Origin of the sequence: Cryptosporangium phraense, from assembly GCF_006912135.1 — a bacterium.
GTDB classification, from domain to species: domain Bacteria; phylum Actinomycetota; class Actinomycetes; order Mycobacteriales; family Cryptosporangiaceae; genus Cryptosporangium; species Cryptosporangium phraense.
Genome location: NZ_VIRS01000025.1, coordinates 1 through 57,671, shown reverse-complemented (window position 1 = coordinate 57,671; position 57,671 = coordinate 1). Strand labels below are relative to the sequence as shown.

The following is a 57,671-nucleotide window of genomic DNA, read 5'->3' as shown; positions in this document are numbered from 1 at the left end:
CCGCTTGGCGTCGACCGGGCGGCGGATGGCCGGCACCGGGATGCTCTGCCGCCCCGACAGGTAGGCCCCGGTCAGCGACTCCTTGCTGGTCAGGAGATCGGAGACCGTTCCGGACACGACGACCTTGCCGCCGTGCTCGCCGGCCCCGGGGCCGATGTCGACCACCCAGTCGGCGGCCGCGATCGTGTCTTCGTCGTGCTCGACGACGATCAGCGTGTTGCCGAGCTCGCGCAGCCGGACCAGCGTCTCGATCAGCCGGCGGTTGTCGCGCTGGTGCAGGCCGATCGACGGCTCGTCGAGCACGTACAGGACGCCCACCAGCCCGGACCCGATCTGGGTGGCCAGCCGGATGCGCTGCGCCTCACCGCCGGACAGCGTGCCGGCCGGCCGATCGAGCGAGAGGTAGTCGAGCCCCACGTCGAGCAGGAAGCGCAGCCGCTCGTTGATCTCCTTGAGGACCTGACCGGCGATCATCCGCTGCCGGTCGTCGAGCTTCAGGTCGGCCAGGAACGCCGCGCACTCGTCGATCGCCAGTGACGAGACCTGGGCGATGTTCTTGCCGGAGAGCCGGACGGCCAGCACCTCGGGCTTGAGACGGGTGCCGCGGCAGACCGGGCACGGCACGTCCCGCATGTAGCCCTCGTACTTCTCCTTGCTCCACTCGGACTCGGTCTCCTGGTGGCGCCGCTCGAGGAACGGCATGACGCCCTCGAAGCTCGCGTAGTACGACCGCTTGCGCCCGTACCGGTTCGTGTACTGGACGTGCACCTGGGTGTCGTGCCCGTGCAGGATCGCTTTCTTCTGCTTGGTGGTGAGCTTCTCCCACGGCGTGTCCAGGTCGAAGCCGAGCGCGTCGCCCAGCCCGGACAGCAGCCGGAGGAAGTACTCCAGGTTGTGCCCCGTCGACCACGGCTGGATCGCGCCCTCGCCGAGCGTCCGCTCCGGGTCGGGGATGATCAGCTCCGGGTCGACCTCTTTGCGGGTGCCGATGCCGCTGCACTCGGGGCAGGCGCCGTAGGGGGCGTTGAACGAGAACGTCCGCGGCTCGAGGTCTTCGATCGCCAGCGGGTGGTCGTTCGGGCAGGCGAAGTTCTCCGAGAACTTCCGCTCCCGGCCCGGGTCGTCTTCCGGCAGGTCGACGAAGTCGAGCACGACGATGCCGCCGGCCAGGCCGAGCGCGGTCTCCACCGAGTCGGTCAGCCGCCGCTGCGCGCTCTCTTTCACCGCGAGCCGGTCGACCACGACCTCGATCGTGTGCTTCTCCTGCTTCTTCAGCTTGGTGTTGCCCTCGGTGAACTCGGTCAGCGGCTGCACCACGCCGTCGACCCGCACCCGGGCGTAACCCTTCGCCTGGAGCTCGGCGAACAGGTCGAGGTACTCGCCCTTGCGGCCACGGATGACCGGGGCCAGGACCTGGAACCGGGCCCCGTCGGGCATCGCCAGCACCCGGTCGACGATCTGCTGCGGCGTCTGCCTGCTGATCTGCTCGTCGCAGACCGGGCAGTGCGGCACGCCCGCGCGCGCGAACAGCAGGCGCAGGTAGTCGTAGACCTCGGTGATCGTCCCGACGGTGGACCGCGGGTTCCGGTTGGTGGACTTCTGGTCGATCGACACCGCCGGGGAGAGCCCCTCGATGAAGTCAACGTCGGGCTTGTCCATCTGCCCGAGGAACTGCCGGGCGTAAGCCGACAGTGACTCTACGTAGCGACGCTGGCCCTCGGCGAAGATCGTGTCGAACGCGAGGCTCGACTTGCCCGAACCGGACAGGCCGGTGAAGACGATCAATGCGTCCCGGGGAAGGTCGAGGTCGATATTCCGCAGGTTGTGCTCGCGTGCTCCACGCACGAGGAGCCGGTCGGCCACGGTGTTTCTCTTCCAGTCGTCGACGGAGATGCCAGGCAATCCAAATCTAGCTGCGGGGTCCGACAGTTTCTGCCCGGACTCGACCGGGTGTTCGAACGTACGATGCCACCATGACTTCCCAGAGCGGCTACACCGGGCACGTCGATCCCCAGGGAGCAGCGGCTACCCGCGAGGCGGGCCCGCTCACGATCACGAAGGTGTCCGTCGGCCCGATGGACAACAACGCCTATTTCCTACGCAGTAATTCCACCGGCGAAACCTTGCTGATCGACGCGGCGAACGACGCCGGCACGCTGCTCCGCCTGCTCGGCGACGCCGACCTGACGACGATCGTGACGACGCACCGGCACGCCGACCACTGGCAGGCGCTGGCCGAGGTGGCCAAGGAGACGAACGCCCGGCTGATCGCCCACCCGGCCGACGCCGACGCGCTCCCGGTGGCCGCGACCGACCTGGTGAACGACGGCGACACGATCACGGTCGGTGACGTCACGCTCGACGTCGTCCACCTGGTCGGGCACACGCCCGGCGCGATCGCGCTCGTGTACCGGGAGCCGGGCGGCCGCCCGCACCTGTTCACCGGCGACTCGCTCTTCCCCGGCGGGCCCGGCAAGACCACGAACCCCGAGGACTTCCGGTCGCTGATGGGCCACCTCGAGCGCAAGATCTTCGCCCGGCTCCCCGACGAGACCTGGGTCTACCCAGGTCACGGCGATGACACCACGCTCGGCACCGAGCGCCCGCACCTCCCGGAGTGGCGCGAGCGCGGCTGGTAGCCGGCGGGCGGTCGGCATCACCCCTCCCAGATGCCGACCGCGTCCCACAGGGTGCCGAGCCACAGTCCTATGTGGCTCCCGTGCGCTCCCCCGAATACGGTCGGGCTGTCCCCCGCACCCGAGTTGGGGGCAGGCCCCCTGGCTTCCGCGACCACGAGCGGATAAGCACAGGGCATGTATGCGGAGAGGGTCACTCTGACCCGGCCGGCTCGGCCGTCTTTACCCGAGCGGGCCCGGTTGGCGACCACGGTGATCGCGGTCGTGGTGGCCGCCGCCGCGGCGTCGACCGCTCTGCAATGGCCGGTCTGGCGCATCAGCCCGCCGCTGTTCACGGTCAACCTGCTGCTGGCGATCTCCCTCGCGGCGGTCGCCCCGCTGCTCCGCCAGGCCGGCGACGGGCGGCCCCGGAACGCCGTGCCGTGGGCGTTCGGCCTCGCCGGGCTCTGCCGCTCGGGCGCCATGGTCGGCCTGTGGAGCCACCACGTCCCGGTGCTCCTGGGTTACCTGTTCAACTCCGCGTTCTGGCTGCTGATGAGCGTCGCGCTGCTGCACTGGACGCATCGCGCGAACCGCTGGGAGCGGTGGTACCTGATCGGCGCCACGGTCGCGCTGGTCACCAGCGACGTGGTGCGGGCGGTCACCTCCAACTCCGCGTTGGCGCGGTCGATGACCAGCATCGTCGGCCTGTCGCTGGCGGTGGCGTTCCTCACGCTGGTCGCCCGGCGGCTGGGCCAGGCCCGCGGACTGGAGCGCCGGGCGCTGCGCACCGCCCAGATACCGACCGTGGTGATCGCGGCCGTGGTGCTGATCGCCTGGCCGCTGGCCGACTCGTCCCATCGTCAGCTCTGGGTACCGACGCTGATCGGCCTCGCGCTGCTCGCGCTCCCCCTCTCGGTCGTGGCCGCGACGGCCCGGCTGGCGGCCCAGCGGGCCGAGGTCGCGGACGCGATCACCGGCCTGTCCTGGCCGGCCAGCCCGAACCGGCTGCAGTCGGCGCTGCGCCGGGCGCTGCGCGACCCGTCGATCGAGGTCGGGTACTGGGTCCCGGGGCTGCGCCGGTACGTCGACGCGGACGGCCGAGAGGTCGACGTCCCCGGCGACGACCGGTTCGCGATGATCTGCCAGGACGACCGGCCCGCCGACGACCCCCGCGCGTTCGTGCTCGCCTCCGCCAACAGCACCGGCCCGGCCCCAGCCGGCCCCGCCGATACCGGCCCTGCCAACACCGGCCCCATGAACGCCGGCCCCACCAACGTCCGCATGACCGACGTCCGCATGACCGACGTCCGGATGACCGCCGAACCGGTGGCGATCCTGGTCGGCGGGGCACACCACCGCCATCGCGTCGACCTGGTCGCGACGGCCGTGCGCGCGGCCGGGCCGGCGCTGGCCGTGGCCGGCCTCCAGGCCGGGCTGAGCGCCGAACGGCGCGACCTGACCGCGGCCCACCGCGAGGTGGAGGAGTCCCGGTGGGCCGAGCGAAGACGCTTGGAGCAGAACCTGCACGACGGCGCGCAGCACCGGCTGGCGGCCCTGACCATGCGGCTCGGGGCCGCCAGTGCCACGGTTCCGCTCGAGTCCCGGGCCCAGGACCTGGTCGGCGAGATCCAGGACGAGATCCGGGAGGTCCTGCGCGAGCTCCGCGAGTTGGCCGACGGGATCCATCCGTCCACACTGACCGAGGCGGGGCTGGGCCCGGCGCTGGAGGCGGTGGCGGACCGCTTTCCGGTACCGGTCACGATCACCGCACCGGCGCGCCGCTTCCCACCGGTGGTAGAAGCGGTGGCGTACTACTCGACGACCGAGGTGCTGACGATCGTGACAAGACAGTTGAACGCCGCCGAGATCCGGGTGGAGGTCTCCGCGCTGGGGGCCGACCTCTGGGTACGGACGACCGGGGTGGGGGCGATGAGCACGGACCCGGCCCGGAGCGCGAAATATTTCACTCCGCTGGGCAGCGGTATCCGGGCGATCGGCGGCGAACTGTTCGCACCGGCCGAAGACGCCGACGACGACGGGAACTACACGGTGGCGGCGAGGATCCCGTGCGCGTAGCGGTCGCGGACGACGCGGCGCTGTTCCGCGACGGGCTCTGCCTGCTGCTCTCGGCGGCCGGCGTCGAGGTGGCCGCGGTGGCCGACAACGGCGACGAGATCGTCCGCCGGGTCGAGGCCGATCCACCGGACGTCGTGATCCTCGACATCCGGATGCCCCCCAAACCGGACGGCGGGCTCGCGACCGCCGAGCAGTTGCGCGCGAAACTGCCCGACCTCGGCATCCTCATGCTGTCGCACTACACCGAGACGCCGTACCTGATGCGGCTGCTCGAGATCGGGTCCCGCGGGGTCGGGTACCGGCTGAAAGAGCAGGTCGCCGACGTCGCGACGCTGCAGGACACGCTGCAGCGCATCGCCGCGGGAGACACCGTGATCGAGCCCGAGGTGGTCGAGCGGCTGCTCGAGCAGCGCCGGAAGCGGTCGACCAGCCCGGGCGTCGCCCAGCTCACCGAGCGTGAGAAGGACGTGCTGCGCCACATGGCCGAGGGCCGCTCCAACAGCGGCATCGCCGAGGTGCTCGTCCTCAACCAGAAGACGGTCGAGAAGCACATCGCGAGCATCTTCTCCAAGCTCGGGTTACCGGCGACCGAGACCGGTCACCACCGCCGGGTCTCGGCCGTGCTCGCCTACTTACGAGCGAGGCAGCACGGCGGACCCGATTTGTAAATCGGCCCAATCTGCCTTGGGCGAACGCCTATCACCAACACGGAGCGACCACAAGCAATCACGACATCCCCGTCGTACCCCTAGGGTGACGTCGTGGTGAAAGTGGTCGACCCGCGGCCGTGGGCGCTCGGTGCCGGGGTCGGCGCCGCTCTCGCCGCGGTCGTGAGTGGCTGGCCGCACTGGCAGGTCCACTCGCTCGCCGCGGTGATCACGGTGCTCGAGTGCGGGACGACCGCGGCGGCCGGCGTGCTGCTCGCGACCGCCCGGCGCACGCGTCCGAGCGGCGTCCTGCTGCTGGTCGCGGCCCTGTGCTGGGCGCTGACCTGGCTCTCGGCCTGGAACACCGGCGTCGGGCCGCTGTTCGGCGTGTTCGCCCAGTCGTTCTTCTTCGTCGCGGGCAGCGTCGGCATCCTGTACTACCCCGACGGACGGCTGCACGGCCGGCCGGAGCGGTGGTGGGCGATCGCGGCGGTGGTGGTCCTGATCGGCAGCCAGGTCGCGCTCTGCCTGGCGACGCCGCCCACGATCTACGGGTTCGACGACGACGTGGTCTGGCCGTGGGTGTTCCGCAGCCACGGCGCCCAGGCGTCCACGCTGATCGTCGTGACGACGTGCACGATCGTGCTGGCGGCCGCGTTCGCCGGCGTGATCTGGTGGCGCCAGCGGCTGCTCAAGGGCGTCGAGCGGGCGATGACGCTGCCGGTGCTGGCCGCGGTCGCGGTCGTCGGGCTGCTGTCGGCGTTCGTCCAGACCGGAGCGATCACCGGGCTCGACCGTCAGCTCGACACCTACCTGGTGCAGGGCACGCTGGCCCTGTCGGTGCCGCTGTCGCTGCTCGCGGTGGGGTTGCGGCGGCGCTGGGCCGAGGTCGCGGTCGCCGATCAGCTCCTGCAGCTGACCCGTCCGCCGTCGGCCGACCGGGTCCGGGACGCGTTCCGGGTCGTGCTGCGCGACCCGACGCTCGACGTCTCGTTCTGGGTGCCTCGGCAGGGCCAGTACGTCGACCACGCCGGCCGGGTCGTGGATCCGCCGGACGACGACCCGGCGCGGTGGCGGCTGCCGGTCGAGACCGAGCGCGGCCACCGCCTCGCCATCGTCGACGTCGACGCCGCGCTCAAGACCCACGAGGGGCTGGTCACCTCCGCGCTCCTGGCCGGTCGCCGGGCCCTGGAGAACGCGCAGCTGCAGACCGAGGTCCAGGCCCGGATCGAGCAGGTCCGCGCGGCCCAGATGCGGCTGCTGCAGGCCGAGGCGACCGAACGCCAGCGGATGGAGCGCGACCTGCACGACGGCGCCCAGCAGCGGCTGGTCGCGCTGGCGATGCGGCTGGCCGCGGTCGAGGCGTCGATCGAGGATCCGGAGACCCGCGAGCAGCTGCGCGAGGCCCGCGAGGCCGCGACCCAGGCGTTGGCCGAGCTGCGGGCGTTCGCCCGGGGCATCCACCCCGGCCAGCTCACCGAGGAAGGCTTACCGGCCGCGCTCGAGAGCCTGGCCGAGCGGCTCGACCTGGCGGTCGACCTGCAGGTCACCGACGTCCGGCCGTCGCCCGGGCTCGAGCGCGCGCTGTACCTCGCGCTGGCCGAGGCGCTGACCAACGCGGCCCGGCACGCCGGGGTGGACGAGGTCGCGGTGCTGGTCCACGTCGAGGACCAGATGCTGGTCGGCGAGGTGTGCGACGCCGGGCGGGGCGGGGCGAAAGCGAAGCCGAACGGCGGTCTCGCGGGCATGCGCGACCAGGCCAGGGCCCTCGGCGGCGACGTGGAGATCGTCAGTGCCGAGAAGGGCACGACGATCCGCGTGCGCCTGCCGCTCGACTAACGCCCGTTTCGGGGAGGTGGGCGTCCCCCGCATTCCTGTGACTTGCTCGATACTGAGGGCCACCAGAAGACATTTAGGTCACCTGTTAACGATGGTGGAGGAATGGTGGCAGCCCCCGCACAAAACACCGAGCCCGATTCGACGGTCCGCGTCCGGCACGCCGACCGGTTGATCGAGCGGGCGATGGAGGAGCACGACCCGCACCTGCTCGACGAGGCCGTCGTGCTGCTCCGCGGGGTGGCCGCCGAGCTCCCCAGCGACGACCCGACCCGGCTGGCTCCGCTGTGGAGCCTGAAGTCGGCGCTCCAGGTGCGGTACGGCGTCTACGCGCACCCGGCCGACCTCGACGACGCGGTGGCGCTGCTCCGCGAGCTGCTGGCCGGCACCCCGGGCCAGCACCCGGCGGTCGTCGACGCCCGCGCCGACCTCGCCGACACGCTGCTCGGCCGCTACCGCGAGGTCGGTCAGGAGACCGACCTGGCCGAGGCGCTCTCGCTCTACGAGAGCGGTCTGCCGCACGTTCCGGCCAGCCACCCGGCCCGGCCGGGCTTCCTGGCCGGTTACTCGGACGCGCTGCTGGCCCGGGCCGAGTCCGCGCAGGACATCCAGGTGCTCGACCAGGCGATCCAGACGGCCGGGTCCGCGGTCGACGCGATGCCCACCGGCGACCCCCGCACGCCGAGCGCGCTCTGCACGCTCGGTCTGGCGCTCCGGTTGCGGTTCCGCGTCCGGGGCCGTCAGGCCGACGTCGACGCGGCGGTGACGACGCTGCGCCAGGCGGCCGAGCTCGCGTCCGAGGCCGACCCGAACCGGCCGGGGTTCTTCGCGAACCTGGGCCTGGCGCTGGCCGACCGGCACGCGGTGGCCGGTGACGACTCGGACCTCGACCAGGCCATCGACGCACTGCGCATCGCGGTCGAGGGGTTGCCGCCGGAGAGCCAGGAGCAGCACGAGGCGTCGTGGTGCCTGGCCGCCGTGCTCAAGGAGCGCTGGGACCGGGACGGCAGCCCGGCCGACCTGGACGACGCGATCGCCTGCGCCCGGGCGTCGATCGCCAGCGGGCCGAGCGGGCATCCCGGGCTGGCGGTGCGCCGCTGGCAGCTCGGGGATGCGCTGTTCGAGCGGTTCGAGCTGCACGAGCGGCGCGAGGACCTGGACGAGGCCGTCGCGACGCTGCGTCAGGCGTCGGTGTCGGCCCAGCGCACCGGGACACCGGAGCCGGCCGCGGTGAACATCCGGCTGGCGACCGTGCTGGCCGAGCGGTACGAGCGGTACGGGGCCGAGGCCGACATCGGCGAGGCGCTCGAGCTCGGGCAGGCCGCGGTGGCCGCGACCGGCGACGATCACCCCGATCTGCCGGGCCGGGTCGCGTCGCTGGGGTACCTGCTGCAGACCAGCAGCCACCGGCCCGGTCGGGACGCCGACCTCGACGAGGCTGTCGGCCTCCTCCGGGAGGCGCTGCGCGCCCCGCTCCGCAAACCGCCGATCGCCGGTTCCGCGCCCGATGCGGACGCGACGGCAACGCCCGCCACGGCCGACGCGGACGCCTCAGCCGACTCAGCCGACGCGCACGACCCGGCCGACGCGGACGCCGCTCCGGACGAGCCGGGGGCGGCGAACGGGCCGGACGAGCAGGACGGACGGAACGCGGTCACGTTCCGTCTCGGGCTCGCGCTGAGCGAGCGGTTCGAACGGCGCGGTGCGCTCACCGACCTGGACGCGGCCATCGCCGCCTACCGGACGCTGCGCGAGGCCACCCCGGACGAACACCCGCTGCACGGCCTGGCCGGCAACACGCTGACCACGCTCGAACGCACTCGCGCCGACAACAGCTGACCCGCTGGGGCGGCCCGGGCCGCCCCAGCGCTCACTGATTGATCCGCAGCCCCATCAGCAGAGCCTGCCCGACCGCATCGCTCACGCCGCCCTTGCCGACGGCCAGCACCACCACGGTCAGCAACGCCGCCGCGCCCACCGCCACCAGCACGGCGACGAGCACGAGCGCCAGCACCAGCGCCTCCCGCCCGCCCCGTACGGGCGCGATCGGTTCCTCGCGCAGATGTGCCGGCCGCGCGATCCTCCGGTGATCGCCCACTCCGAAGCTCATGGCTCGGTCCTCCCGGTAGCCCCTCGCTCTGTGCGGCCCCGCAGTGCCCCGACGCCCGTGGCACCCCGTTATGCGTATATGGATAACAGCCCTGTTACTCGCGAAACGGGCAGTTGTTCCGGATGAGACATCGGAGAAATCGATCGAGTCTTGACTCAACACCAGGGACGTCGACCGGAAGGACGGTTGCCCACGGTGCCGGAGATCTACTTCGTCGTGCGCTGGCCCAACGGCGAACGCGTGCGCTACTACTCGCCGTCGCTGGTGGTCAAGGACTACTTCACGTCAGGCGCATCGTACCCGCCACCGGACTTTTTGGAGCGAAGTCGGGACGCCCTGACGATCGCCTCCGAGCGCGTCCGCGCCAAGTACGGAATGGGGTGCGCTCACGCCCGAGCCGAGCTGGCCACGATCGAGCGGCGCGCCGCCGGTCTGACTGATGGATCCGTACTCATCGAAGGATTCGAGCCATGCGATTAGTACCGGACGCCGAATATCCGGTCGTCGTGGTCGGCGGCGGCCAGGCCGGACTGTCGATCAGCTGGCATCTCACTCAGCGAAACATCGATCACGTCGTCCTGGAGCGGAACCGCGTCGGCCACGAGTGGCGGACCCGCCGCTGGGACTCGTTCTGCCTGGTCACCCCGAACTGGCAGTGCGACCTCCCTGGCCACCCGTACGCGGGGAACGACCCGGACGGCTTCATGGTGAAAGACCAGATTCTCGACTACCTCGACGCGTACACGAAGTCCTTCGACGTCCCGCTGTTCGAGGGCGTCTCGGCGACCCGGCTGCGGGGCCGCCCGGACGGACGCTACGAGCTCCGCACGACCGAGGGCACGCTCATCGCCGACCAGGTCGTCGTCGCCACCGGCCCGTACCAGGTGCCGGTGACCCCGCGGATCGCCGAGCGACTGCCGGAGGGCGTCACCCAGCTCCACTCGTCCGGCTACCGGAACGCCGACCAGCTTCCCGACGGCGACGTGCTCGTCGTCGGCAGCGGGCAGTCGGGCGCCCAGATCGCCGAGGACCTGCACCTGGCCGGCCGGACCGTCCACCTCGCGGTCGGCAGCGCGCCCCGGGTCGCCCGGTTCTACCGCGGCCGCGACGTCGTCGCCTGGCTCGAGGACATGGGCTACTACCGGCGCACGATCGACGACTTCGCCGACGCCGACGCGGTCCGGTTCCGGGTCAACCACTACGTGACCGGCCGGGACGGCGGGCGCGACATCGACCTGCGGGCCTTCGCCCGCGACGGCATGCGCCTCCACGGACGCCTCCGCGCGATCGACGAGTCGCTCCACTTCGACGACGACCTGGCCACGAACCTCGACGGCGCCGACCGGGTGTCGGAGTCGATCAAGGACTCGATCGACGAGTACCTGTCCGCCAACGGCATCGAGGCCCCGGAGGAACCCCGCTACACCCCGGTCTGGACCCCGGCCGACGCGAGCTACGACCTGCGAGAGCTGCCGGTCACAGACCTCAAAGCCGTCATCTGGAGCACCGGCTTCGGCCCGGACCACCGCTGGATCGAGGCCCCGGTCTTCAACGGCAAGGGCTACCCGGTGCACGCCCGCGGAGTCACCCCGTCCCGGGGCCTGTACTTCCTCGGCCTGCCCTGGCAGTGGACCTGGGGATCCGGCCGCTTCGGCGGCGTCGGCGCCGACGCCGAGCACCTGGCCGAGCAGATCGCCAAGGCCCGGGCGCCGGAGTCCGGCATCCACTGGCTGGCCGGCACCCCCACCGAGACCTACTCCACCGACTGGGTACCGGCGAGAAGCGCATGAGCTCACGTTCCGATGCCCACCGCCACCTGGGCGTCCTGCCGGCGTACCCGTTCTACGGCGGCCCGCCGGTCAACCCGGACGTCACCGCCCGGGCCACGATCGAAGAGCTCATCGAGGACCTCGACCGAGAAGGCACCGAGCGGGCGCTCGTCCTCCCGAACTACGGCGTCCCCGACCCGACCGTCGCGTTCGGCTTCAACGAGCTCGTCGTCGAGGCCGCGCAGCAGGACGACCGGATCCGGGCCGGCCTCTGGGTCTCGGCGAAACCGTCGGACGCCGAGCGGACGGCCGCGGCCCTGAAACTGGCCGGCGAGAACGGCGTCCGGGCGCTCAAGCTCAGCTTCCTCCTCGGCGGCCGGGTCACCGACGACGAGTGCCGTCCCGGCCTCGACCGGATCTTCGCCGCCGCCCGCGAGCACGACCTCACCGTCCACATCCACACCTCACCCGGCGCCGCGTCCGACGTCGACGAGATCACGAACCTCGTCGACTGGTACGCCGACGAGGCCCGGATCCACCTCGTCCACTTCGGCGGCGGCATGAGCGGCCACATCAAGCTGCTGTCGGGCCGCTTCTTCGACTGGATCACGTCCGGCAAGCAGGTCTACACCGACCTGTCGTGGGCGATCGGCTTCGCCCCGCGCTGGCTCGCGGCCGAGATCGAGCGCCGGGGCGTCGGACACGACAGGATCCTCTTCGCCAGCGACGAGCCCTGGGGCGACTTCGCCGGCGAGCACGCCCGCCTGCGAGCCGTCACCGGCGACGGCGAACTCGCCCGGCACGTCTTCACCGACACCTTCGAAACCCTCTACGGAAGGTAGGACCATGACCGCCGAGACCACCACCCCGACGCTCACCGAGGCCGAGCAGAAGAGCCTCACCGAGATCCCGCACCCGTCGCTGCCCGAGGGCACGAGCATCTACGGCGGCACGAAGGTCTTCCCGGACTACCAGGCCGAGCCCGGCCAGTCCTACTTCACGCTGGTGCACGGCATCGCCCACGAGTCGTCGGTGAGCTTCGTCGCGATCCTGCAGGCGACCAGGGCGCAGCGGAAGGGCTTCGAGTCCGCGATCTACTTCTACGGCCCGGGCTCGCTGAACTGCCTGGCCACCCGCGGCTTCCCGACCACCGGCAACTCGGCGTTCCCGGGCGAGCACAACATCAACGACTCGCTCAAGACGTTCATCGCCGAGGGCGGCAAGGTCTACTGCTGCCGGTTCGGGCTCTCGCTGCACGGTGCCCGCGAGGAGGACCTGATCGAGGGCGTCATCCCGACGCACCCGCTCGACGTCCAGGACGCGCTCATCCACTACGCACGCAAGGGCGCGATCATCAACTCCACCTACATGTTCTGACATGTCTCTCAGCACCCGGGTGGATGTGGCGATCCGGGGGGTCCGTCTGGACGCCCCGGTTCGCCGGCCCGACGGCGCCGGCCCCAGCAACGACGGTCACGTCACGTTGAACGGCGCCAACGCGGCCATCCCCCTCGTCGAAACCAGCCCGTACACGGCGAGCAACGGCCGGCTGCTCTACCTCGGCGAAGACACCGGCCTCTCGCTGGAGCCGGTCCGCCGGCCCAGGTTCTACGACCTGCACACCGCCGACGGCGTCTCCTACGAGCAGATCGCCCGCCTGCACGGCCGGGACGTGCTGGCCACGACCGTCGTCCAGACCTGCATCCGCTACGTCGAGGACCAGCGCTGCCGGTTCTGCACGATCGAGGAGTCGCTCCGCTCCGGCGCGACGATCGCGGCCAAGACCCCGGCGCAGCTCGCCGAGGTCGCGGAGGCCGCGGTCCGCCTCGACGGCGTCACCCAGATGGTGATGACCACCGGCACGACGACCGGCCCCGACCGGGGCGCGAAGAACCTGGTCCGCTGCGTCCGGGCGGTGCTGGAGAAGGTGCCCGGCCTGCCGATCCAGGTCCAGATCGAACCGCCCGGCGACCTCGCCGTGCTCACCGACCTGAAGAACGCCGGCGCGACCGCGATCGGCATCCACGCGGAATCGCTCGACGACGACGTCCGCCTGGCCTGGATGCCCGGCAAGGGCAGCGTTCCGCTGACCGAGTACGAGGCCGCCTGGGACGAGGCCGTCCGCGTCTTCGGACCCAACCGGGTCTCGACGTACCTGCTGGTCGGCCTGGGCGAGGACCCCGACGAGCTGGTCGCGGGCGCGGCCCGCCTGATCGACCGCGGGGTGTACCCGTTCGTGGTCCCGTTCCGTCCGATGCCCGGGACCCTGGCCCGCCGCGACGGCGTGACCGCTCCCCCGCCGTCGCTGGTCCGCGACGTCACCGCGCGCGTCGGTGCGCTGCTGCACGCGGCCGGGATGTCCGGTTCGGACCAACGCGCCGGCTGTGCGGCCTGCGGCGCCTGCAGCGCCCTTCCCTCCGCGGGTGGCTGAGATGTCGTTGATCGACGATGTGCGGCGAACCACCGTGGGCGGGGAGGTCCGTCCACCGCTCGACGTTCCCTCCCTGACCGGCGGTCGTCGGCCGGCCTTCACCATCGAGCGGGCGTCCGACCTCGGCGCGTACCACGCGCTCCGGCGACAGGCGTTCGTCGAGGAGCAGGGCCTGTTCGCGGGCTCCGACCTCGACGACCGCGACGACGACCCCCGGACCGTGGTGCTCGTCGCCCGCGACCGCTCGGGCGCGGTGATCGGCGGAGTGCGGGTGGGCCCGGCGACCGACGGCCCGGACATCGGCTGGTGGACCGGCAGCCGCCTGGCCGTCGCCCCGGGCTGGCGCGCCACCGGGCACCTGCCGGGCCGGCGCGGGAGCGGGGCGCCGCGCGGGGGCATCGGGGTCGGACCGGCGTTGGTGCGGGCGGCGTGCGCGTACGCCGAGAACGCCGGGGTGTTGCGGTTCGAGGCGACCGTGCAGGCTCATGCCGTCGGAATGTTCCGGCGGTTGGGCTGGGAACGCGTCCGCGACGTGCGCGTGGCCGGGCGTCCGCATGAGCTCGTGCGGTGGCCGATCGGACGGATCGCCGCGCTCGTGGCGGCCACCAAACGCGACCTGGGCGCGCTCCTGGACGGCCTCGCGCCGGGAGGCGCGGGGTGGATCGGCGACGACGGGGCACCGGTCCCCGGATCGGACCTGATCGCCGCCTGCGACGCGATCCTGCCGTCGATGGTGGAGCGTGACCCGGAGTGGGCGGGCTGGTGCGGGGTGCTGGTCAACGTGAACGACCTGTCGGCGATGGGCGCCACCCCGGTCGGCGTGCTGGACGCGCTCGGCGCGCGCGACCGGGCCCAGGCCGCGCGGGTCCTCAGCGGGGTCCGCGCCGCGGCGAGCGCCTACGGCGTGCCGATCCTGGGCGGCCACACCCAGCTCGGAGTACCCGGAGCGCTGGCGATCACCGCGCTCGGGCACGCGACGGCACCGGTACCCGGAAGCGGGCAGCGCGGCCAGGAGGTGCGGCTCACCGTCGACCTCGGCGGCGGCTGGCGCCCCGGCTACACCGGCCGCCAGTGGGACTCGACCTCGGGACGGAGCGGCGAGGAACTCCGGGCCTTGGGCGCGTTCGTCCGGGAGACCCGCCCGGCCGCGGCCAAGGACGTCTCGATGGCCGGGATCGCCGGCACGCTCGGGATGCTGGCCGAGGCGAGCGGCTGCCGGGCCGTCCTCGACGTGAACGCCGTACCCCGGCCGGCCGGGGCGACGATGGGCGACTGGCTCACGTGTTTCCCCGGCTTCGGAATGCTGACCACCAACTCCCCCGCCGGCCGGGCTCCCGCGGCCGGCCCGGCCACCAGCGCGATCTGTGGCGCGCTCGAAGCCGGTTCCGGCGTCGCCCTCCGCTGGCCGGACGGCGAGCTCACCGACGTGATCACGGCCGGAGTGACCGGCCTCGGTCCTTCACGAGGAGACATCTGATGAGTGCGCTGACCCTGGCGGCCGCCGCGGCGCCGTTCGACCGCGATCTCGACGCGGACTTCGCGCGGATCGAGTCGCTGGTCGCCGACGCCCGCGCCCGTGGCGTCCACCTGCTGGCCCTGCCGGAAGCGACGCTCGGCGGCTACCTGGCCGACCTCGACGGCGAGGCCGAAGGCCCGCCGGCGCTCGCCCTCGACGGTCCGGAAGTCGCCCGGCTGGCCGCGATCGCCGGCGAGATGGTGGTCGTGGCCGGCTACTGCGAGGCGGTCGACGACGGGACGAAGTACAACAGCGCGGTGTGCGTGACCGGGGACGGGGTGCTGGGCAACCACCGGAAGGTGCACCAGCCGCTGGCCGAGGACGCGTCCTACGGCGCGGGCGACCAGTTCGCCGCGTTCGACACGCCGATCGGGCGGATCGGCACGATGATCTGCTACGACAAGGCGTTCCCGGAGTCGGCGCGGGCGCTGGCGCTGGACGGCGCCGAGATCATCGTGTGCGTCTCGGCCTGGCCGGGGAGCCGCACGAACGCGTCGGCCGACCTGGCGCGCGACCGCTGGAAGCGCCGGTTCGACCTGTTCGACCAGGCCCGGGCGCTGGAGAACCAGGTCGTCTGGCTGTCGGCGAACCAGACCGGGACGTACGGGTCGCTGCGGTTCGTCGGTAGTGCGAAGGTCGTCGATCCGGGTGGTGAGGTGCTCGCGGACACCGGCGTTGACGGTGGGCTGGCGGTCGCGTCGCTGGACGTGACGGCCGCGCTCGAGACGGCTCGGCGGTCGATGGGTCACCTCCGCGACCGGCGGCCGGACGCGTACCCGGCGCTGGGCGGTGCGTATTCCCTCGCCTGATCGCGAGGTCCCCGGCCGCCCCGGCCGCGCAGGCGGGCGCGGGGGCGCGGGCGGGCGCGGGTGTCCTAGCCTGGCGGCCATGGCCGTGATCCGGATCGGCGCGGTCTCCGCGCACTTCGGCCGCAACCTCGAGGCCGGCATCGAGCGCGTCGCCGGGCTGATCGCGCAGGCCCGCGCGGAGGCGGTCGGGCTGCTCGTGCTGCCGGACGCCGCCCTCGGCGGGTACGTGGACCTGGCCCGCCCGGACCCGGAGACGCTCCCGCCATCGATCGAGCTCGACGGACCGGAGCTCGGCCGGGTCGCCGCGCTGGCCGGCGAGATCGTCGTCTGCCTGGGCATTCGCGAGGCCTCGGGAACCCAGCGGTACAACACCGCGGTCTGCCTCTCCGGCGACGGGATCCTCGGGACGCACCGCAAGGTGCACCAGCCGGCCGGCGAGTCGCTCGCGTACACCGCGGGCGAACGATTCGCGGCCTTCGACACCCCGATCGGACGCCTCGGCATGCTGGTCGACTACGACAAGACGTTCCCGGAGTCCGCGCGCACGCTCGCCCTGGACGGCGCCGAGATACTGGCCTGCCTCTCGGCCTGGCCGACGAGCGTGACGAACCGGGCCCCGCGGATGGCCGACGACCGCCAGTCCCGGCTGTTCGACCTCTACGACTGCGCCCGGGCGGCCGAGAACCAGGTCGTGCTGGCGTCGTCGAACCAGACCGGGACGATGGGCGGCATGCGGTTCCTGGGCCAGGCCAAAGTGGTCGGTCCGGGCGGTGACGTGCTGGCCCGGACCTGGTCGAAGGCCGGGATGGCGGTCGCTGAACTCGACGTCGCGGCCGAGATCGCGCGGGCCCGGCGCGTGCTCGCGCACCTGTCCGAGCGGCGCCCCGGAGCGTACGCGTGAGGGTCGCGCTGCTGACGTACTCGACGAAGCCGCGCGGCGGGGTGGTGCACACGCTGGCGCTGGCCGAGGCGCTGGCTGCGCTGGGAGTGTCGGTGACCGTGTGGACGCTCGGGCGGGACGGTGACGGCGGGTTCTTCCGTCCGGTCGGTGTGCCGGTGCGAGTCGTGCCGTTCGTTCCCCTCGACGGGGAATCGGTCGGTGAGCGGATCCTGCGGTCGATCGCGGTGCTGCGGGAGGCGTTCGACCCGTCGGACTACGACGTCGTGCACGCCCAGGACTGCATCAGCGCGAACGCGGTCCGCGGGGTGCCGTACGTCCGGACCGTGCACCACCTCGACCAGTTCACGACGCCGGAGCTGGCCGCCTGCCACGAGCGCGCGATCATGGAACCGTTCGCGCACGTCTGCGTGTCGGCGGCGGTGGCGGCCGAGGTCCGCGCGGGCTGGGGCTTGTCGCCGACCGTGATCCCGAACGGTGTGGACGCGGCCCGGTTCGCCGCGGCCCGCCCGGCGACCCACCTGGGCCGGTACGTGCTCGCGGTCGGCGGGATCGAGCCGCGCAAGGGTTCGATCGAGCTCCTGGAGGCGTTCGCGGAGTTGCGGCGTCCGGACGTCGAGCTGGTGATCGCCGGCGGCGAGACGCTCTTCGACTACCGGGAGTACCGGGCGAGGTGGGAGGCCCGGGCGGCGGCGCTGGGCGTCGAACCGCTCGTGCTCGGACCGGTGCCCCATGAGGAGCTGCCGTCCCTGGTGGCCGGCGCGGCCGCGTTCGCGTTCCCGTCGACCAAGGAGGGCTTCGGGCTGGCCGCGATGGAGGCCCTGGCCGCCGGCGTCTCGGTCGTGACCAGCGATCTTCCAGTGTTGCGAGAGGTCTTCGGCTCCGCGGTTCGGTTCGCGGGTTCCGTCGACGCGCTGGCGGGCGCGCTGGCCGAGGCCCTGGACCACCCACACGACCCGGCCCCCGGCCGAGCCCTGGCCCAGAGCTACACCTGGACCACCGCCGCCCGCGCGCACCTCGACTTCTACCGGGCGAAGGTCGCGTCCGTGTCCGGCCTCGTCGAGTGAGGTTCGCCGGGCGTTCACTATTCGGACCAGCCGTGGTGTGCGTGGCCCCCGACCATCGATGTGTGACCAAGCGGGTACACCCGGCAGCGCCGGGCGTCGTGCTCCTCGTTTCGTGCGTCCTCGTCGACGCGCTGCCGCACGGAGCGCCGCGCCTCGCCGCAGCGCTCCTCGGCCTGTTACTCACCGCCTACCTCAGCTGGCTGGCCTTCAGCCCGTCGAGGTTCTTCGCGAACTAGTCCGGCAGGACGTGGGCGGCGCTGCCGACTATGTGGTGATCGGGGGTGCCCGCGATCTCCTCGTCCTTGTCGGCGTAGTCGAACCGCGAGAGCACGTACTTCATCGCCTCGACCCGGGCGCGCTTCTTGTCGTTGCTCCGCACCACCGTCCACGGCGCGATCGACAGATCCGTGCGCAGAAACATCGCCTCTTTCGCCTTCGTGTAGGCGTCCCACTTGTCGAGCGAGGCGATGTCCGTCGGCGACAGCTTCCACTGCCGGACCGGGTCGATCTCCCGGATCGCGAACCGGGTGCGCTGCTCCGACTGCGTCACCGAGAACCAGAGCTTGACCAGGTGCGTCCCGTTCTCGACGAGCATCTGCTCGAACTTCGGCACGTCCTCGAAGAACTGGTCGTACTGATCCTGCGTACAGAAGCCCATCACGCGCTCGACGCCGGCCCGGTTGTACCAGGACCGGTCGAACATCACGATCTCGCCCGCGGCCGGCAGGTGCGCGACGTACCGCTGGAAGTACCACTGGGTCTGCTCGCGCTCGGTCGGCTTCTCCAACGCGACCACGACCGCACCCCGAGGGTTCAGGTGCTCCATGAACCGCTTGATCGTGCCGCCCTTGCCGGCCGCGTCCCGGCCCTCGAACAGGATGACCAGGCGCTGGCCGGTCTCTTTGATGTGGTTCTGCAGCTTGAGCAGCTCGATCTGGAGCAGACGCTTGACCCGGTTGTACTCGTCCCGGCTCATCCGCTCGTCGTACGGGTAGCCCTCGCGCCAGGTGTCGACCGGGGTGCCGTCGGCGTGCAGCAGCACCGGGTCGTCCTCGGGGTTGTCCTCGACCTTGTAACCCTGTGCGCGCGCCAGCACGAAGCGGCCGGTCTCGTCGTAGAGCTCGGCGCCGTCCCGCTCGCTGGTCGTCTGGTCGGTCATTGCCGCCCCTTCCCCGCCTGGTTCACGTTCCTGCGCAACCGTCGCCTAGCCGCGTGAACGGGCGGTGAACGAGGTCAGGCCAGGTGCGGGTCGGTCGCCGCGGCCAGCGCCTCGTCCACCGCCGCCCGCAGGTGCGCCCGCCGGAGCGGGCTGTGCAGAACGGCGGTCACGCCGGGAGCGACGTCGAGTTCCGACCGCCGGGTGGACAGCGGCGCCACGACCAGGACCGGCACGCCCGGTGCGGTCTCCGGCAACCGCTCCGCGCCGACCACGGCGAGCACCGCGCCCTCGGGATCGGGCCGGACCTGCGCTCCCCAGCTGGCCAGATGTACCCCGAGCGCACGCTCGGTAACCGCGTCCTCGTGGGTCAGCTGCACGGTCCGCCCGGTCAGCGGCTGGTCGTCCGGCTCGGTGATCGTCGCGCGGTCGATCTCCAGGTGCACGGTGCTGGTGAACGTCGACCCGACGCCGAGCTCGGACGAGACCGTGAGCTCCCCGTCCATCCGCTGGCTCAGCTCCCGGGCGATCGACAGGCCCAGACCGGTGCCGCCGAACCGCCGGGTCGTCGACACGTCGGCCTGCGCGAACGGGACGAAGATGCGCTCCAGCGCGTCGGCCGCGATCCCGATGCCGGTGTCGTGCACCGAAAGCGAGAGACAGGCGCGGCCGCTGTCCCGGTTCCGGCAGGTCAACTCGACCCAGACGTTGCCCTCGGCGGTGAACTTGACCGCGTTGACCAGCAGGTTCACCAGGATCTGGCGGATCCGGGTGGGGTCACCGCGGGCCGTGCGCGGGGAGTCCGGCTCGAACACCGCGGCCAGCCCGATCTCCTTCGCCGCGGCCTGCGGCGCGGCGATCGCCAGCGCGTCCTCGATGCAGCTGACCAGGTCGAACGTGATCGACTCGAACGTGAAGTGACCGGCCTCGAGCTTGGAGAAGTCGAGCAGGTCGTCCATCAGGCTGCGGAGGTGCTCGCCGGCCGCCTGGATCGGGCGGAGGTAGTCGGCCTGCTCTCCGCTCAGCTCGGTCTCGCCCAGCAGCTCGGCGAAGCCGATCACCGAGTTGAGCGGGTTGCGGATCTCGTGGCCCATGTCGGCCAGGAACGCCGCCTTGGCCCGGGTCGCGTCCTCGGCCGCGACCCGGGCCCGCTCCAGGGCGTCGGTCTGCGCCGACAGCTCCGCGTACAGCGCCATCAGGCCGCGGCTCGTGTCGTCCAGCTCGGCCCGCAGGGCCTTGATCTCCGCGACGAGCGCGCCGACGTCGGACGATCCCCCGGTCACGACGCACCCCGGTGGACGACGACCACGGTGACGTCGTCGGTGCCGCGGGCGTGGTCACGGTGCAGTACCGCGGCCACGACAGCGGCGTCGTGCTCGAACAACCCGGGGTAGCCGCTGACGTCGATCCGGCTGCGCAGGCCGTCGGTCCAGAGCACGAGCGTCGCGCCGGGCCGCCAGTCGTGGTGCTGGATGCGGGCCGACGGGACCTGGCTGCCCAGCCCGAGGCTGCCGCTGTACGTGACGATGCCTTTCTCGGCCCCGCCGGTGAACACCCGCCCGTTGACGTTGCCCAGCGCCAGCGACGAGATCCGCTCGGCGGCCGGGTCGAGGACGCACAGCGTGGCCACCGCGCCCCGCGTTCCCCGGGCCGCCTCGTTGGCCCGGCCGGCGAACGCCGTCAGCTCGGTCGGCGCGCTGCCGAACACGTCCAGGACGACGTCGGCGGCGACCGAGGCCGCGACGCCGTGCCCCACGCCGTCCACCACGGCGACGGCCAGCCGTCCGTCGTCGGACTCGACGACCGACCAGCCGTCGCCGTTCGCCTCGAACAGGCCGACCGAGACGCCGGCCCAGGCCCGCGGCGCGCGCGGGGCCGCGTCCGCATCGAGAACATCGACGAGGGCGAGGACGACCGTGCCGGAACCGACGCGGGTGTAGAGGTCGACCAGCGTGGACGCGCGCCGGACCGACGCCAGACCGCAGCCGAGGCCCTTCGGGGCCGGTGCGCGGCCGTCCAACGCGGCCTCGGGGTCGCGGATCCCCGGGCCGCGGTCGACCGCGAGGATCTCGACGCCGCCGGGCGGGACCGCGCGGAGCAGGAGCCACCCGCCCGGCTCGGCGTGACGCAGCAGGTTCATCCCCAGCTCGGTCGCGACCAGCTCGGCCCGGGTGATGCCGACGTCGTCGGCGCCGAGCCCGGCGGCCAGCTGGTGGGCGATGCGACGGGCCTCGCCCACCGCGGTGTCGTCGGAGACCACGACCTGGGTGTGGGTCGAGTTCCGGACGCCCGCGTCTACCGACCCCACTGGGTGATCACCACCGTGGTCCCGCGGCCGGGCCCGGTGTCGATCGAGAACTCGTCGACGAGCCGCCGGCTGCCGGGGAGCCCGAGGCCCAGGCCGCCGCCCGTCGTGAAGTTGTCGGTCATCGCCGCGTCGAGGTCGGCGATGCCCGGGCCGGCGTCGGTGAACGTGGCCCGGACGCCCTTCCGGCTGCCCTCCTCGAGCGCCTCGATGAGCACCTCGCCCTGCCCGTGCAGCGCGTACCGGACGATGTTGCGGGCGAGCTCGCTGCCGGCCGTGATGAACTTCGTGGCGCTGGTGAGGCCGAGGCCGGCCACCTGGGACTCGGCGCGCAGCGTCGTCCGGACCCGGAGCAGGTCCGACTCGGCCCCGATCGTCACGAGGTGCGCGTTATCCGTCGAGACGGTCATCCCGTAGTCCCTGGAGGCGGGCCAAGCCCTGCTCGGCGTTGAGCGCGGTGTGCACGTGTTTCATCGAGACACCCAGCTCGACCAGCGTGAGCGCGACGGCGGGCTGCATACCGACGAGCGTCGCCCGGGCCCCGAGCAACCGGGCCATCCCGACGAGCCGGGCGATGACCCGGGCGACGAACGAGTCGACCAGCGAGAGCCCGCTGATGTCGATCAGCATCCCCCGGGCCTGGATCCGGGCCACTTCCCGGGTCACCACGCGCTCGATCTGCTCGACGGTGGCGTCCTCGAGGTCGCCCTGCAGCGTGACCAGCAGATTCGAGCCGATCCGCATCATCGGGACGTCGTCAGGCATCGACGGTCTCGGTTCCCAGCGGCGCCCCCACGAGACGAAGAGCCAGTTGCAGGGCGTCCTTGAGGTTGCTGCGGCAGCGCAGCGTGCCGAGTTCGATCCCGAGGTGGACGATGGCCTGCGCGGTCTCCGGCCGGACGCCGGAGAGCACGCTGACGCTGCCCATCAGCCGGGCCGCCTCCACGGTCTTGAGCAGGTGCTGCGCGACCTCGGTGTCGACCGCGGGCACGCCGCTGACGTCGAGGATCACGACCTCGGCCTGGTCGCGGGCGATCCGCTCGAGCAGGTTCTCGGTGAGCCGGGCGGCGCGGGCGCTGTCCAGCGTCCCGATGACCGGCAGCACGAGGACGTCGTCCCAGACCTGGATGACCGGCGTCGAGAGCTCGAGGATCTCGTCGCGCTGGCGGGCCACGATCTGCTCGGCCTCGCGTCGGTCGCTCTGGTCGCGGGCGACCTTGACGTAGCCGATCACCTCGCCGTCGGGGCTCTTGATCGGGCTCAGGACGTCGTTGGCCCAGAAGCGGCTGCCGTCGCGGCGCAACCGCCAGCCCTCGGCCTCGAACCGGCCCTCGCGCACCGCCGCGGCCATCTCCCGCTCCGGGACGCCCCTCCGGACCTCGTCCTCGGCGTAGAACATCGAGACCGGCCGGCCCATCACCTCCTCCGCCGTGTACTGGCGGAGCCGTTCGGCGCCCGGGTTCCAGGACTGGACGTTGCCGTCGGCGTCGAGCCGGATCACCTCGTAGTCGGTGATGCTGTCGAGCATGTCCTCGATGCTGCGCAGCGCGATCTCCTGGTCGCGCCGCTCGGTGAGGTCGCGGAAGAGCATCACGTAGCCGCCGGTGTGCGGCAGCGGCGTGATCGTGATCGTGGCCCAGAAGCGGCCCCCGTCCCGGCGGTTCCGCCAGCCCTCGGCGACGCAGCGCCCCTCGGACGTGGCCTTCTCCAGCTCGCGGCGCAGCATCTCGTCGGCGTCGTCGTCCGGGATGAGCAGGGCCTCCGACCGGCCGAGCACCTCGTCGGCCGGGTAGCCGGTGATGTCGGTCATCGCACCGTGCCAGCCCCGGATCAGCCCGGAACCGTCCAGCCGGACCAGCCCGAAGTCGGAGATGGCGTCCACCATCTCCCGGTACTCGGTGCCTTCTTCGTACGTCGGGTCACCCACGCCAGCCTCCCGCAAAGCTCGCACTTGGTGACACCATATGTACCAAAAGTTACTTATGTACGCCTAGTGATGGGCAGGCGAATCGCGAAGTAGACGACGGCCGCGAGCAGGAATCCGACGATCGGGGTGATGTCGCCGATGCTGGGAGCTTCTCGCACGACGTATCCACTGAACTGGGTCTGGTTCGAGAACAGGCCGATCGACACGACGAGCCCGAGCACCATCGCGATCGGCCCGGCCCAGTTCGTGTAGCGCCGGTCGTAGAGCACGGGGGCGATCCGGCTGCCGTCGGTGTCGTTCCGGCGGAGCCAGATGTCGACCAGCACCACGCCGAGCCAGGGCGCGATCCAGTACCCGATGACCAGCAGGAAGTTCTCGTACTTGTGTCCGGCGTCCTCCAGGCCGGAGAGCGCGACCAGGAACCCGATGACGCCGAACGTGACCGCGACCAGCGCCCGGCGCAGGTGGGCGGGCAGCCGCACGCCCATCGTCAGGAACGACATCGAGCCCGAGTAGATGTTCAGCACGTTGGCCGACACGCCGCCGATCGCGATCGCCAGCAGCGTGAGGTTCGCGAGCACCGACGGCATCGTGTCGACGAACGCGGTCGTCGGGTTGTCCGAGGCCGGCGGCCCGACGGTCACCGAGGCGGCCCCGACGATCTGCAGCAGCGTGCAGGTGACGAAGATCCCGGCACCGGCGAAGAAGCCGACTGCTCGCCGGTTCGTGTCGGGCGGGAGGTACCGGGTGTAGTCGGAGGCGTAGGGGTTCCAGCCGGAGCCGTAACCGAACACCGCCGCCAGCGTGAGCAGGAATCCCCCGGCCGTCCCCACGCCGGGTATCCCGGCGCCGGCCGGTGCCCCGGGGTGCGACTTGCTCAGCACGACGACCGAGCCGATCACGAAGATCACCGCCAGCACCGGGAACGCCCACCGCTCGAACGAGTGGACGAGGTTGTGCCCGAAGAACGCGATCGCGACCTGCGCGAGCACCACGACCACCAGGCACAGCCACTTGGGCAGACCGGTCAGCGAATTCAGCGCGAACGTGGCGCTGACGCTGTTGACCGCGAACCACCCGATGCCCGCGGTCACGGCCAGGAACCCGGCCGGGAGCAGGTTGCCCCAGAACCCGAACGCCCCGCGCGACAACACCATCTCGGGGACGCCGTGGACCGGCCCACGCGCCGACAGGATGCCGTGCGCGACCGAGGACAGCGCGTTGCCCAGGACGATCGCCAGCACGGCCTGCCAGAACGTCAGCCCGAAGACCAGCGTGGCCAGGACGCCCAGGTAGATCGTCGCGAATTCCAGGTTCGGGGACGCCCAGGTCCAGAACAGGTTGAGCGGGCGTCCGTGCCGGTCGGCGAGCGGGATCTTCTCGATGCCGCCGGGTTCGACGGCGACGACCCGGGTGCCGTATTCGCCCTCGCGAATCGGCTCTTCGGTGACCGTCACGGCTGCCTCCTAGTTGATGGTGATGGCGTCGAGCCGTTCACGGATGAAGTCGCCGCTGACCACCGGCGGATGCGCGGTGCGGCCGATCGGGGGTTCGAGCGTGTGCACGACCGTGTCGTGGTTCGCCTCGTAGAAGTAGACGAGCGACACCAGGTCCTCGTCCGGGGCGTCGGCCTGGGGCGGCAGCACCCGGTGCCGGGCCGAGAGCCACCGGTCGCCGGTCCAGCGGGCCAGCAGGTCGCCGACGTTGATCGTGAACGCGTCCGGGTCGTAGGGCGCGTCCACCCAGACGCCGTCGGCGGTGAAGACCTGCAGGCCGCCGCTGCCGTACTCGCGGTCGAGCAGCGTCAGCGTGCCGAAGTCGGTGTGCGGGCCGATCCGGTACTGGCCCTCTTCCGGCTCGCCGACCACGCCCAGGGACGGGTACCAGTTGAGGTTGAGCGTCCAGGTGGGGTGGGTGGGTACGAAGAAGTCCGTTTCGAGACCCAGGGCGTCGGCGCAGGCCCGGAGCAGCCGATCGGCGAGCGTCCGCATCGCGGTTTCGTACTGGAGGAGGGTGCGCCGCAGGGCGGGCACCTCGGACGGCCAGACGTTCGGGAGGAACCAGGCGTCGTCGACGACCGGATCGCCGACCGGCGTGTCGGCGCCGATCGCGAACGTCTCCTTGAGGTCGGGCGGCGTCTCGGTGCCCTCGGCATATCCGTTGGCCTCGACGCCGGTCGGCAGCCACCCGCGGCCGCCGACGGTGGCGGCGTACCGGTTCTTCACCGCGGGGTCGAGTGCGAAGAACCCGCGGGAGGCCTTCCGTACCTCGGCCCGTAACTCGGCCGGGACGCCGTGGCCGGTGACCAGCATGAACCCGGACTGCTGCAGGGTCGCGTCGATCTGCTCCGCGACGGTGGCCGGGTCGTCGCGCAGGTCGATGGAGGTGATCATGTGGCCTCGATCTCGACGCCGATGTCCTCGGCCCAGAGTTCCGGGCGGTCCCGGATGAAGTCGCTCATCAGCCCGACGCACTCCGGGTCGTCGAGCAGCGTGATCCGCACTCCGTGCTCGGCCAGCCAATCGTGGCCGCCGGAGAACGTCGTGGCCTCGCCGATGATCACCTGCCCGATGCCGAACTGGCGGACCAGCCCGGAGCAGTACCAGCACGGCGAGAGCGTGGTGACCATGATCGTGTCGAAGTAGGTCGGGCGGCGGCCGGCGTTGCGGAACGCGCTCGTCTCCGCGTGCAGCGACGGGTCGCCGTCCTGCACCCGCCGGTTGCGACCCCGCCCGAGCAGCCTGCCGTCGGTACCGAAGAGCGCGGCCCCGATCGGGACACCGCCCTCGGCGAGGCCGGCCCTGGCCTCCTCGACCGCCACCGCCAGCAACGCGGCCGGATCCTGGATCATCATGGCGTTTACTGTGCGCCCGACTACCACAACCGGACAACTGACGCGGCGTCCATACTGTGGGGGTGCCGAGCCGACGGGGTGACAAGTGGCGCTGACGTTGGCCGAGGTGCTCGAGTTCGAGGCGGTCCGGGAGGCGCGACCACTCGTGCTCACCGGGCAGGACGCGCTCGGCCGTGCGGTGCGCTGGGTGCACTCGAGCGAGATCTACGAGATCGGGCCGCTGCTGTCGGGCGGAGAACTGCTGCTCACGACCGGTCTCGGGCTGGCCGGGAGCGACGCGGGCGCCCGCCGTCACTACGTCCGCGAGCTGGTCGACGCCGGGGTGAGCGGGCTCGCGGTGGAGATCGGCCGGACGTTCCCGGAGCTGCCCGCGGAGCTCGCGGACGAGGCGTCGCGGCGGGGCTTACCGCTGATCGCGCTGCGGGCGGTCGTGCCGTTCATCCGGATGTGCGAGGCCGCGAACACCGCGATCGTCGACGAGGCGGCCCGTCGCCTGCGACTCGGCGATCGGGTGACCCGGGCCCTCAACGAGGCGTTGATCTCCGGGGCGGGCGTGGCCGGGTTGCTCCGCACCGCGGCCGAGGTGGCCGGCACCGCGACCGTGCTGACCACCGCGAGCGGGGCGCTCGTCGCGTCCCACGGCGTTCCCGACGACCACGCGGCCTGGCGGGCGGTGGACTCCGCGCAGGCGTCGTCCGAGGTGATCGTGCACGGGCGGTCGTGGGGCCGGGTGGTGGCGGCGGGTGGCTCGTCGCTCGCGCCCGAGGATCTGGCCGCGACCGTGGAGCGGACCGCGACCGCGCTCGCGGTCGAGATCCTGCGCACCGGCGACCCGCCGACCGAGCGCGAGCGGCACGCCGCCGCTTTCCTGTCCGACCTGGTCGGCGGCGCGGCTCCGGCGCCGGCCGAGACCGTCGTCCGGACCGGTCTGGCGGGCTTCCGGCCGCCACCGGGGCGGCTGCTGATCGGCGTCGCGATCGACGCGCCGGAGACCCGGCCCGCGGTCACGCTGGTCGACCAGGCGGCCCGCCTGCTCGGCACGTCCGCGCTGCGCGCGCGGGTGCGCGAGTCGGTCCTGGCGTTGGTGGTGGCGCCCGAGGCCGGGGATCCGGTCGGTGCGCTCGAAACTGCCTTTGCGGACGCCGGTCGGCGATCCGGAGCGCCCCAGGTGACGGTGGCTCTGGGCTACGCGGTGCCGGGCGCAGCCGCCGCCGGCGGGACCGCCGCCGGCGGGACCGCTGCAGGCGGGACCGCTGCGTGGGCGGCGTCGTTGGAGCTGGCGCGGGCTGCGCTGGCGTTGGCCTTGGCGGGGACTTCCCGGGGGGCGGCCCGGCCGGGGAGCCGGCCGGTCATCGTCGCGGCCCGCACGCTCGCGCTCGAACTCGAGCTCAGCCGGCGAGCCGCCCCGGGCCAGCTGGACGCGTTCGTCGAACGGACGATCGGCCCGCTGATCGTCTGGGACGCCCGCCACCGCACCGGCCTGGTGCGGACGCTGGAGCTCTACCTCCGGCACGGCGCCAGCGCGACCAAGACCGCGGCCGCGCTGCACCTCCGTCGCCAGTCGCTCTACCAGCGGCTGGAACGCATCGAGACGCTCCTGGGCCACTCGCCGGCCGCGCCGGACCTCTACCCGGCCCTGCTGGCCGCGTGCGTCTGCGTCTCAGTGCTCCACCGACGTTAGTTCCCGGTCGGACGCCGGCCGCCGGGACCGCCACAGGCTCGCCAACGTCGTCACGCCCAACGTCCCCACGATCACCACCAACGAGGCCCAGATCGGCACCTCGGGAACCCACTCGACCGGGTGGCCGCCGTTGATGAACGGCAGCGTGTTCTCGTGCAGGGCTTCCAGGATCAGCTTCACGCCGATGAACGCGAGGATGAACGCGAGCCCGACCGAGAGGTAGATCAGCCGGTCGAGCAGCCCGCCGAGCAGGAAGTACAGCTGGCGGAGCCCCATCAGCGCGAACACGTTCGCGGTGAAGATCAGGAACGGCTCCCGGGTGAGTCCGAAGATCGCCGGGATCGAGTCGAACGCGAACAGGAGATCGGTGGTGCCGATCGCGATCAGGACGACGACCATCGGCGTCCACAGCCGCTTGCCCTTCTCGCGGGTGCGCAGCTTGCCGTCGCCGAAGTCCTTCGAGATCGGCAGCACCCGCCGCGACCAGCGGATCAGCACGTTCTCCTTGAACTCCTCCTCGTCCTCGTGGTGGAACGCCAGGTTCCAGGCCGTGTAGAGGAGGAAGCCGCCGAACAGGAAGAACACCCAGATGAACCGCTCGATCGCGGCCGCACCGGCGGCGATGAACAGGCCGCGCAGCACCAGCGCCAGGATGATGCCGATCAGCAGCACCTTCTGCTGGTAGATCCGGGGCACCTTGAAGCGGCTCATGATGATCAGGAACACGAACAGGTTGTCGACCGAGAGGCTGTACTCGGTCAGCCAGCCCGCGTAGTACTCACCCGCGTACCGGCCGCCGGCCAGCCACCAGATGCCGACGCCGAAGATCAGCGCGATCGCGACGTAGCCGATGACGCCGAGCGTGCTCTCCCGGATCGACGGCTCGTGCGGCCGACGACCGATCACCCAGACGTCGAAGGCCAGCAGAACGAAGAGCGTGCCCAGCACGCCCCATTCCACCCAGGCAGGAACATCCACCGGTCAGGCCTCTCGTCGACTGGCGCATACATACCCGGAAGAAGCCATCGGTCTTACATGGTGCGACAGAAACATCGCCGTGTGTCGCGTCTCAACCATGTTCGGACCTCACAACCTGAGCTTTCCTCGTGGCCCGGAGGCTGGTCACGGTGGTCACGGCGAGCACCAGGACCACGACCGCCAACGAGACCGCGGTCGGTATCTCCGGCACCCAGGACCACACCGTGTGCGCGTAATGCAGGATCAATTTGACGCCGATGAAGGCGAGCACGACCGCGAGGCCGTAGTGCAGGTGCACCAGCCGGTCGAGCAGCCCGATCAGCAGGAAGTACAGCGCCCGCAGCCCCAGCAGCGCGAACGCGTTGGCGGTGAAGACGATGTACGGGCTCTCGGTCACGCCGAACACCGCGGGGATCGAGTCGAGCGCGAACACCAGGTCGACCGACAGGATCGTGACGACGACGACCAGCAGCGGGGTGGCCAGCCGCTTGCCGTCGCGCTTGACGGTCAGCGCGCTGTTCTCCGGGAAGTCGTCGGTGACCGGGATGAACCGGCGCAGCATCTTCACCGCCCGGCTGTTGCCCACGTCGGGCTGCTCGCCGTGCGAGCGCACCAGCTTGACCGCGGTGTAGATCAGGAACGCGCCGAAGATGACGAACGTGAACGCGAACCGGTGGATGGCGGCGGCGCCGACCGCGATGAAGATCGCCCGCATGACCAGCGCCCCGAGGATGCCGATCAGCAGCACTTTCTGCTGGTGCTTGTCGGGGACCCCGAACGTCGACAGGATCACCGCGAACACGAACAGGTTGTCGACCGACAGGCTCTTCTCGATCAGCCAGCCGGCGAAGAACTCGGTGCCGTGGTCCATCCCGGAGAACACCAGGATGAGCACGCCGAAGATGATCGACGCGACGATGTAGATGACCGACCAGGTCGTCGCTTCGCGGAACCCGACGTGGTGGGGACGCCTCGCGTGCCAGATGTCGATGGCGACGAGTACCAACAGGCCGGCGATGGTCGCGGCCCACACCCACAACGAAACGGTCATGACTCTCCCGGATCACGCGCAGCGTTACGTGTCCGAGGTCTCGCTACCCGCCGGAGCGGGCCGGTGCCCGGGGTTCACACGGAAGATCGTTCCGCGCTCGCCGTATTGACCGGGTGGACCGTGGGGCTACTCCCCTCGTCGGATTCCCATAGTAAAGGGCACAGGCGCGTGCGCAACCGCCGGGTGGGGATAAGTCACCAGGTGAAACGGGCATTCACCCGTCTTCACGGCTTCCCGTCACGCCGGAATGGGCGGAGTGTGATCAACGTCCAATTGTCCTGGGGCCCATCGTAGACGGATTTCCGCGCGGATGTTGCAGAACGAGGGATGCAGGTCGCAACGGTCTGTTCGCGCCGGGCGCGCGCGATCTGGCAGGCTCAGGCGCATGGTGCTGGAAGTTGCGCTCATCGATGTAGCGCCGGGTCAGGAATCCGACTTCGCGGATGCGTACCGCTCGGCGGTGAAGGAGCTGATCGGCGTCGAAGGCTGCCGGACGGTCCGGATGACCCAGGGCGTCGAGACCCCGAGCCGGTTCGTGCTGCTGGTCGAGTGGGACTCGGTCGAGGCCCACGAACAGAATTTCCGGGCCACCGAGCGGTTCGGGCGCTGGCGGGCGGCGATCGGCCCGTACTTCGCCGCGCCCCCGCACGTCGAACACTTCACGGACGTCGAAACGGACTGAAGGCCGGCCACTGGGGGTCAGTGGCCGGCCTACGGTCCTACAGCTTCTGCAACGATCCGAACGCCTGACGGATGTTGGAGAGAGCGACGAGCTGCGGCTTCGCCGTGCCGTCGGCCTCCATGATCCGGAAGCCGTACTGGTGGCCGAGGCTGTCCGACGGCGTCTTGTACCCGCAGTACGTGACGGCCAGCTTCACCTGGGGCCACTGCTGCCAGGCCAGGTAGTAGGCCCGGGAGATGTAGGACGCCGAGGTCTGGTCGTCCGGTACCCCGTACAGCCACACCTGACCGGCCGGGACCGCGTCGTTGGAGTGCACGCTGAAGCCGAACTCGGTCCACCAGATCGGCTTGGCCGAGTCTCCGTACTGCGCCATCACGTTGATGATCGCCGGCATGTTGGTCATGCGCGCCTTGCCGGTGATGTCGGTCGACTCCGGGGGCTTGGTCTGGTTGCCCTGGTACGGGTGGACGCCCATGATGTCGAAGTTGCCCTTGGCGCCGGCCGCGTAGCAGTCCCGGATGAACACGTCGTCGGTCTGGCACGGTCCGGCGAAGATCACCGGCAGCGACGAGCGGCCGGCCTTGATCGCCGCGTAGGCGGCCTTGAGGAACGCGACGTAGCGCGTGGTGCGCTGGGCCGAGTCGCCGATCTGGGTGAAGTCGGGCAGGTTCGGCTCGTTCCAGACCTCGATCGCCAGGATCTTGGCCCCGTAGGTGGACGCGAAGAACGTCAGCCACGGCTTGATCGAGTTCGGGTCGGTCGGGTACTGCTTCACCTCGCTGCCGGTGTTGGGACGGGCCCAAGCCGGCGACTGGTGGACCGTCACGAAGACCTGCATCCCTCGGGCGCGGGCCTCGTCGAGGACGGTGTTGATCCGCTGGTGGTACCACTGGGACGCGGCCGGCGCGGCGTTGGTGGGCTGGGCGGAGGACCACCCGACGTCGAGGCGCAGGACCTGGACGCCCTTCGCGGCCAGCGTGTCGAGGTGCTTGTAGAACATCGTGTTGGGCGCGGTGCCGTTCCAGTACATGTCCCAGGTGCCGTGGAACTGAACCCCGATGACCGGCGGAGCGGCGTTCTGTGCCACGGCCGCGTCGCCGGACACCTCCTCGGCCTGGCCCGCGAAGCCCTCGGACGTCTCCGCGCGAGGGTCGGTGCCGAAGTCCAGGTCGCTGAGCAGGGCGGCGCCGGCGATGGCGGGGACGGCGACCGCGGCGGCCCCGAGCAATTTACGACGATCCATCGTCTGTACCTCCCGTGAGAACAATCCGTGTTCCTGACGGGAGGCATATCGGGACACTCCGGTGGACGCCTGAGTGCGGCCGGGGAGCCGGACGGTAGCGCAGTTTTGTTGGTACCTGTGCTGCAACCGGGGGTGGCTTGGCGGCCCGCGTCGGGCGGCCGGCTCATGGCGGTGGCCCGGCCGCGCTCGGGGGGCTCTGCCGCTGCTCCGGGGGGTGGTGCGGATGGCTGAGGTGGATAGTTCGGCCGCGCCGCGGTCGGTGCGCGGGGTCCCTCGGCGGGTGGTGCGGCTGGTTGACGGTAGGTGGCCCGCCCACCGGACTGCGGGTGGCGATGCTGATGGGAAGCCGCCTCAGATGCGCCGCGGGCCTCGACTGCCCCACCCGGGAGGGTTGCGCCCGCGGCTGCCGGTCGACGGTCAGCGCAGCCCGACGAGGGGACACAACTAGCGGATGGCGGACGGCGGGCGGCGGGCGGCACCGGCAGGTGGCGTGGCCGGACGTCGACGCACCCGCCTTGATTGCGCCGGAACCTCCGCTGCGCCCGGGAGGGTTGCGCGGCGCCCGCAGCGGCCGGACGACGTTGGCGCAGCCGTGGTGGGTGACACGGCCGCCGCACGATGGGTGGGACGGCGCTGGAACGCAGGTGGCGCGGCTGGCGCTGGCGGCGGGTGACCGAGACCGGTGGACGGAAGGGTGACACGACTGGCGATGGCATTGCGCCCGGTAGGCGACGACGGACGCCAGGTGGGCGGACGCCGCTCGGTCAGCGGCAGAGGGCACGGTGGACGCGACCAGCAGAAGTAGGCGGGCACGCGGCGGGCGGCAACGCGCAGCGGGTGTCCGGGACATGGTCGGACGACAGAAGCGCGACTTGCGGATGCCCGGCGGGCGGTGGCGGTGGCGACAGGCGGGTGATGGCGACCGCAGGTGGTGGCGGGAAGCATCTGTGGTGCAGCCGAGGTGGAAGGCGCGCGGACGCGATGGGCGCGTCCGATGGACGGCCAACGCGTATTGAATTCGCCCTGCGCGCCGGCGGAAGAGCGGGCGCCGCGTGGCCGTAGGCGCCGGACGTAGACGCGGCCGGCTGCTTACGGAGGCCACCCGGTTGGCCGTGGGTGCGGAGCGCCGTGGAGAAGCAGGCTGCGGGGCGCGGGCGCAACGCGGGGTACAGGCGGGGGCGTGGACTCGGCACGGGGCGCCGGCAGAGCATGGGGCTGGGCGCAGTGCGAGGGCAGATCGGGGGGTGCGGGGGTTACGTCGGGTACAGGCGGAGAAGGGGGCGCGACGGGGAGTACGGGCAGAGCGCAGAGGGCGGACACAGCGCAGAGCGCTGGGCGCGGACACAGCGCAGGGCGCGGGCAGAACGCGAGGCGCGAGCAAAACGCGGGGCGGAACCTGGGTACAAGGCAAGGCGTGGGACGCGGGGTACAGGCAGGGCGCGGAGTGCAGGCACAAGGCGTGCGTAGAGCGCGGAGCTCGGGCAGAACGCGGAACACAGGTAGAACGCCGGGCAAGGCGCTAGGCACGACCGCGGCCGAGCACGGAGGTGCAGGGGCGCGGCCAAATTCCGCGGGGCGAGCCTAAGCCCGGGTGGGCGCGACGCGCGCTGCCGACCACAGCCCTCGCCCGACCTACGGCCCCCACCGGACCGCCCCGCCACCGGACCGCCCCGCCGGACCGCTCGCCCGGACCCGGCCCGCCCGGCCCGCCCGGGCCGCCCGGACCCGCCGGACCGCCCGCCCGGGCCGCCGGGCCGCCCGGCCGCGGACCGGGCCGCGGCAAGCTCAACCGCGCGCTACTTCACCCCAGCCGCATCCATCCCCCGCAGCTCCCTCTTCAGCTCCCCGATCTCATCCCTCAACCGCGCCGCCAGCTCGAACTGCAGCTCCCTGGCCGCGGCCAGCATCTGGTCGTTCAGCTGCTGAATCAGGTCCGCCAGCTCAGCCCGGGCCATCCCCTCCCGGTGTGCCCCCACCCCCACGGTCGCGGCCTTCGACTTCAGGCCCGGTACCGGCGACTTGCCTCGCGACTGTTGGCGGCCGGAGCCACCGATCAGGTCGCCGCTCTCGTTCTCGGCGGCCTCCCGGTAGATGTCGTCGAGGATGTCGACGATCTTCTTGCGGAGCGGCTGGGGGTCTACGCCTCGTTCGGTGTTGTAGGCGATCTGCTTCTCGCGGCGGCGGTTGGTCTCGTCGATGGCTCGGCGCATCGACGGGGTGATCTGGTCGGCGTACATGTGCACCTGGCCGGAGACGTTACGGGCGGCTCGGCCGATCGTCTGGACCAGCGACGTCTCGCTGCGGAGGAAGCCCTCCTTGTCGGCGTCGAGAATGGACACCAGGGAGACCTCGGGCAGGTCCAGGCCCTCGCGCAGGAGGTTGATGCCGACGAGGACGTCGAAGTCGCCCTTGCGGAGCTCGCGGAGGAGCTCCACGCGGCGCAGCGTGTCGACCTCCGAGTGCAGGTAGCGCACCCGGATGCCCAGCTCCAGCAGATAGTCGGTGAGGTCTTCGGCCATCTTCTTGGTGAGCGTCGTGACCAGCACACGCTCGTCGCGCTCGGCTCGCACCCGGATCTCGTGCACCAGGTCGTCGATCTGGCCCTTGGTGGGCTTGACCAGGACCTCCGGATCGATGAGGCCGGTCGGGCGGATGATCTGCTCGACGAACTCGCCCTTGGCCCGGCCCATCTCGTAGTTGCCGGGCGTCGCGGACAGGTAGACGGTCTGGCCGACGCGGTCCTGGAACTCCTCCCAGCGCAGCGGGCGGTTGTCCATCGCGCTGGGCAGGCGGAAGCCGAACTCGACGAGCGTGCGCTTGCGGGACATGTCGCCCTCGTACATGCCGCCGATCTGCGGAACCGTGTTGTGCGACTCGTCGATGACGAGCAGGAAATCCTCGGGGAAGTAGTCGATCAGGCAGAAGCCGGGCGAGCCGGGCTCGCGGCCGTCCATGTGCCGGGAGTAGTTCTCGATGCCGGAGCAGAAGCCGACCTGGCGCATCATCTCGATGTCGTAGGCGGTGCGCATCCGCAGCCGCTGGGCCTCGAGCAGCTTGTTCTGGTTCTCCAGCTCGGCCAGCCGCTCCTCGAGCTCGGCCTCGATGCCGCGGATCGCCCGCTCCATCCGCTCCGGGCCCGCGACGTAATGGGTGGCCGGGAAGACGTGCAGCTCGGTCTCTTCGTTGACGACCTCGCCGGTGAGCGGGTTGAGGTGGTACAGCCTCTCGATCTCGTCGCCGAACATCTCGATGCGGACGGCGAGCTCGTCGTAGGCCGGGATGACCTCGACCGTGTCGCCGCGGACCCGGAACGTGCCGCGGGTGAAGTTCAGATCGTTGCGGGTGTACTGGACGTCGACCAGCCAGCGGAGCAGCTTCTCGCGCTCGATCTCCTGCCCGACCTTGAGCGGGATCGACCGGTCGATGTACTCCTGGGGCGTACCGAGGCCGTAGATGCACGACACGGTGGCGACCACGATCGTGTCTCGCCGGGTCAGCAGCGACATCGTCGCCGAGTGACGCAGCCGCTCGACCTCCTCGTTGATCGAGGAGTCTTTCTCGATGTACGTATCGGTCTGCGGGACGTAGGCCTCGGGCTGGTAGTAGTCGTAGTACGAGACGAAGTACTCGACCGCGTTGTTCGGCAGCAGCTCGCGGAACTCGTTGGCCAGCTGAGCGGCCAGCGTCTTGTTGGGCGCGATCACCAGCGCCGGCCGCTGGAGCCGCTCGATCAGCCAGGCCGTCGTCGCGGACTTACCGGTGCCCGTGGCACCGAGCAGCACGACGTCGTTCTGGCCGGCCCTGACCCGGCGCTCGAGATCGTCGATCGCGGCCGGCTGGTCACCGGCCGGCTCGTACTCGCTGACCACCTCGAACCGGCCGGGACGCCGGACGATGGACGTGGTCTCGCCGTGGGCCACGGCATCGTCACGAAGCCCCGAAGGGGCGTGGGGACCGGGAGACGGGCTCATGATTCAACGGTACGTCGCGGGTCCGACAGTTCTTCCCACTCAAGCACCGACCTCGAAGAACAGACGCCCAGGTGCCCCGGGGTCGGCCGAGTACGCCACGGCTCCGTCCGGGAAGGCCCCCACGATCCAGCCCGACCCGTCCAACGCCGCCGTCGCCGCCTCGGCGTCGGGCACCGTGACCCGGAGATCGAGCACCCCCGGAAGCCCGGGCGTCGAGTCGACCGGCAGATCGGGCGTTCGGAGAAGAAAGCGCAGGCGCGCCGCCGCGCGCCCGAACGCCCCGGCCGCCGACGGGTCCGGCGTCCCCGCGCCGGCCTGCAGCGGCGCGAACGCCAGACGTCCGGAGACCAGCGGATCGGAGGCCACCGGGTTCGGCGGCAGCTCGGCCGGCGTTCCGCCGGCCAGGTTGTTCGCGTACGGCAGCAGCCGCTCCGTCCAGAGCTCCCCGACCGCCTCCCGCAACTCGTCCGGCGTGCCCGCGTTGTCGAGCAGGACGTCGGCTGCTGCGACCCTCTGCTCGTCGGTCGCCTGCACCCCGATCCGGGCCTTGGCGTCCTCGACCGGCATCCCGCGCAGCTCGGTCAGCCGCCTGATCCGGACGTCCTCCGGCGCCATCACGACGACGACCAGGTGGAACCCGGCCCCGGAGTTGCCCTCGACGATCAGCGGGATGTCGTGCACGACGACGCCGTCCGGCGGGGCGTCCGCGGCCCGGGACGCGGTGAGCGCACCGATCAGCGGGTGCGTGATGGCGTTGAGGCGGGCGCGCGCCGAGTCGGACCCGAACACGATCTTCCCGAGCTTCGGCCGGTCGAGCGAACCGTCCGCGGCCAGCACCTCGGGCCCGAACGCCTCGACGATCGCGGCCAGCCCCGGCGTGCCGGGCTCGACGACCTCCCGGGCCAGCCGATCGGCGTCGATCACCACCGCGCCGAACCCGGCGAGCGCGGCGGCTGCCGCACTCTTCCCCGCCCCGATCCCACCGGTCAACCCGATCCGCAGCATGCGCCCATCCTGGCACCCCCGGTGCCCGCGCACCCCGGATCCACCAGGCCCCCTGATCGGAAGAGCCCGATCAGGACGGCACCCCACCCACCCACATCGAGACCGGCCCCGACCCGGCCACTCCCCCGAACGACCACTCCCCGCCGGCCCGCTCCACGTCCCGGGCGAACAGCACCCCCCGCACACTCCGGTCGACGTACAACCACGCGCTCTCGGCGTCCAGATAGACCCCGTACCGATGCGCACGACCGTCCGCCACCGGCCGAATCCCGTCCGGCCCGAAGACGTCGAACGAGCCCAACCGCAACGCCGGCGTCCCACCCGCGGGCACCACCACCTCGACGTAGGACCCGGGTGGCAGCGTCGCACCAGCCGGAAGCGTCCGAGGAGCCGACGAGATCTCCGGAGGAGGAGACAACGAAAGAGGCGTCACGCTGGCCAGCGTCAGCTGCCAGTGCAACGGACCCGACGGCGGCAGCGACAGGTAGAGCGCAGTGTCCTCGGACGCCGTCGCGGTAGCGACGAACGTCCGGCTCAGCCGGTGCCAGGACCGATCGGTGAACCCGCCACCCACGGTCGCCGTCGTCGGCCGGTGCTGACCGGCACCGTTCGCGACCTGCAGCGTCACCGGACGTCCGGACGCGTCGAGGTCGCGGACGTAGAGCTGCATCCGGTACACCCCGTCGATCCGGAAGAACCGGACCGGATCGGCCAGGCCTACCAGCGCGAACGCCCACGGCCCGCTGTCGCCGGAACGCTTCAGCTCGACCGCGGTGTCGATGCGACGCGGCCCGGACAGGCCGGTGCGCCGCTCCATCGTCACCGGGTCCGCGGCCGAGCGGACGGTCCAGCCGTGCAGGTCGGACGAGACCGTGCCGTCGAGCACGGCCTCACCCGGCGGCCGGGGCGGGACGCCCGAGCGGAGCATCACGTAGAGCCCGGCCGTGCCGAGCAGGACCCAGATCACGGCCAGCACGAGCACCCGCCGGAGAACCCGAAGGGGGTGCCCCGACGAACGGGACACCCCCTCGGGTGCTACCGGCGGGCGTCTGGACGCCCGCCCGCTGTTCAGCTGCGGCCGCCGGCCAGCTTCTCGCGAAGCGCGGCGAGCGCCTCGTCGGTCGCCAGCGTGCCGGTCGCCGCGGAGTCGTCACGGCTGCTGGTGCTCGACGAGCTGGTGCTGCTCGCCGGAGCGCCGGAGTCGGACGAGTACGAGGTCTCCTCAGCCGCGTTCGCCTCGGCCGCGCGGGCCTCCGCGATCTGCTTCTGGTGGGCCTCGAAGCGGGTCTGCGCCTCGCTGTACTGGCGCTCCCACTCCTCACGCTGCTTCTCGTAGCCCTCGAGCCAGTCGTTCGTCTCGGGGTCGAAGCCCTCCGGGTACACGTAGTTCCCGGCCTCGTCGTAGGTCGCGGCCATGCCGTACTGGGTCGGGTCGAACGAGTCGGCGTCGATGACGCCCTCGTTGGCCTGCTTCAGCGACAGCGAGATGCGGCGACGCTCGAGGTCGATGTCGATGACCTTGACCATGATCTCGTCGCCGACGTTGACGACCTGCTCCGGGATCTCCACGTGACGCTCGGCCAGCTCGGAGATGTGGACCAGACCCTCGATGCCCTCGTCGACGCGGACGAACGCACCGAACGGCACCAGCTTGGTGACCCGGCCGGGGACGACCTGGCCGATCTGGTGCGTGCGGGCGAACTGACGCCACGGGTCTTCCTGCGTCGCCTTCAGCGACAGCGAGACGCGCTCGCGGTCCAGGTCGACGTCGAGCACCTCGACCTCGACCTCCTGGCCCACCTCGACGACCTCGGACGGGTGGTCGATGTGCTTCCAGGAGAGCTCGGAGACGTGCACCAGACCGTCGACGCCGCCCAGGTCGACGAACGCACCGAAGTTGACGATCGACGAGACGACGCCCTTGCGGACCTGGCCCTTCTGCAGCTTGTTGAGGAACTCGCTGCGGACCTCGGACTGGGTCTGCTCCAGCCACTGGCGGCGGGAGAGGACCACGTTGTTGCGGTTCTTGTCGAGCTCGATGATCTTCGCCTCGAGCTCGCGGCCCACGTACGGCTGCAGGTCACGGACGCGGCGCATCTCCACCAGCGAGGCGGGGAGGAAGCCACGGAGGCCGATGTCGAGGATGAGACCACCCTTGACGACCTCGATGACGGTTCCGGTGACGACGCCGTCCTCGTCCTTGATCTTCTCGATCGTGCCCCAGGCCCGCTCGTACTGAGCGCGCTTCTTGGAGAGGATCAGGCGGCCTTCCTTGTCCTCCTTCTGGAGGACGAGGGCCTCGACGTGGTCACCCACGGAGACGACCTCGGCCGGATCGACGTCGTGCTTGATCGACAACTCGCGCGAGGGGATGACGCCCTCGGTCTTGTAGCCGATGTCGAGCAGAACCTCGTCGCGGTCGACCTTGACGATCGTGCCCTCGACGATGTCGCCGTCGTTGAAGTACTTGATGGTCTCGTCGATAGCGGCGAGGAAGGCCTCTTCCGAACCGATGTCGTTGACCGCTACCTGCGGGGTGGTCGGCTGGGCCTCGGTGCTGCTCGTCATGTGGGCGGTTGCTCCGGATTGGGACATTGAGTGGTGCCGTGCGTCAAGGGCCCGCCGCGGACGCGGGCTGAAACACTCCAGTCACACCCCGGTTGCCAACTCGGGCGCGACTCGGGCGCACTCAGACCCGATCACGCATACGGCTGCGAGCCTGCTCCCTACTGAGGCACGGTCAGCCCATAACGCGTTCTCAAGACTACCGTGCAGGCGGCCTTAAGGTCCAACGCGCCTCTACCTGCCCCGGGACACTCTCGCCCGAGCTGGGACAGGAGGGGAATTTCCGCCACCCGTAACCGGAATTCCGGTCATGGTGGGCGCCCCCGATTCGACGCGGCGCGTCGAATCAGCAGACTGACACCGTGCAGAACACTTCGGATACGGACCCCGGCGGCGACGGGTTCAGCGACGGGCACGTGAGCGCCGTCCAGGCGCTGGGCACCACCGGGATCGTCCACCGCCCGGTCGGGCCGGCCGAGAGCCGGTCGGCCAGCCGGCTCTGGTGGGACGCCGACGCCGACGACTACCAGGCCACCCACGGCGAGTTCCTCGGCGACGTCCGGTTCCGCTGGTGCCCGGAGGGCCTGGTCGAGTCCGAGGCCGGGCTGCTCGGTCCGGTCGACGGCCGGGACGTGCTCGAGGTCGGCTGCGGGGCCGCGTCCTGCTCGCGGTGGCTGGCCACCCAGGGCGCCCGGCCGGTCGGGCTCGACCTCTCGGCCGGGATGCTGCGCCAGGCCCGGGCCGCGAACGCCCGGTCCGGCGTCGACGTCCCGCTGGTCCTCGCGGACGCGACCGAGCTCCCGTTCCCCGACGCCCGCTTCGATCTCGCCTGCTCGGCGTTCGGCGCGGTCCCGTTCGTCGACGACTCGGCCGCGGTGATGCGTGAGGTCCACCGCGTCCTGCGGCCCGGTGGGCGCTGGGTGTTCGCCACCACGCACCCGCTGCGCTGGGCCTTCCCCGACGACCCGGGCCCGGAGGGCCTGACCGTCTACCACTCCTACTTCGATCGGACGCCCTACGCCGAGTTCGACGACGACGGGCGGGCGACGTACGTGGAGCACCACCGGACGCTCGGCGACCGGGTCCGGGAGCTGGTGGGCGCCGGCTTCGAGCTCGTGGACCTGATCGAGCCGGAGTGGCCGGAAGGTCACCAGGAGGTGTGGGGGCAGTGGAGCCCGCTCCGGGGCGCGCTCGTACCCGGCACCGCGATTTACGTCTGCCGCAGAGACTAATTCCCTACAAAACAGTGGCGGCCCCTCGCGCGAGGGGCCGCCACTGTTTTGTCAGCCCTGCCGGTACGTCTCCGTACCTAAGAGCTGACCGGGGTTCGGTTGTCGGCCGGCTGCACCGGGCGGTACGACGATTTACCGCCTCCGCGCAGGGCCAGGAACAGCCCGACGACGATCAGGATCACGCCGAGGATGCCGAGCACGATCGGCGCCACCCGGGACACGAGGTTGATCTGCGAGATCGTGTCCTTGGCCAGGCTGACCGCCTCGTCGACGGTCTGCTCGTCGAACGTGAGCGTGCCGGAGAACAGCGTCAGCTTGTCGGCGCCCGATGCGTCCCGAAGCGTCTGGTTCTGCTTCTCCTGGCCCTTGATGATGATGCCGGTCTTCGGCTCGACCCACACCGTCCGGGTGTTGGAGTAGAACCGCGGCGCGTTCACGTCGGGCTCGGTGCTTCCGACCAGCTCACCGGGCACGTCGAGCTCGCCGATCTGGGTGGCCGGGATCTCCATCTGGTACTTGTACGTCTCGAGCCCGTTGATGTCTTCGGTGCCCACGAACTTCGCCTCGTACGGCTTGCGGGTCGTGGTGTCGAAGTACTGGTACGACTTCTTCTCCGAGTTGAACGGCCACTTGTAGACCAGGCCCTGGTGCCGGGTGGGCTCGTCGTCCACTGCCGCGTCGAAGCCGTCCTGCGACTCCGCGGTGCGGCGGTCGAGGCCGACCCGGTCGCTGGAGAACGTGATCTGGCTGTTGTTCCGGCTGTCTTCGAGCACCAGGAACTCGTCGAAGACGACGACGTCGTCCGTGCTCTTCTCGGGATCAGCGCGGACCGTGCGGGTGGCCTCGACCGGAACGTTCTCCTGCACCGACAGGCTGGGGACGTCGAAGACCGTCGCGTTGTCCGCGGTGGCCACGCTGACCGTGTACTGGTCGAGCGGTGTCTTGACCAAGTTCGACGCCACGTAGGTGGGCAACAGGATCGCCGCAACCACGAGAAAAGTTCCGAGTGCCAAAACCACGGCACCCACGACACGACGCATGAGGTTCCTCCCAGGAGACCTGCACTTCAACGCTGTTTTCCCCGAGCGATCCCGGAGAGGTTACCAGTGAGTAAACTCACCGGGTAGGCATTCGCCATGGTTACCTCGGAGCAGTTTTTCGCGATTAACTCCCCAGGTCGGGAACGTCGACGAGGACGGTGTGCAGTAAATGACGACGTATGTGCCGGCGGCACCCACGCGTGGCGAGCCGAGCCGGCACAGCGGTGGAATGCGAGCACTCCACCCCTACGCGCTCGTGGCCGGGGCGATCGCCGCCGTCCACGGCGTCGTCATCGGTGCGTTGGGCATCGCCGGATACTTCTACCTCGACGACATCGACATGACCGCGGAAGCGGCGAAGCATCCGTTCGGGTGGGACTACCTCACGCTCCGGGTCAACGACCACCTGACCCCGGGCCTGCGCCTGTTCTACTGGATCAGCGCGTCCCTCGACCCGTACGGCAACGACTCGACGATGCTGGCTCGGATCGTCCTGCAGACCGTCGCCACCCTGCTCATGGCGTACCTGCTGGCCCAGCTGTTCGGTCCGGGCCGGACGGCGGCGATCGGCGTCGGCCTGTACGCGTTCTGCCCGCTGCTGGTGCCCTCGCTGCTCTCGCTCTCCAGCGGCGTCAACCTGCTGCCGACGCACATCGGCATCCTGTTGCTGCTGGTCATGCACGTCCGGTACGAGGCCACCCGGCAGCTGAAGTACGCGGCGTTCGGCGCGCTGGGCATCTTCCTCGCGGTCGTGTTCTGGGAGAAGGCGGCGCTCAGCGTGGGGCTGGCGCCGTTGCTGACGTTCCTCTACCTGAGTAGCGGCGGTCCGCGGGCCCGGTTACGCGCGCTGCTCCGCTCCTGGCCGGCCTGGGTCGTCTACTTCCTGCCGATGGCCGCGTTCGCCGCGGTGTTCGTGACCGGCGACTACGCGTCGTCCCGGGAGACCCCGTCGATCGGCGCGATCTGGGACCTGTTCTCGGACGCCTGGACCGGCTCGATGGCCCCGGCGGCGATCGGCGGGCCGTGGCAGTGGTTCTCGCTCGACAACGTGTACTACAGCGCGTCGTCCCCGGGTGCGATCGCGGTCATCGCCGGGCAGGTCACGGCCCTGGCGCTGTGCGTGATCGCGGTCCGGCGCAACGGCTGGTGGGCGCTGCGGGCCTGGCTGCTGCCGGCGAGCGTGCTGGCCGGCACCGCGGTGCTGCTGGCGGCCGGCCGCTACGAGTTCGTCGGCGTGATCCTGGCCCGGAACTTCCACTACCTCTCCGAGATCACGATCGCGCTCGTGCTCGCCGAGCTCCTGCTCGTCGTCGTGCCCGACCCGGCCGCGGTCGCGGCCCGCGGCCGCTCCGGCCTCTGGCCCTCGTCCCTCCCGCCGAGTGAGCCGACCGAGCCGAATGCCGACGTCGAACCCGCGGCGAGAACCGGGCCGGTGCCGGTCGCCGGGCCGATCGGGATCGGGCTGGTCGTGGCCGTGCTCGCGTACGCGATCAGCTACGGCGTCACGGTCAGCGAGTTCGAGAAGCGCTGGGTCGAGAACCCGATCCGGGACTACATGACGACCGCACTCCGCGACCTCGACCGGAACACCGCCAAGGGTCCGATCTCGGTCTACGACACCTACGTCTCTCCCGCCGTCGCGAACTTCATCAGCGGCAACCGCCGCGTCTCGGACGTCTTCCGCCCGACCGAACGGCATCTGCCCGCCGCCGTACGGTGGGACGACGTGTCCGGGCCGATGCTGATGTTCGACCAGGGCGGCCACCTGCTACCGGCTCGCTTCGTGGAGGAAGCCACCAGTGTCGACCAGCCCGGCGTGTTCTGCCCACACCCGCTGCGGGGAGTCCAAACGGTGACCGTGATGCTGGACAAGAAGATCCCCCACCCGGACGGGTTCCTCCGGCTGACCTACCTGGCCCAGACGCCGACGACCGTCTCGTTCAAGCTCGGCGACGGTCCGAAGACGTTCGCGCCCCGCCGCTTCTCCCAGGTGACGCTGAAGACCGGCGCGTACACGTCGGTGCTGCTCGGCACGCCGAACAAGGGCTTCGACCGGGTGGTGGTCACCAGCACCGACCCGGCGTCGCTGCTCTGCCTGGTGGCGAAGGCCGGACGTCCGGAGCCGACGCTGTGACGGCCGCGACGCCGGTGAAGGCGAAAGCGGGCGGTCACCTCGACGTGCTCGACGGGGTCCGGGCGCTGGCCGCGTTCGCGGTCGTCGCCACCCACGCCGGGTTCAACACCGGCCGGGCGGTGGACGGCTTCTGGGCGCCGTTCCTGGCCCGTCTCGACTTCGGCGTGACGCTGTTCTTCCTGCTGTCGGGGTTCCTGCTCTACCGGCCGTTCGTCGAGTCGGCGGTCGACCTACGTCCGAAGCCGGCGACCAGGCCGTTCCTGATGCGGCGATTCGCCCGGATCTTCCCGGCCTACTGGGCCCTGCTCGCGGTGACGATGCTGACCCGGCCGTGGGAGCACGAGGTCGGCTTCGGCGTCCAGAAGACGACGTGGACCGACTGGATCGAGTACGCGACGCTCACCCACATCTTCTTCGGCGACAACCCGCACCAGGCGCTCACGCACATCTGGAGCCTGTCCGTCGAGATGTCGTTCTACCTGGTGCTGCCGCTGATCGCCGCGGTGTCGCTGAAGGGCAGGCGGCCGAAGCGGATCATGAAGCGGCAGACTGTCGCGCTCGGCCTCCTGCTCGCGGCCGGGCCGCTGTGGGGCCTGATCATCCATCAGAGCGACACCCTGCAAAGGCAGCTGGCACTGCAGTGGCTGCCCGCGTACCTGGACTGGTTCGCGCTCGGGATGATCCTGGCCTGTCTGCCGTCGGCGGCGTCGGCCGGAGCCTGGCCGCGGCTGCGCAAGCTGGTCGAGGACCTCACCGCGGCTCCCGGGAGCTGCTGGATCATCGCCGGGATCCTGTTCGCGCTGTCGATGACGCCGGTGGCCGGGCCGTACACGCTCGACCCGGCGACGACGTCGCAGTGGATCGCCAAGCACCTGCTCTACGGGGCGACCGCGTTCTTCATGCTGTTGCCGCTGGTGTCGCCGGCTCCGGCGGGCTCACGCACGCATCCGCTGCGGGCAGTGCTCGCCGACAAGCGGGTGCTGTTCCTGGGCCGGATCAGCTACGGCGTCTTCCTGTTCCACCTGGTGATCATGTTCTCGCTGATCGACGCGCTGAACCTGCAGCTGTTCCGGGGCGGGTTCAGCACGTTGTTCCCGTTGACGGTGCTCGCGTCGGTGGCAGCGGCGTGGGTCAGTTACCGGGTGATCGAGCGTCCGGCGCAGAACTACGTCCGGCGGCGGACCCGCCGGGGCGCGGCCGACATCCAGGCCCCGGACGCGGCCGGCGCCCCCCTGCCGCCCGCGGAGCCGCTCCCCACGACCACGCCGGCGGCCCCGGCCGAGGTGGCGGCCACCGAGTTCCCCGAGCCGCCGCCGGACGCGAAGAAGCTGCCACTCCCGCCGGCGCCGGCCCCGGACCCGGTCACCTGGGACTACGACCAGCCGGTCACGCTCGGCCCCTGGGTCCCCCAGAAGACCGCGATCCCCACCGACGGAGTTCCGGAGTCCGAGCGCACCACCGAACGGATCCCCCGCATCCCGCCACCCCGGGGCTGACCGCCCCGGGGGGCCTCAGCTCCGGTCTTCCTCGGTGAGCTCCGGAGCGTCCTCGGCCGACGGCGGGTGCACCGCCACCACCGCGACGATCACGATCGCCACCAGACACAGCCCCTGCACCCACCAGGTGTCGGCCCACGGCTCGTGATCACCGGCGTACGGCCGCACCGCGCCCATGACCCCGGCTGCGACCAGCGCACCGGCCGCCCCGAGCGGAAGCCACCGCACCAGCACGCTCCCCCACCGCAGCCGCCGCACGACCACCCAGAGCACGATCGTCCCGATCAGCCCGGGCAGACCCCCGATGACCGCGGGCAGCAGCAGCGGCAATCGCCGGGCCAGCGGCAACCGGCCGGCCTCGACCGGGGCCAGCGCCTCCGCCGACCCGGCCTTCGCGGTCGCCGGCGTCGTCCGCCCGGTCGGACGTCCGGACCGCCACAGGGCCAGCAACAGCACCACGGCCAGCAGGCCGGCGACCAGACCACCCCAGTAGATCCACTTCGGCCGGTAGCTGAGCTCGACCGTCCCGCCGTCACCGGCCGGGACGATCCAGGCCTGCTGCCATCCGTCGATCCGGATCGGCACCAGCTTCTCGCCGCCCAGGTGCGCGACCCAGCCGTTGTTGAAGTTCTCCGGCACCACCAGGACGCTCGGCTGATCCGACGGCCCGAGATCGACGCTGCGTGACGTCGAACCCCAGTTCCGGACGTCCGCGGTGCGCTGTGTCGACCGGATCCCGGTCGCGCCGAGCGGCGCGAGCATCACCGAGACCGGCCGCACCGCGTCGTTGCCGAGCAGCTGCAGCCGGTGTTCCCCGGCCGAGAGCTGGAGGTCGGCCGCCGTCTCCTTCGCGGCCTGGGCCCCGGCCACGTCGGTCGACGCGCACGGCTCGACCTTGACCGGACGCTCCTCCAGCAGGTCACCCACGGTCAGCGGGCGCTGTTCGGCCCCGTTCCCCTGGGCGTCGGCGGTGGCCGACGTCGCCGGGCCGACCACCCGGGTCAGCACAGTACGGCCGTCGATCACGAGCGTCGGTCCCTGGCCGCAGCCGAGCGTGACGACCTTGTTCGCCGGCACCGGCTTGATGAGGTCGTCGGCTCCGGTCAGCCGGAGCTCGCCGATGCCTCCCGGCAGCAGCTCCTGCAGCCCGTTGGCCGCGTTCGTCGTCGCCGCCGGCGCGGTCTCGAGGATCCGGACGCTGAACGACGTCCCGCTCATCGGCCGGGTCAGCTTCACCGCGTTGGTCTTGCCGCTCGGCACCACCGGGCGGACCTGGATCTCGCCCTCGTTGGACGCGATCTGCACGTAGCTCGGCGGCGCCACGGTCGACGACGGCTCGATGTCCATCTCGAGGCCGGTGATCGTCCGGCGCTGCGGGAGGGAGACGGTCAACCCCGGCGCCCGGACTCCCGGCTTGGCGATCCAGACCGTGCTCGGATCGCCGTCGAACACCGCCTGGGGCCGGGTGCGGGGGTCGTTGTACCCGGTGTCGGCGCTGGTCGCGATCGCCGCGCCGGAACCCGGCGAGAGCAGCGAGTCCAGCGTGTTGCCGGAGATCGGCAGGCCGGTGACCGTGACCGCGTACGACGCCGCTGCGGGCAGCGTGAACGTGCGGTCGATCCCGGTCGGCTCCTCGGCCGGCGTCGACAGGCCGGGCAGGCAGATCGGCCGGTCGTCGTAGGTCAGGCAGTCTCCGTGCCCGCTGGTCGCGGCCCGGAACACGACGATCGCCGGGTCGGTGCCGGTGACCGGCGGCGTGACCAGCGTCCGGCTCGCCACCAGGCCCGGCACCGTGACCTCGGCGATCGCGACGCCACCGGCCTTCGCCGGGTCGCCGTTCACCGCGCGCACGGTCAGCCGCAGCTTCCGGGTGGTGCCGTGCGGGGCCGCGACGTTCTGCGGCTTCCCGTCCGGCGTCACCGCGACCCGCTGGGTGCCGCGGTCGGTGGTGACGTCGATCTGCGTCGGCATCGGCCCGAGCTGGATCGCGCTGTCGAACTGCAGGGTGAACCGGCTCAGGTCGACGTCGTGGTCGAAGTCGAGCTCCAGCCACTGCCCGACCGCGCCCGGCGTACCGGTCGTCCAGGCGCTGTCCTCGTCGCCGTCGACCGCGAACCAGGGCGCGTGGGCGGCGTCATGCGACACGGCTGCGTCGACGTCGGACCCGGACGACGACGCCTTGAAGCCGGAGACCCCGGTGTACCGCGCGACGGTCAGCAGCGACGGGTCGTCGCTGTTGAGGTAGTCGTACGCGGAGCGCTTGGCGACGTACGGCTCGTCCTTCGTCATCGTGGCCGAGACGTTGTGTCTGACCTCGCCGAAGTTGACCTCGCGCCGTCGGAGCGTGTCGGTGACGACCGGCGTGCCGACCGAGTCGCCGAGCACCTGGTCGTCGCCTTCGAGCACGGTCGGACGGCCGACGGCCAGGCCCTGCTCGGCCAGCGACAGCGTCGCCTCGGGCCCGCCGGCCATCCGCAGGACGTTGTCCAGCGGCACGCTCCGGACCGTCGCCGGTACGTCGGTGACCTGGTAGATCTCGACCGCGGGGTACGCGGCGATCTTCGGGTCGTAGAGCTTCCGGTCGACCAGGTCACCGGCCGAGGTCAGCTCCGGCCCGAACTGCTTCACCTTCCGCAGGCCGGGTGACCCGTCGAGCGCCTCGTGCACCAACTCCGGACGCGTGGCGCGGCCCCGCCGCCAGTCCAGGTCGTTCCGGACGACGACGTACCCGATGCCCGCGCCGGCCAGCGCGGTGGCCAGCCCGGCCGACGGTTGCCCGTCCGCGAGCAGCTGGTCGAACGCGTCGAGCAGGCGGATGTTGCCGGCCGAGCTGAGCGGTACGCCGTCCCGGACCAGCCAGCCGCTCTTCGCCAGCGGCTGGAGGACGTCGTCGTTGGTGCGTCCCCAGTAGTAGAGACCGAACGGCGCGCCGGGGACGACGAGACCTCGGCTCTCGCCGGCGTTGTCGCCGAGCCAGTCCGCGGCCTCGGCCCAGTAGTTCGGGTACTCGGTCGGACGGGACCGGTTGACCAGGTCGCCGCTGAACGCCGGGACGGCGCTGACCAGCAGCGTTGCCGCGACCGCGATGCGGAGCAGCGCGGCGACCGGGAGGTCGCGCAGCTGGATGCCCCGCAGCGGACGGATCGCGGCCAGCAGGTGGGCCAGGCCCACCGCGAGGACCAGCCGGATGATCGGGTCGAACTTGTGGATGTTGCGGAACGGGCTGAGCGGCCCGTCGAGCAGGTCCTGGGCCCACGGCGCCCACGGCGGGGTGACCGGCCCGGTGTGGCCGAACGTGATCAGCGCCAGCCCGATGACCAGGCCGCCGCCGAGGAACAGGCGGTGCGGGTTGCTGCGCTGGACGGCGCCGATCAGGCCGACGGCGGCCACCAGCACGGTGGCGATGATCGCGGCCGGCGCGGTGAGGAGCACCCACCCGGCCGTCCACTCGGGGCCGTCCGGTCCGGCGATCCGGGCGACCCACTGCGTGGTGCCGCGGAACGCGTCCAAGAAGTCGGTGGCGGAGGTGGTGTAGGCGCTGGACTCGATCCAGTCCAGGAACGGCGGGCTGTACTTGCCGAGGACGAGGAGCGGGACGACCCACCAGAGGGAGGCCAGGCCGATCGCCAGGACCCACCACCGGATCAGCGCGTTCTTGCGCTTGCCCTTCTCCCGGGTCAGCAGCCACCAGGCCGGCAGCGGGAGGATCGCGATCGCGGCGGCCGCGTTGATGCCGCCGGCGAACAGGAACGCGACGCCGGACGCCGCGGCCGCGCGCCGCGGCGAGCCGCGGCGGGAGCCGAGCACCAGCGGCGCCAATACCCAGGGCGCGACCGCGAACGGGATCACCTCGGCCGAGACGCCGCCGAGCTCGGTGAGCATCCGGGGTGCGAGCGCGTAGGTCAGAGCGGCGATGACCCGGACCGTCGGGGTGCCGATCCGCAGCGCGTTGAGCAGCCGGTAGGTACCGCCCCAGGCGCCGACCAGCAGCGCGGCGAACCAGAGCCGCTGGACCATCCAGGCGTCGACGTGCAGCAGGTTGCCGAGCGAGAAGAACGGACCCATCGGGAACAGGTAGCCGTAGGCCTGGTTCTGCAGCTGGCCGGCGTAGCCGGTCGGGTCCCACAGGCCCAGCGCGCGCCCGAGGAACGCGATCGGGTCGACGACGAGGTCGAGCTTCGTGTCGGCGGCGATGTCGCCGGGCTTCTGCAGGAACGCGAGGACGACCAGGGCCAGCGCGACACCGATCAGCCGCAGCCGGCGGACCGTCGGCGGCGCAGGGGGTTTCGGCGCGTCCGGGACGCGCTCTTCGGACGTGTCGGTGAGCGCGGTGGCGGTCACCGAGCCCTCAACACGAGCACGAGGTTCCAGGTCACGATCTCCCGTACACCAGGCACGTGGACCACCCACTTGGCGCCGTTGGGGTGGTAGCGCGGGACGATATCGAGGACCTCGACCTTACCGGTGGAGCGACGCTGTTTTGCCCAGCGGATCATCCTCGTCGCGGTGATCCGGAACAGGCTCTCACCGAACACGTTCTTCGGTGGATGGCCCTCTTTGCGGGCGTATCGGCGAGCCGCGTAGTGCCCGCCCAAGTAATGCCAGGGTGCGGTCTCGTGTCCGCCGAAGGGGCCCCACCAGAGCATGTACGACAGATAGACGAGTCCGTCCGGTTTGGTCACTCGGACCATCTCGTCGGCCATGAGTTCCGGTTTGTCGACGTGCTCCAGGACGTTCGACGAGTAGCAGACGTCGATCGACCCGGTGCGGATCGGCAGCGCCATGCCACTACCCAGCACCGTGCCCGGCCCCGGTTCGCTGCGTGCGGCGAGTTCGCCCAGGTCAGCGTCGATTCCCAGGTAGCTCGCGCCGGCCCGGCGGAACGCGTCGGCGAAGTAGCCGGGGCCGCCGCCGACGTCGAGCAGCGTCTTGCCGTCGAGGTCGGTGTACTGGCTCACCTGGCGCGCCGAGTCGGCCGCGAGCATGCCGTAGAAGTAGTCGGGGTCGGTCTGTTCGACCCGGAACGCCTTGAACAGCTCCACCGAGCGACGGAACGTACCGGGCGGCGGCACGACCAGTCGGCGCCCGTCGGCCGCGATGCCGGTCGAGCTCCCTGAAACGTCGATCAACGCGATTCGTCCCTCCGGACGGGCCAAGTGTCGTACGGTGTCGCGGCAAGGTTACTGATTGGTAGGGAGACGCGTGGTGGAAACCGCTGCTCTACCCGCCGTACTCATTTTGAACTGGCGGGATTTACGCAATCCCGAGGGCGGCGGCTCCGAGCTGTACGCGGAACAGGTGGCGGCCTCGCTCGCTCGGCGTGGCCACGCGGTGACGATCATGTGCGCTGCGCACTCGCACGGCGCGCCCGAAGAGCGGACCCCGGACGGCGTCCGGATCGTGCGCCGGGGCGGGCGGCACACCGTGTACGCGCGGGCGGCCTGGGAGTACTTACGCGGGCGGCTCGGGCGGCCGGCGATGGTGATCGACGTCCAGAACGGGCTGCCGTTCCTGTCCCGGCTGTACGCCCGGAGGCCGGTCGTCCTGCTCGTGCACCACGTGCACCGGGAGCAGTGGCGGGTCGTGCTCGGGCCGCTGGCGGCCCGGTTCGGGTGGTGGGTGGAGTCCTGGCTCTCGCCGCGGGTGCACCGCGGCTGCCGGTACGTGGCGGTGTCCGAGTCGACGCGGAACGAGCTGTCTTCCCTGGGGGTCGACCCCGAGCGGATCACGATCATCCACAACGGGACGCCACCCGCGGTGGGCGCGCTCGCGCCCCGCTCGGCCGAGCCGACGCTGCTGGTGCTGGGGCGGCTGGTGCCGCACAAGCGCGTCGAGGTGGCGTTGCGGGTCGTCGCCGCGCTGCCCGGGGTGCGCCTGGTCGTGGCCGGTCAGGGCTGGTGGCTGGAGCCGTTACGCGAGGAGGCGGCCCGGCTGGGGGTCAGCGACCGGGTGCGGTTCGCCGGGTTCGTCGACGAGGGCGAGAAGCAGCGTCTGCTCGCCGAGTCGTGGGCCATGCTGGTCCCCTCGCTGAAGGAGGGGTGGGGGCTCTCGGTGATCGAGGCCGCGGCCCACGGCACCCCGGCCGTCGCCTTCCGGAACGCCGGTGGCGTTGCGGAGTCGGTCGTCGACGGCGAGACCGGCTTCCTCGCCGACAGCGAGGAGGAGTTCCTCGCGCTCTGCGCTCGGCTCGTCGCCGATCCCGCGTTACGGACGGCGATGGGCGAGACCGCCCGTGCCCACGCCGGACGTTTCACCTGGGACGAGACCGGCAAGCGATTTGCGGCGTTGGTGGACGAGATCACCGGCTGATCGCCGGGTTGGGGCGAACTGGGACCGCGCGGTACCAGGTGCCCGTTTTGTCGATTACTTTACGTCATCAATTGTGCACCGGGGGCAATGGACCGGGTATTTCTCTGCTTTGAGTTGGAGCTAATACGAATGAGCTTTCGCTGAATTGTCATCGGCATACCAAAAACGCGGTGACTCATTCATACCGTGGGCATGGGAAAGGGTCGGCCCGGCTATCGTCGCGAGACGACAGCCGGGCCGACCCTTACTCGTGAAGCTCCTGGTCAGCCGCCCTTTAGCGGTGCCCGTACTGCACCAGTGGCTTGCTCACCGCCGGCGTGTTGTCGGGCGACTGCTTGGTGACGCTCACGATCCCGATGGTGGTCGCCACCGCAAGTACGACGCCGATCACGGCAGCGACGATGATCGAGAGAAACGAGCTCATTACGGCTCCCTCCAATATGACGCGGGGGTGACGTTACCAAGCAGTAGCTGCGCTCGGGAAGTCTTGTACCCAATGCCGTGACGGGAAACCGGTTTTGGTGACCCGTCTAGTCGGGGCGAGGGCTGACCAGGGAGCGGCGAGCAAGCGCCCATGATGCCAAGGCCGCCAGCAGAACGACAACCGCGATGCCGTAACCGGTGAGGATCGAAACCTTCCGTACCGTTTCAGGGCGCTGGTCGGCGCGGGGAGCTGAGTCGGCGCGGTAGAGCGTCAGCTCGGGGCCGTTCACGACCGGGTGGAAACCGTCGAGGGCGGACGGCGGGACCGAACCGGGCGTGGTGCGCTCGACCAGGACCCAGGTGATCCGGGCGGTGGCCAGGGATCTTCCCGCGGCGAGCGCGTCGCCCACCTCCCGGGCGCGGGGGCTCTCGCCGGAGACCGTGTCCGGCCCGACCGTGAGTGAGTCCTCGACGACGACGTCGACCGGGAAGTAGCGCGGGGCGGGGTCGAGCACCGTGCGGTCGCCGTTCCAGGGAAACGCGCGGAACGACGAGAACGGGAGCACGACGAGCGACCCGTGCGGATCGCGTCGCAGCTCGCGGGCGGCGCGGTCCCAGTCGGCCGGGTAGTGAACGGAGGAGAGGCGTCCGGCCCCGCCCCAGGCCAGGTCGGGAAGCACGAGCACGGGGTACAGGAGCGCGAGCGCGAGCACGGCCGCCGGCAGTCGGCCCCGATGCGGGACGAGGCGCTCGGTTCCGAGGGCGAAGCAGATCGCCAGCAGGAGCGCGTACGGGGCGAGGAACTTCTGGCCGTCGCGGAGCAGGCCGGAGCCCGGGACGTGCGCCACGACCGCGCCGAGGAAACTCGGGCCGCCGGGTAGCGCGCCCGCGGCAGCGATGAGGAAGCCACCCGCGGCAACGGCCGCGACCGTGAGGAACGAGGCCCGGCCCCATCGGGCGGCGAGCGGGCGCAGCCCGACGACGGCGACCGCGAGGACGATCAGCGTGAACAGCGGGGCGGCCGCGGACGTGCGGCTGGCCGGAACGGTCTCGGCGTTCCAGATCCCGCCCAGCCCGAGCAGTGCGCCGAGCGTCCCGGACCAGTTCTCGGCGCGGGCCGCGAACGCCGGGACCCCGTCGGGGTCGGAGACCGCGCTGACCTTCGCCACCGCGCCCGCGATCACCCAGGGCGCGTTCAGGGCCACCACCGCCAACGCCCAGCCGGGCCGCGCCCGGTACTCGTCCGCCCGGGGCTCGTCGGGGGCTCGGGTGACGTCCGAATGGGCGACGGGGCGGCAGAGGACGGCGGTGGCGGTGATGGCGGCCAGCAGGCCGCCGGTCGGGGTGAGCGCGGCCAGCGCGGACCAGGCGACGACCGGCGCCGGGTGCGCCCCGGAGCGGGCCGCGAGGGCCGACCGGACGATCCACGGCAGCGCCGCGTAGCCGAGGAGCAACCCCCAGTGTCCGATCAGGAGCCGCTCGGCGACGTACGCGTTCCATCCGTACGCGGCCCCCGCCACCAGCCGCACGAGCACCCGATCGCTCGGCACCAGCCGAGCCGCACCCACGACGGCCAGCCACACGATCGCCACCACCGCGACGACCTGCACCACCCACCCGGGCACGGCGAGACTCAGCGCCGCCACGACCGCGTCCTGCGGAACCGCGCGAGGGAGCCCGTCCCCCCACCCGAGCGTGGCCGCGGTGAACGGCACCCGGGGGGTCGCGACCTGGTCGTAGGCCAGCACGTACCCGGGCCTCAACACCGGGGCCAGCATCAGCAGAGCCAGCACCGCGGCGAGCACGTGCTCGGCACGACCGCGAGCCACGCGCCCTCCGACCTGTCGCAGTCACCCCACTACTTACCCGCCAGTAGCTAGGCTGGGCACCCTCACCGTATCCGGACGCCCCGTGCAAGGGAGCCACATGACCTCGCCGCAACCGAGCACCGTTCGTTTCGCCGCCGGGGCCGCGCTCGTCGCGGCCGCCGCGATGGCCGCGAACGTGCTCGCGTACGGACTGCGGCTCTCCGGCAACTGGCTGCTCGACGCGGGCGAGAACGGTGCTCTCGGGGCCCTGATCGCGCTGCTCACGGTCGCGACCGTGCTGCAGGTCGGCACGCAGACCGCGGCCGCGGTCCGCACCGCGAAGGGCGACACCGACCCGTCGCGTCTGGTGGCGCTGGGGGTGCGACTGTCGGTTGCGACGTCCGCGGTGCTGGTCCTCGCGTCGCCGGTGATCACCGCGGTGCTGCACCTGCCGGGCCTCTGGCCCGCGCTCGCGCTCGCGGCCGCGGTCGGGCCGCTGAACGCGGCCGGGATCCACCTGGGGTTACTGCAGGGATCCGAACGATTCGGACGTCTCGCCGTGCTCACCGGCGTGGTCGCCTTCGGACGGTCGGGGGGCGGGCTCGCCGGGCTGTTGATCGGCCGGAGCGCGTTCACGACGATGCTGGGCGTCGCGATCGGGGGCGTGCTGGCTCTCGCGGTGGCGTACCGGTTGTCGGCGCCGGTGCGCCGGGGTGGGCCGGCCGGGGAGCCCCGGGTCGGCGAGATGCTCGGGGCGTGCAGCGCGATGCTGGCCATGCTGGCGCTGGTGAACGCCGATCTGCTGCTGGCCCGGGCGGTGCTGCCGGCCGATGTCAGTGGGGAGTACGCGGTTGGGGCCATCCTGACCAATGCCGCGTACTGGGCGCCCCAGGTCGTCGGCGTCGTGGCGCTGCCCCGGCTGGCTCAGGGACATCGCCGGGCGTTGCCGCTGAGCATGCTCGTCGTGGGGTTCGTCGGGCTGGTGGCGGTGGGGGCGTGCGTGGTCTTCGGCGGGTTCGCGGTCTCGGTGGCGGGTAAGGGGTCGTATTCCGGGCTGGCGGATGAGGCGTGGTTGTTCGCGGCTGCCGGGGCCGGGTGGGCGTTGGTGAATTTGTTGTTGACGGCCCGGATCGCCGGTGGGTCGAGGTGGGTGGCGTCGCCGTTGTGGGCGGCGGGGGTGGTGGAGGTTGGTGCGGTGTTGGCGTGGCGTCCGTATTCGTTGACGCATACGGCGGTGGTGGCGGTGGGGATTGCGGTCGGGAGTGTGCTGGTGGCGGGGGTGTTGGCGAGGTCCGGGAGTCGAGCGGATGCGCCGGTACCGGCGTCGGTTTCTTAGGCGGGTTTGTTGGGGGTGGGGGGGTAGGCCACCGCGGACTCAAACCCACCGCGCCACACCATCTTCGGGAGGGCCGGGTCGGGGTCAGAGCTCTCGTTCGGCCGGCCACGGGCCCGGCGTGAAGAGGGGGTCGAAGCCGGTGGACGGGGACGTGCCCCTCATGGCTACGGCCAGGTCGGTGAGGGTCGGCCGGTCGCCGGTGCGGACCCAGCGATCCAGGTTCGACACGACACCCACGCGCTCGTCCGTCGTGAAGTTGCAGTGACCGGCACCGTACGGCGCGGTCGAGTAGCGGGCCGGCGGCGTCGTATAGACCTGCAGCAGGTCGCCGGTCCGGCCGGCGCTCCGCAGCGCCCGGTTCCCGAACACGGTCTCGTTCTGCACGATCGCGGTCGCGTCGTAACCGGTGTGCAGCGTGATCGTCGGGACCCGGAGCGCGCCGGTCGGATCGCCGAGCCGCTGCGCCTGGGCCCGCGCGATCGGATCCGCGGCCACCCGCGGCGCCGCCGTCAGCTCGGCCAGGTGCTCGTCGAGCCCGCCCGGGTCGACGAATGCCATCTCCCGCCTCTCCTGGGCCGAGATCCGCTGCCCGTACCGCGCGCCGACGTTCGTCGACGGGTTGCCGCCGACCCGCCTCTCCAGGTCGAACCGGCCGACCGTCGCGAACCCCATGACCTCGAACAGGATGTCGAGACCGGCCGACGTCCGGGACGCGGTCGTCGCGTCGTCGTGGGTCCGGGACTTCCAGACCTGATTGCCCAGCGCGCTGACCAACATCAACCGTCCGACCTGGTCCGGACCGCCGGACACGGCGGCGGTAGCCCGCCGCCGCACCTCGAGCCAGGTCTCCCTGGCCTCCGCGTAGCTGCGGTAGCCGGTCAAGCGCATCCGCGGGTACAGCAAGGTCTTGAACGCGAAGGCGACGTCGAGCGCCAGGTCGAAATTCGGGTTGGTGCCGGCCAGCGTGGAACACATCGGGAGCGCGCCGTCGACCCAGGGTTCGCGCTCGGCCAGCAGCTCGGAGACGACGCCGCCGAGCGACTCGCCCCAGACGTAGACGCGCTCCGGCGTGGCGACGTTCTTCCGGAACTTCTCGTACAGCTGCTGGGCGGCCCGGACTCCGTCGCGGATCGCGTAGCCGTTGCTCTCCCAGGCCGACCCGGCGAGCGCGTACCCCGCGTCGAGCAGCCGATCGGCGGCGCGGTCGTCGCCGGCGACCGGGGCGTCGGTGCGCCCGGGGGCGAAATCAGGCGGGAACGGGTCGGCCGGGCGATATTCGTGCGAGTAGAGCAGCAGGGTGCCGTTCCAGACGCGGGGCAGCCGGAACTGGTACTCGACGCCGTCGATCGTTCCGCTGCAGGCGACCCGCTCGCAGGTCCGGAACGACGTCGGCGCGGACGGGTCCTCGTCGTCGGTACCGCAGGCCGGAAGAGCCAGGAGGAGCACCGCCGCGACGGTCAGCAACTTACCCGCGGGTAAGAACATGGCGGTGAGTCTGGCACGGCCCCACTGGTCACAGAGGAGTAAACATTCGATTCGGCCGGTGGAGTGAGGGTACAAGTGGTCACGCAGCGCGGTGCTCGCCGCGCTGGTCAGCACTGCCCTGGAGACCGTGATGACCATTCCTGTCGGCCCACCGACCGACTCGACCAACGCCGTCGACCGGACGTTGCTCGCGAGCTACGGCGACTACCTGTCGGCGCAGAAGGCCGTCGACTACCTCTCTGACGAGAAGTTCCCGGTCGAGCACACGACGATCATCGGCACGGACCTGCGGCTGGTCGAGCAGGTGATCGGCCGGATGACGTTCGGCAAGGCGGCGATCGCCGGTGCGGGCTCGGGCGCCTGGTTCGGCCTGTTCTTCGGTCTGCTGCTCGGGCTGTTCACCGACAACAGCTTCGGTGGTTGGGTGGCGCTGATCCTGACCGCGATCGTCATCGGGGCGATCTGGGGTGCGGTGTTCGGGCTGGTTGCCCACTCGCTCACCGGTGGTCAGCGCGATTTCGCGTCGCGCAGTTCGTTGGCGGCGGGGCGTTATGACGTGCTCGTGAGCACCGCGTACCTGAATGAGGCGCAGCGGGTTCTCGAGGGCTTGCGCTGAGTCTGATTTCCTGTGTCGGCTGGGTGCATCGAGGCCGAGTGGGCGCGTCGAGGCGGGCCGTGACCTGCCAGAATGCCCCCACTCGGCCGAGACGCGCCCTGCCCCTGGTGACGGCGGTGGAGGCTCGATAGAGCGCCGGCCGTTGTGTGCAGCGGCGCGAAGTCGGTGACGACCGCTCGCCGTCGGCGGCTGAGCCCTCGGCGGCGGCCACGCGAGTTGACGTTCGCCTCGCGATGGCTGGGCCGTGGGTGGGAGTCCGTGTGCTCAGTGGCGCGATCCCGGTCCTATTGCAAGACCGGCCGACGCGCCCGACGACAGTCCGACCTGCGGCAGCGAATCACCTCAGTGGTCCACCGCCCTCCGAAGCGCTCGCGGCGCTGCGGCGCTGCGGGGCTGCGGCGCTGCGGCGCTGCGGCGCTGCGGCGCTGCGGGGCTGCGGCGCTGCGGCGCTGCGGCGCTGCGGCGCTGCGGCGCTGCGGCGCTGCGGCGCTGCGGCGCTTAACAGAAGCACCCCACCCGCTCAAGGCCAGCCCGCCCCCAGACCGCTCCGGCCCTGCCGCGTGCCGGCCCAGCCTCGGACCTGCCCAGCGCCATTGC

Annotated in this window: 47 protein-coding genes (1 of these 47 running past the window's edge); 23 read left to right on the top strand and 24 right to left on the bottom strand. The window is 71.3% G+C overall.

Features of this window, described 5'->3' with window-relative positions; all coding sequences use genetic code 11:
* Positions 1-1,863, bottom strand: the 5' portion of a protein-coding gene (gene uvrA, locus FL583_RS29090) for an excinuclease ABC subunit UvrA (protein ID WP_142708046.1). 1,083 nt of this gene lie to the left of the window's left edge; only the first 1,863 of its 2,946 coding nucleotides appear in the window; it begins with the start codon at positions 1,861-1,863; its stop codon lies off the left edge, out of view.
* 110 nt (positions 1,864-1,973) lie between these two features.
* Between uvrA and FL583_RS29085 the strand changes: the two genes are divergently transcribed.
* The 5 genes from FL583_RS29085 (at position 1,974) to FL583_RS42560 (ending at position 9,016) form a co-directional block, all read left to right on the top strand.
* The gene (locus tag FL583_RS29085; RefSeq protein ID WP_142708045.1) at positions 1,974-2,639 is read left to right on the top strand and encodes an MBL fold metallo-hydrolase; all 666 of its coding nucleotides are present in this window, start codon (positions 1,974-1,976) and stop codon (positions 2,637-2,639) included.
* Between the two features lie 174 nt (positions 2,640-2,813).
* Entirely contained in the window at positions 2,814-4,694 is a 1,881-nt protein-coding gene (locus tag FL583_RS29080) for a sensor histidine kinase (protein ID WP_142708044.1), read from the top strand.
* Positions 4,685-5,362, top strand: coding sequence for a response regulator (locus FL583_RS29075; RefSeq protein ID WP_142708043.1), 678 nt, complete (start codon positions 4,685-4,687; stop codon positions 5,360-5,362). Before FL583_RS29080 ends, FL583_RS29075 begins: the two co-directional genes overlap by 10 nt.
* A 93-nt stretch (positions 5,363-5,455) precedes the next feature.
* Positions 5,456-7,180, top strand: a complete 1,725-nt coding sequence (locus FL583_RS29070; RefSeq protein ID WP_142708042.1) for a sensor histidine kinase — start codon at positions 5,456-5,458, stop codon at positions 7,178-7,180.
* A gap of 102 nt (positions 7,181-7,282) precedes the next feature.
* Complete coding sequence (locus tag FL583_RS42560) at positions 7,283-9,016, top strand: tetratricopeptide repeat protein (protein ID WP_142708041.1); 1,734 nt, start codon at positions 7,283-7,285, stop codon at positions 9,014-9,016.
* Between the two features lie 31 nt (positions 9,017-9,047).
* On the opposite strand, the gene FL583_RS40415 is transcribed toward FL583_RS42560, so the two are convergent.
* On the bottom strand, positions 9,048-9,287 hold the full coding sequence (locus tag FL583_RS40415; protein WP_170323922.1) for a hypothetical protein: 240 nt from the start codon (positions 9,285-9,287) through the stop codon (positions 9,048-9,050).
* Between the two features lie 195 nt (positions 9,288-9,482).
* Here FL583_RS40415 and FL583_RS29055 point away from each other — a divergent pair, with 195 nt between their 5' ends.
* The 10 genes from FL583_RS29055 to FL583_RS40410 all read left to right on the top strand — a co-directional run bounded on the left by FL583_RS29055 (position 9,483) and on the right by FL583_RS40410 (position 18,013).
* Positions 9,483-9,767 (top strand): MSMEG_0570 family nitrogen starvation response protein, encoded by a 285-nt coding sequence (locus FL583_RS29055; RefSeq protein WP_142708040.1) that lies wholly within the window; start codon positions 9,483-9,485, stop codon positions 9,765-9,767.
* Positions 9,758-11,077: an MSMEG_0569 family flavin-dependent oxidoreductase gene (locus FL583_RS29050; protein ID WP_142708039.1), complete on the top strand. Its 1,320-nt coding sequence runs from the start codon at positions 9,758-9,760 to the stop codon at positions 11,075-11,077. Before FL583_RS29055 ends, FL583_RS29050 begins: the two co-directional genes overlap by 10 nt.
* Positions 11,074-11,898, top strand: a complete 825-nt coding sequence (locus tag FL583_RS29045) for an amidohydrolase family protein (protein WP_142708038.1) — start codon at positions 11,074-11,076, stop codon at positions 11,896-11,898. The genes FL583_RS29050 and FL583_RS29045 overlap by 4 nt, the downstream gene beginning before the upstream one ends.
* Positions 11,899-11,902: 4 nt before the next feature.
* Positions 11,903-12,433 carry an MSMEG_0572/Sll0783 family nitrogen starvation response protein gene (locus FL583_RS29040; protein WP_142708037.1) on the top strand — a complete coding sequence of 177 codons (531 nt, stop codon included), beginning with the start codon at positions 11,903-11,905 and terminating at the stop codon, positions 12,431-12,433.
* Between the two features lies 1 nt (position 12,434).
* Positions 12,435-13,487, top strand: coding sequence for an MSMEG_0568 family radical SAM protein (locus FL583_RS29035; protein WP_142708036.1), 1,053 nt, complete (start codon positions 12,435-12,437; stop codon positions 13,485-13,487).
* 1 nt (position 13,488) lies between these two features.
* Positions 13,489-14,964 carry an MSMEG_0567/sll0787 family protein gene (locus FL583_RS29030; RefSeq protein ID WP_142708087.1) on the top strand — a complete coding sequence of 492 codons (1,476 nt, stop codon included), beginning with the start codon at positions 13,489-13,491 and terminating at the stop codon, positions 14,962-14,964.
* On the top strand, positions 14,964-15,812 hold the full coding sequence (locus tag FL583_RS29025; RefSeq protein WP_142708035.1) for a carbon-nitrogen hydrolase family protein: 849 nt from the start codon (positions 14,964-14,966) through the stop codon (positions 15,810-15,812). Before FL583_RS29030 ends, FL583_RS29025 begins: the two co-directional genes overlap by 1 nt.
* Before the next feature lie 79 nt (positions 15,813-15,891).
* Positions 15,892-16,713 carry a carbon-nitrogen hydrolase family protein gene (locus FL583_RS29020; protein ID WP_142708034.1) on the top strand — a complete coding sequence of 274 codons (822 nt, stop codon included), beginning with the start codon at positions 15,892-15,894 and terminating at the stop codon, positions 16,711-16,713.
* On the top strand, positions 16,710-17,777 hold the full coding sequence (locus FL583_RS29015; RefSeq protein WP_142708033.1) for an MSMEG_0565 family glycosyltransferase: 1,068 nt from the start codon (positions 16,710-16,712) through the stop codon (positions 17,775-17,777). Before FL583_RS29020 ends, FL583_RS29015 begins: the two co-directional genes overlap by 4 nt.
* A gap of 62 nt (positions 17,778-17,839) precedes the next feature.
* Positions 17,840-18,013, top strand: coding sequence for a hypothetical protein (locus FL583_RS40410; protein WP_170323921.1), 174 nt, complete (start codon positions 17,840-17,842; stop codon positions 18,011-18,013).
* Here the strand turns inward: FL583_RS40410 and ppk2 are convergent.
* From ppk2 to FL583_RS28970, 9 genes are all read right to left on the bottom strand, one after another.
* A complete protein-coding gene (gene ppk2, locus FL583_RS29010) occupies positions 18,010-18,936 on the bottom strand; it encodes a polyphosphate kinase 2 (protein WP_142708032.1) in 927 nt (308 codons plus the stop codon). The genes FL583_RS40410 and ppk2 overlap by 4 nt on opposite strands.
* 74 nt (positions 18,937-19,010) lie before the next feature.
* Positions 19,011-20,216, bottom strand: coding sequence for a sensor histidine kinase (locus tag FL583_RS29005; protein WP_142708031.1), 1,206 nt, complete (start codon positions 20,214-20,216; stop codon positions 19,011-19,013).
* A complete protein-coding gene (locus tag FL583_RS29000) occupies positions 20,213-21,241 on the bottom strand; it encodes a SpoIIE family protein phosphatase (RefSeq protein WP_142708030.1) in 1,029 nt (342 codons plus the stop codon). The genes FL583_RS29005 and FL583_RS29000 overlap by 4 nt, the downstream gene beginning before the upstream one ends.
* Positions 21,229-21,648: an ATP-binding protein gene (locus FL583_RS28995; RefSeq protein WP_142708029.1), complete on the bottom strand. Its 420-nt coding sequence runs from the start codon at positions 21,646-21,648 to the stop codon at positions 21,229-21,231. Before FL583_RS28995 ends, FL583_RS29000 begins: the two co-directional genes overlap by 13 nt.
* Complete coding sequence (locus FL583_RS28990; RefSeq protein ID WP_142708028.1) at positions 21,629-22,003, bottom strand: STAS domain-containing protein; 375 nt, start codon at positions 22,001-22,003, stop codon at positions 21,629-21,631. Before FL583_RS28990 ends, FL583_RS28995 begins: the two co-directional genes overlap by 20 nt.
* Positions 21,996-23,165: a PAS domain S-box protein gene (locus tag FL583_RS28985; protein ID WP_142708027.1), complete on the bottom strand. Its 1,170-nt coding sequence runs from the start codon at positions 23,163-23,165 to the stop codon at positions 21,996-21,998. Before FL583_RS28985 ends, FL583_RS28990 begins: the two co-directional genes overlap by 8 nt.
* A 53-nt stretch (positions 23,166-23,218) precedes the next feature.
* Entirely contained in the window at positions 23,219-24,622 is a 1,404-nt protein-coding gene (locus FL583_RS28980; protein ID WP_142708026.1) for a purine-cytosine permease family protein, read from the bottom strand.
* A 9-nt stretch (positions 24,623-24,631) separates the two neighbouring features.
* Positions 24,632-25,558: an isopenicillin N synthase family dioxygenase gene (locus FL583_RS28975; RefSeq protein ID WP_142708025.1), complete on the bottom strand. Its 927-nt coding sequence runs from the start codon at positions 25,556-25,558 to the stop codon at positions 24,632-24,634.
* Positions 25,555-26,019: a nucleoside deaminase gene (locus tag FL583_RS28970; protein WP_240746844.1), complete on the bottom strand. Its 465-nt coding sequence runs from the start codon at positions 26,017-26,019 to the stop codon at positions 25,555-25,557. The genes FL583_RS28975 and FL583_RS28970 overlap by 4 nt, the downstream gene beginning before the upstream one ends.
* An 85-nt stretch (positions 26,020-26,104) precedes the next feature.
* Here FL583_RS28970 and FL583_RS28965 point away from each other — a divergent pair, with 85 nt between their 5' ends.
* On the top strand, positions 26,105-27,700 hold the full coding sequence (locus FL583_RS28965; RefSeq protein WP_142708024.1) for a PucR family transcriptional regulator: 1,596 nt from the start codon (positions 26,105-26,107) through the stop codon (positions 27,698-27,700).
* Here the strand turns inward: FL583_RS28965 and FL583_RS28960 are convergent.
* Both FL583_RS28960 and FL583_RS28955 read right to left on the bottom strand, forming a co-directional pair.
* Positions 27,680-28,678 (bottom strand): TerC family protein, encoded by a 999-nt coding sequence (locus FL583_RS28960; RefSeq protein WP_142708023.1) that lies wholly within the window; start codon positions 28,676-28,678, stop codon positions 27,680-27,682. The two genes, FL583_RS28965 and FL583_RS28960, sit on opposite strands and share 21 nt — an antisense overlap.
* Before the next feature lie 91 nt (positions 28,679-28,769).
* The gene (locus FL583_RS28955; protein WP_142708022.1) at positions 28,770-29,729 is read right to left on the bottom strand and encodes a TerC/Alx family metal homeostasis membrane protein; all 960 of its coding nucleotides are present in this window, start codon (positions 29,727-29,729) and stop codon (positions 28,770-28,772) included.
* Between the two features lie 385 nt (positions 29,730-30,114).
* Here FL583_RS28955 and FL583_RS28950 point away from each other — a divergent pair, with 385 nt between their 5' ends.
* Entirely contained in the window at positions 30,115-30,411 is a 297-nt protein-coding gene (locus tag FL583_RS28950) for an antibiotic biosynthesis monooxygenase family protein (RefSeq protein WP_142708021.1), read from the top strand.
* Positions 30,412-30,448: 37 nt separating this feature from the next.
* Here the strand turns inward: FL583_RS28950 and FL583_RS28945 are convergent, their stop codons facing one another.
* From FL583_RS28945 to rpsA, 5 genes are all read right to left on the bottom strand, one after another.
* On the bottom strand, positions 30,449-31,654 hold the full coding sequence (locus tag FL583_RS28945) for a cellulase family glycosylhydrolase (RefSeq protein WP_142708020.1): 1,206 nt from the start codon (positions 31,652-31,654) through the stop codon (positions 30,449-30,451).
* A 1,796-nt stretch (positions 31,655-33,450) separates the two neighbouring features.
* On the bottom strand, positions 33,451-35,625 hold the full coding sequence (uvrB, locus tag FL583_RS28935; RefSeq protein ID WP_142708018.1) for an excinuclease ABC subunit UvrB: 2,175 nt from the start codon (positions 35,623-35,625) through the stop codon (positions 33,451-33,453).
* Positions 35,626-35,664: 39 nt separating this feature from the next.
* Entirely contained in the window at positions 35,665-36,630 is a 966-nt protein-coding gene (gene coaE, locus FL583_RS28930) for a dephospho-CoA kinase (RefSeq protein ID WP_142708017.1), read from the bottom strand.
* 70 nt (positions 36,631-36,700) lie between these two features.
* Positions 36,701-37,612 carry a hypothetical protein gene (locus FL583_RS28925; RefSeq protein WP_142708016.1) on the bottom strand — a complete coding sequence of 304 codons (912 nt, stop codon included), beginning with the start codon at positions 37,610-37,612 and terminating at the stop codon, positions 36,701-36,703.
* A gap of 86 nt (positions 37,613-37,698) precedes the next feature.
* Positions 37,699-39,198 carry a 30S ribosomal protein S1 gene (rpsA, locus tag FL583_RS28920; RefSeq protein ID WP_170323920.1) on the bottom strand — a complete coding sequence of 500 codons (1,500 nt, stop codon included), beginning with the start codon at positions 39,196-39,198 and terminating at the stop codon, positions 37,699-37,701.
* Between the two features lie 413 nt (positions 39,199-39,611).
* Here rpsA and FL583_RS28915 point away from each other — a divergent pair, with 413 nt between their 5' ends.
* Positions 39,612-40,427, top strand: coding sequence for a class I SAM-dependent methyltransferase (locus FL583_RS28915; RefSeq protein WP_205752552.1), 816 nt, complete (start codon positions 39,612-39,614; stop codon positions 40,425-40,427).
* A gap of 77 nt (positions 40,428-40,504) precedes the next feature.
* On the opposite strand, the gene pgfA is transcribed toward FL583_RS28915, so the two are convergent.
* On the bottom strand, positions 40,505-41,446 hold the full coding sequence (gene pgfA / locus FL583_RS28910) for a cell envelope lipid trafficking protein PgfA (protein ID WP_170323919.1): 942 nt from the start codon (positions 41,444-41,446) through the stop codon (positions 40,505-40,507).
* Positions 41,447-41,696: 250 nt separating this feature from the next.
* Between pgfA and FL583_RS28905 the strand changes: the two genes are divergently transcribed.
* Entirely contained in the window at positions 41,697-43,601 is a 1,905-nt protein-coding gene (locus FL583_RS28905; protein WP_142708012.1) for a cupin domain-containing protein, read from the top strand.
* Complete coding sequence (locus tag FL583_RS28900; RefSeq protein ID WP_142708011.1) at positions 43,598-45,097, top strand: acyltransferase family protein; 1,500 nt, start codon at positions 43,598-43,600, stop codon at positions 45,095-45,097. Before FL583_RS28905 ends, FL583_RS28900 begins: the two co-directional genes overlap by 4 nt.
* Positions 45,098-45,112: 15 nt before the next feature.
* Here FL583_RS28900 and FL583_RS28895 read toward each other — a convergent pair whose 3' ends face one another.
* Both FL583_RS28895 and FL583_RS28890 read right to left on the bottom strand, forming a co-directional pair.
* Positions 45,113-49,438, bottom strand: a complete 4,326-nt coding sequence (locus tag FL583_RS28895) for an alpha-(1->3)-arabinofuranosyltransferase (protein WP_170323918.1) — start codon at positions 49,436-49,438, stop codon at positions 45,113-45,115.
* Positions 49,435-50,139: a class I SAM-dependent methyltransferase gene (locus tag FL583_RS28890; protein WP_420843215.1), complete on the bottom strand. Its 705-nt coding sequence runs from the start codon at positions 50,137-50,139 to the stop codon at positions 49,435-49,437. Before FL583_RS28890 ends, FL583_RS28895 begins: the two co-directional genes overlap by 4 nt.
* A 160-nt stretch (positions 50,140-50,299) precedes the next feature.
* Between FL583_RS28890 and FL583_RS28885 the strand changes: the two genes are divergently transcribed.
* Positions 50,300-51,406, top strand: coding sequence for a glycosyltransferase family 4 protein (locus FL583_RS28885; protein WP_142708009.1), 1,107 nt, complete (start codon positions 50,300-50,302; stop codon positions 51,404-51,406).
* A gap of 274 nt (positions 51,407-51,680) precedes the next feature.
* On the opposite strand, the gene FL583_RS28880 is transcribed toward FL583_RS28885, so the two are convergent.
* Both FL583_RS28880 and FL583_RS28875 read right to left on the bottom strand, forming a co-directional pair.
* Positions 51,681-51,830, bottom strand: coding sequence for a DUF2613 family protein (locus FL583_RS28880; protein WP_142708008.1), 150 nt, complete (start codon positions 51,828-51,830; stop codon positions 51,681-51,683).
* Between the two features lie 106 nt (positions 51,831-51,936).
* Entirely contained in the window at positions 51,937-53,658 is a 1,722-nt protein-coding gene (locus FL583_RS28875; RefSeq protein WP_142708007.1) for an MmpA family trehalose lipid delivery protein, read from the bottom strand.
* A gap of 97 nt (positions 53,659-53,755) precedes the next feature.
* On the opposite strand from FL583_RS28875, the gene FL583_RS28870 reads away from it, so the two are divergent.
* Positions 53,756-54,973 (top strand): polysaccharide biosynthesis protein, encoded by a 1,218-nt coding sequence (locus FL583_RS28870; RefSeq protein ID WP_142708006.1) that lies wholly within the window; start codon positions 53,756-53,758, stop codon positions 54,971-54,973.
* Between the two features lie 84 nt (positions 54,974-55,057).
* Here the strand turns inward: FL583_RS28870 and FL583_RS28865 are convergent, their stop codons facing one another.
* Positions 55,058-56,458 (bottom strand): hypothetical protein, encoded by a 1,401-nt coding sequence (locus tag FL583_RS28865; RefSeq protein ID WP_142708005.1) that lies wholly within the window; start codon positions 56,456-56,458, stop codon positions 55,058-55,060.
* 130 nt (positions 56,459-56,588) lie between these two features.
* Here FL583_RS28865 and FL583_RS28860 point away from each other — a divergent pair, with 130 nt between their 5' ends.
* Positions 56,589-57,074: a YflT domain-containing protein gene (locus FL583_RS28860; protein ID WP_142708004.1), complete on the top strand. Its 486-nt coding sequence runs from the start codon at positions 56,589-56,591 to the stop codon at positions 57,072-57,074.
* Positions 57,075-57,671 lie beyond the last annotated feature (597 nt).

What these genes read in the sequence shown, in the direction of transcription:
- FL583_RS29085 (WP_142708045.1), top strand. Translation starts at nt 1,974, where the DNA reads ATGACTTCCCAGAGCGGCTACACCGGGCACGTCGATCCCCAGGGAGCA.
- FL583_RS29080 (WP_142708044.1), top strand. Translation starts at nt 2,814, where the DNA reads ATGTATGCGGAGAGGGTCACTCTGACCCGGCCGGCTCGGCCGTCTTTA.
- FL583_RS42560 (WP_142708041.1), top strand. Translation starts at nt 7,283, where the DNA reads ATGGTGGCAGCCCCCGCACAAAACACCGAGCCCGATTCGACGGTCCGC.
- FL583_RS40415 (WP_170323922.1), bottom strand. Translation starts at nt 9,287, where the DNA reads ATGAGCTTCGGAGTGGGCGATCACCGGAGGATCGCGCGGCCGGCACAT.
- FL583_RS29050 (WP_142708039.1), top strand. Translation starts at nt 9,758, where the DNA reads ATGCGATTAGTACCGGACGCCGAATATCCGGTCGTCGTGGTCGGCGGC.
- FL583_RS29045 (WP_142708038.1), top strand. Translation starts at nt 11,074, where the DNA reads ATGAGCTCACGTTCCGATGCCCACCGCCACCTGGGCGTCCTGCCGGCG.
- FL583_RS29040 (WP_142708037.1), top strand. Translation starts at nt 11,903, where the DNA reads ATGACCGCCGAGACCACCACCCCGACGCTCACCGAGGCCGAGCAGAAG.
- FL583_RS29035 (WP_142708036.1), top strand. Translation starts at nt 12,435, where the DNA reads ATGTCTCTCAGCACCCGGGTGGATGTGGCGATCCGGGGGGTCCGTCTG.
- FL583_RS29030 (WP_142708087.1), top strand. Translation starts at nt 13,489, where the DNA reads ATGTCGTTGATCGACGATGTGCGGCGAACCACCGTGGGCGGGGAGGTC.
- FL583_RS29025 (WP_142708035.1), top strand. Translation starts at nt 14,964, where the DNA reads ATGAGTGCGCTGACCCTGGCGGCCGCCGCGGCGCCGTTCGACCGCGAT.
- FL583_RS29020 (WP_142708034.1), top strand. Translation starts at nt 15,892, where the DNA reads ATGGCCGTGATCCGGATCGGCGCGGTCTCCGCGCACTTCGGCCGCAAC.
- ppk2 (WP_142708032.1), bottom strand. Translation starts at nt 18,936, where the DNA reads ATGACCGACCAGACGACCAGCGAGCGGGACGGCGCCGAGCTCTACGAC.
- FL583_RS28995 (WP_142708029.1), bottom strand. Translation starts at nt 21,648, where the DNA reads ATGACCGTCTCGACGGATAACGCGCACCTCGTGACGATCGGGGCCGAG.
- FL583_RS28990 (WP_142708028.1), bottom strand. Translation starts at nt 22,003, where the DNA reads ATGCCTGACGACGTCCCGATGATGCGGATCGGCTCGAATCTGCTGGTC.
- FL583_RS28975 (WP_142708025.1), bottom strand. Translation starts at nt 25,558, where the DNA reads ATGATCACCTCCATCGACCTGCGCGACGACCCGGCCACCGTCGCGGAG.
- FL583_RS28970 (WP_240746844.1), bottom strand. Translation starts at nt 26,019, where the DNA reads ATGATGATCCAGGATCCGGCCGCGTTGCTGGCGGTGGCGGTCGAGGAG.
- FL583_RS28955 (WP_142708022.1), bottom strand. Translation starts at nt 29,729, where the DNA reads ATGACCGTTTCGTTGTGGGTGTGGGCCGCGACCATCGCCGGCCTGTTG.
- FL583_RS28950 (WP_142708021.1), top strand. Translation starts at nt 30,115, where the DNA reads ATGGTGCTGGAAGTTGCGCTCATCGATGTAGCGCCGGGTCAGGAATCC.
- FL583_RS28945 (WP_142708020.1), bottom strand. Translation starts at nt 31,654, where the DNA reads ATGGATCGTCGTAAATTGCTCGGGGCCGCCGCGGTCGCCGTCCCCGCC.
- uvrB (WP_142708018.1), bottom strand. Translation starts at nt 35,625, where the DNA reads ATGAGCCCGTCTCCCGGTCCCCACGCCCCTTCGGGGCTTCGTGACGAT.
- coaE (WP_142708017.1), bottom strand. Translation starts at nt 36,630, where the DNA reads ATGCTGCGGATCGGGTTGACCGGTGGGATCGGGGCGGGGAAGAGTGCG.
- rpsA (WP_170323920.1), bottom strand. Translation starts at nt 39,198, where the DNA reads ATGACGAGCAGCACCGAGGCCCAGCCGACCACCCCGCAGGTAGCGGTC.
- FL583_RS28905 (WP_142708012.1), top strand. Translation starts at nt 41,697, where the DNA reads ATGCGAGCACTCCACCCCTACGCGCTCGTGGCCGGGGCGATCGCCGCC.
- FL583_RS28880 (WP_142708008.1), bottom strand. Translation starts at nt 51,830, where the DNA reads ATGAGCTCGTTTCTCTCGATCATCGTCGCTGCCGTGATCGGCGTCGTA.
- FL583_RS28870 (WP_142708006.1), top strand. Translation starts at nt 53,756, where the DNA reads ATGACCTCGCCGCAACCGAGCACCGTTCGTTTCGCCGCCGGGGCCGCG.
- FL583_RS28865 (WP_142708005.1), bottom strand. Translation starts at nt 56,458, where the DNA reads ATGTTCTTACCCGCGGGTAAGTTGCTGACCGTCGCGGCGGTGCTCCTC.
- FL583_RS28860 (WP_142708004.1), top strand. Translation starts at nt 56,589, where the DNA reads ATGACCATTCCTGTCGGCCCACCGACCGACTCGACCAACGCCGTCGAC.